This is a genomic window from Murinocardiopsis flavida, from assembly GCF_003014485.1.
In the GTDB taxonomy this organism is placed as follows: Bacteria; Actinomycetota; Actinomycetes; order Streptosporangiales; family Streptosporangiaceae; genus Murinocardiopsis; species Murinocardiopsis flavida.
In genome coordinates this window covers 1-55,865 of sequence record NZ_PYGA01000015.1, presented here as the reverse complement: position 1 = coordinate 55,865, position 55,865 = coordinate 1, and the positions used below count along the sequence as shown (strand labels likewise).

Sequence of the window (55,865 nt, the reverse complement as noted above, 5' to 3'; positions counted from 1 at the left end):
CGGACCGGATCCCGGAGTCGGAGACCAACGGCATCGCGACCTACGCCGCGCGGACCGACCTCCTCGGCACCACCGGGGCGGAGATCGCCGACGGCGCCTGGCTCAACGCCGCCACCGACGGATACCCCGCGGTGGTGCTCGGCGCCGACGCGGCCGCGAACCTCGGGATCGGCCATGCCGGGCCCGGCATCAAGATCCTCGTCGGCGGGCAGTGGTTCACCGTCGTCGGGATCCTCGAACGGGCTCCGCTCGCCCCAGAGCTGGACACCGCCGCGCTGGTCGGCTGGCCCGTCGCCGAGGCCGAGATCGGCTTCGACGGCAAGGCGACCACCGTCTACACCCGTTCGGCCGACGAGGCGGTGGAGACCGTCCGCTCGCTGCTCGGGTCGACGGTGAACCCCGAATTCGCCAACGAGGTCGACGTGTCGACACCCTCCGACGCGCTCGCGGCGAAGCAGGCCGCCGATGAGGCGTTCACCGGGCTGCTCCTCGGCCTCGGCGGGGTGGCGCTGCTCGTCGGCGGCGTCGGGATCGCCAATACCATGGTGATCTCGGTGCTGGAACGGCGCGCCGAGATCGGCCTGCGCCGATCGCTCGGCGCCACCCGCGGCCAGATCCGGACCCAGTTCCTCGCCGAGTCGCTGCTGCTCTCCGCGCTCGGCGGGGCGGGCGGCGCGCTGCTCGGCACGGGGGTCACGGCGGGTTACGCCGTTTCCGTCGGCTGGCCGGCGGTGGTCCCGCTGTGGGCGGTGTTCGGCGGCATCGCCGCCACCCTGGTGATCGGCGGGTTGGCGGGGCTCTACCCCGCGATCCGCGCGTCGCGCCTCTCGCCGACGGAGGCGCTGGCGAGCCCGTGAGGGGGTGGGCGGAGCCGCCGGGACCACGGCGGCGCCGCCACCCCCTTTCCGCCTACCGCGTGTAGGGCGCCAGGACGGTCAGGATGTGCCGCGCCGCGTCGGTCAGCGGGTCCGTGGACTGGTAGGCGCGGCACAGCACCAGGGACCCCTCCAGGCTGGTCAGGATGAACAGGGCGATGCTGCGCGCCTCGGTGCCGGGCACCCCGTAGTGCGCGAGCGCGCGGGTGAGCGAACCGGCCCAGGTCTCGTAGGCCGCCCGGCACGCGTCGGTCAGCGCCGCGGAGCCGGGCACGGAGTCGAGGGTGATGGTGGTGATGGGGCAGCCGTCGCGGTACCCGGTCCCGTCGAGGGACTCCGTGAAGTGCCGCGCCATCGCGCCGATCCACTCGGGAAGGCTGTCGGTCGCGTCGAAGGCGGTCCCGATCAGGTGGTCGAACTCGACGGCCGAGGCGGCGACGGCCTCGACGGCGATCTGCTCCTTCCCGCCGGGGAACAGGTAGTACACCGACCCCCGCGGCGCGCCGCTGGCGTCGATGATCTGGCTGAGCCCGGTCCCTTGGTAACCCTGGCGGCGCAGCAGCACCTGGGCGCTGGCGACGATCCGCTGTCGTGACTGCGAGCGGGGCCGTGGCATGGGGGCTCCTCGTTGGTCAGCCGCGCAGCTCGGCGAGCCCGTCGGCGTGGGTCCGCAGCGGCGCGTAGCCGAGCTGCGTGCGGGCCTTCGTCGTGTCGATGGTGCACTCCTGGCTGGACAGCCAGAGGCTCATGTAGTCGAGCGGCGGCGCGCCGGGCAGGCGGAGACCGCGCCAGATCGCCTCGCCGGCGCCGGTCGCGGCGCGCGCGGCCCAGGCCGGCAGCGACCGGCCGGGCGGGGTGATGCCCTGTGTCGCGAGCAGTTCGGTGGCGAAGTCGCGAAAGACCACGGGCGCACCATCGGTGACAAAGTACACCTCGCCGCCGGTGCCGTGCTGCGCGGCGAGCACCAGGCCCTCGACCACGTTGTCGACGTGGGTGGTGTCGGTCAGGTGCCGGCCGCCGCCGATCCAGGCGAACCGGCCCGACCGCACCGCATCGGCGAGTTCGGGGAGGACCGTGGTGTCGCCCGGTCCCCAGACGAAGCGGGGGCGCACGACCAAGGTCGCCATGTCGGCGCCGTTGGAGTCGAGTACGAGCTGCTCGGCGGCCGCCTTGCTGGCGGGGTACAGCGCGGGCGAGTCCGGGCGCAGTTCCGCCGTCTCGTCGACGCCCACCAGCGGTTGGCCGACCATCAGGGCGGCCTCGGTGCCCACGTGGACCACCCGCCGCACCTCGGAGGCGCGCGCGGCGTGCAGGACGTTCGCGGTGCCCTCGACGTTGTCGGCCCAGAACCGGGCCCGCCCGCCGCCCCGGGCCGCGCGGGCCGCCGCGTGGTAGACCAGCCCGCACCCCGCCATAGCCCTGGCCAGGGCGGCGGCGTCGCCGAGGTCGCCGCGGACCGCGGCGGCACCGAGTCCGGTCACCCGCCGGGCGCCGGAGTCGGAGCGCGCGAGGGCGCGCACGGTGTGCCCCTCGTCGACCAGCCGCTCGACCAGCCGGCCGCCGATGAATCCCGTGCCGCCGGTTACGAAGATCTCGCTCATCACATCCACTTTCTAAGTATGTCGATCGACATAGCAACGGAGGCGCGACGGCGCACGGGCCGGAGCGGGTTCCGCGGCGCGGGCCGCTGCGGCCGACAAATCCGTACTTACACTCAAAGCTGCCGCGTACACCGCGGCCACGGTGAGAGGAGCCCCCATGGCGGCGAGAGCCGGCGCCCCACGCCCCGCCGAACATCCGGCCGACCGCTTCAGGCTGGACCGCATCTCCGGCGTCCTGCTCGGCGCCGCCTGCGGCGACGCCCTCGGCGTGCCCTACGAGTTCGCCCGCCGCCTCACCGCGCACGAGACGCCCCACATGCTCGGGGGCGGACTGGGCCCCTACGCGCCGGGCGAATACTCCGACGACACGCAGATGGCGGTGTGCCTCGCCCAGGTCACGGCGGGCGTGCCGGACCTCCTCTCCACCGCGGCGCTGAACGGTGTCGCCGAGAACTTCCTGACGTGGCGGCGCGAGGGCGCCACCGACATCGGCGACCAGACCCGCGCGATCCTGGACGAGGCGCTGCCCTCCGGCGGCACCCCCGAGGTGGCGGCGCGGATGCTCGCCGCCGCGGCGGCCCGCTACGCGTCAGGGGCGCCCGGCGCCGGGAACGGCTCGCTGATGCGCACGGCCCCCATCGCGCTGGCCTACCCGCACGACCCCCGGGCCACCGCCGAACTCGCGGCGCTCTACGGCAGGCTCACCCACGCCGACCCGCTCGCCGAGGACGCCTGTGTGCTCTGGTGCGAGGGCATCAGGCAGGCGGTCGACAACGGGGGGTTCGAGGGGGTCCGCAACGGGCTCGCGCTGCTGCCCGAGGAACGGCGCGCGCAGTGGGCGGCGCGGCTGGACCAGGCCGAGACGCGGCCCCCGCACGCGTTCTCCCCGAACGGCTTCGTCGTGTCGGCGCTCCAGGCCGCGTACTCGGCCATCATGACGACGCCGGTGCCGGAGTCGCGCCCGGCCGAGGGGGTGTTCGCCGCCGACCACTTCCGCCTCGCACTGGAGAACGCGGTGCGCGCCGGCGACGACACCGACACCGTCGCCGCGATCGCCGGGGCGCTGCTCGGCGCGCGGTGGGGCGTGTCCGCCGTCCCGTGGCAGTGGCAGCGGGCCGTGCACGGCTGGCCCGGAATCCACTCGCGCGACCTCATCAGCCTGGCCGTGCGCACAGCGACCAACGACCGCCCCAACGCGTACGGCTGGCCGCACTGCCGGCGCCACCCGCACTACGCCGACGTCACGGCGCCGTTCTCGGTGGCGCACCCCCACGACCCCGGTGTGGTGCTGGGAAACCTGCGGCTCGCCCAGCCGTGGGCGGGCCGGGTCGACGCGGTGGTGTCCCTGTGCGCGACCGGGTCCGAGGACTTCGCGGAGGTGCCGCGCGCCGACCACATCCAGATCTGGCTGGTGGACCTGCCCGGCGAGAACGCCCACGACCACTTCGCGGTCGAGCAGGCGGCCCGCGCGGTCGCCGGGCTGCGCGACGAGGGCAGGACCGTCCTGCTGCACTGCGCCGCCGGGCGCAGCCGCACGCCCGCTGTCGCCGCGCGCTACGCCGCCATCCGCGGCGTCGACACCGCCCGCGCGCTCGCCGAGGTGATGGCGGCGCTGGCGCCGAACGCCCCCCGGCTCAACAGCGAGCTGCGCCGCTTCGTCTTCGAGCTCGCCGGCCGGACCGACCCGGACCCGGGAGCCGACCACCCGCGCACCATGCTCATGGGGCCGCGCTAGCGCGGCCCGAACCGGCCGCCGTGGCGCACGGCTCTGGCCGGTGCGGGGGATCTCGCCTAATGTTTCCGCCATCATCACTGCGACCCCGCGGGGGACCAATGGCCGACGCCGAACTGCGCCCGGACATCCGGGCGGCGAAGGACCGGATGAGCCGCCGCCGCGGCGCCCGCCGCGAGATCAGGAACCTCGCCGAACACCTGTGGGAGGGCGAGCGGGTCAGCCACCTGGTGGGCGGGATGTACGGGCCGGGGACCGGCCTCGTTGCGCTGACCGACCGGCGGCTGATGTTCCTCAGGGACGGATGGGCGTCGCAGACCACCGAGAACTTCCCCTTCGAGAAGATCTCCTCGGTCCAGTGGTCGAGCGGCATGCTGGTCGGGAAGATCATCGTCTTCACCCCCGGCAACAAGACCGCCATCACCCAGGTGCGCCGGCCCGACGGCAAGGCCGTGGTCGACGCGCTGAACAACATCATGACGCGCGGCCCGGCCCGGCCGCAGCCCCGCCACGTCCGCCCGCCGGTCCCCGATCCCCTCCCGCGCGCCGAGCCGCTGCCGCCCGTTGAGCACCCGGGCGAGGCCGCGGGGACGTCGCTGGCGATGTTGCGCACGCTGCGCGACCGCGGGGTCCTCAGGCCGCCGGAGTTCGCGGAGTTCGTCCAGCGCCTTTGAATGGATCCGTGCGCTGCGCCGATGCGGAGGGCCGGAAATATTCGGACGGCCGCCGAACGCCGGATCAATTCCGGAAGTATACTGATAATCCTGCTTTCCAGGCCCGCCGTATTCGTCTGGTGCAGGCCGCAGCCCTTCGGGAATCCTCAGCCGAATCAGGGATCACAGTGTTGCAATCCGTGTGCACCAACCCCCATTGCATTCCGGATCACCGCCCGGCCGCAGGCGCATGCCGGGCGAATTCGATCAGCACCCGCCGACCATTGCGGTCCCGCGATTCCGGCGGCACGGCGAGCGGCCGCCCCGCCATCGGCGCCGCATCGGGACGGGCGTAAGTGCCGCGCAGGTGGGCCGATCGGCGCCGATCGGCCGGCCCGTCGACGCCGGTCGACAATCCCAGCGAGGCGCAGCAGCAGTATCTCGGGTTCATCCAGGCGACGATCACCCGGCACAACTCGAATTCCTTCCTCATCAAAGGATGGACGCTCACCGTTGTCGGTGCGCTCGTCGCACTCGCGATCACCCAGGACAACTGGGCGGTCGGGGGGAGTGCCGCGGTGGCGACCCTTGGATTCTGGTGGCTCGACTCCTTCTACCTGCGCCAAGAACGGCTCTTCAGAGAGCTTTACAACGAAGCCAGGGCCGTTCCCGCGACGGTCGATCTGTACGACATGAACGCGGAGGTCTACAAGACCCGCACGAAGACGAAATGGCGCCTGAGCATTTTCACGCCGACACATGTGGTCTTCTACGGCACTTTCTGCTGCTTGAGCCTTGCGCTGACCGGCGTCCTCGTCCTGTACTCCAGTTCGCGCTGAATACTCCGCTGCACCCTGCGCTGCGCCAGGTCGTCGATCGCGCCGCCTTGGGGCCAGAAGTTCCGCATGCGGTCGCTCTCCCACCGGGGGACGAGGTGGTAGTGCAGGTGGAAGATGCTCTGGGTGGCGGCCGTCCCCGCTGACGTGATCAGGTTCATCCCCTCGGGCTCCAATGTGCCCAGGATGGCGTGGGCCACCAGGTGGCAGTCATAGGCGAGGTCCTGCACCAGGTGCGGCGGCGCCGACAGGAAGTCCGCGAAATGGTCGACGGGGACCACCAGGGTGTGTCCGGGGGTCGCGGGATTCAGCGGCAGGAAGGCGACGGCCGACTCGGATCGATAGACGATCCGCGCTTCGGCGGTGTTCTGGACGATCTTGCAGAAGACGCATTTCTGCACCTGGAGCCTCCCGTATCAGCTGGTTCCCCATTGCCGTCCCCCGCGCGTGACGCGCCACGCGGGGGACGCCGCGTAGGGCCGCGCCGCGTCAGGCGCCGCACTGTGCGAGCCGGCACCGCAGCGGGCGAGCCAGAGCGCGAACACCACCTCCGCCACTCCCAGCAGGATGAGCCCGACGACGTTCTCTGCGGAAACGAAGCCCTGGAAGACCATGATGCCGATCTCGGACGAGGTCACAACCGCAGACGGCCCCGGCCACCGGTCGGGCGGCCGCCGAGGCGGCGCCGGACGACCGTGTCCGGCACCCGGGTGCCGGGGCAGCGGACCTCTCCCGTCCGCTGCCCCTGGATCAGGCTCTTCTCCACAGAGGACGGCGGCCGGCCCGGCCGCCGCCGCTCCCGCCGGCGTATGCACTTGGGCATAGGTCGGCGCCGACGAAGCACCGATGTGCCGGGCACCCGCTGCTCCCTACCGTCGGCGGAGACCCCGGCTCCAGGAGGATGCGACCAGTGCTCACAGTGCGCGAACTGACCAAGCGGTACGGCGCGACCACCGCGGTCGACGCCCTCACCTTCGACGTCCGGCCCGGCCGGGTGACCGGCTTCCTCGGCCCCAACGGGGCCGGTAAATCCACCACCATGCGGGTGCTGCTGGGGCTGGACCGGCCCACATCCGGCGCGGCACTGGTGAACGGTCGGCGCTACGCCGACATCGCCGAGCCCGCCAGGGAGGTCGGCGCGCTGCTCGACGCCGCAGCCGTGCACCCGGGCCGCAGCGCGCACGCCCACCTGCTCGCCCTCGCGCGCGGCAGCGGCATCCCGCGCGGGCGCGCCGCCGAGGTGCTCGACACGGTCGGGCTCGCGGGCGCCGCCGGCCGCAGGGTAGGCGGGTTCTCGCTGGGCATGCGGCAGCGGCTCGGGATCGCCGCGGCACTGCTCGGCGACCCCGGCATCCTCGTCTTCGACGAGCCCATCAACGGGCTCGACCTCGACGGCGTGCTGTGGGTGCGCGGGCTGGTGCGCACGCTCGCCGACGAGGGGCGGACCGTCCTCGTCTCCAGCCACCTCATGAGCGAGATGCAGCTCGTCGCCGACCGGCTCGTTGTGGTGGGCGGCGGCCGACTCATCGCCGAGGCGGCCATGCCGGACCTGATCGCGGCGTGGTCGCGGACGCACGTGGCGGTGCGCACCCCCGACCCCGGGCGGCTCGCGGCGCACCTGCGCGAGCGGTCCGGACCGGGCGGCCGGGTCACCGTCGACCAGAGTGCCGACGGCGGGCTGGCGGTGTACGGGCTGGCGCCCGAGGACGTCGGCGACGCCGCGCACGCCGCAGGCGTCCGCGTCCACGCCCTGTACCGCGAAGAGGCGTCGTTGGAGCAGGCCTACCTGGAACTCACCGAGGCCGACGTGCAGTACACGGCGGGCGGCGGCGCGGCGGCGGTCCTCGCCGCGGCGGACGCCCCCACGACCGAACAGGAGGAGTCCCGGTGACCGTACAGACAGCCACGACCGCCGCCCCGTCGACCGCCCGCGTGCTCGCGCGCGCCGCCGCCATGGAGTGGACCAAACTGTCCTCGGTCCGCACCACCTGGTGGTGCATCGGGCTGGGCGCGTTCGCGATGGGCGCGTTCGCCCTCCTCATGGGGCTCTCGGCGGTCGACCGGATCGAGGAGGACCCCGACGCCGCCAGCGGGTTCTCCTACGTCCAGCTCACCTCGCAGGGCGTCTTCTACCTGGTGCAGTTCGTCGTGCTCACGCTCGCAGCGCTCGCGGCGACGAACGAGTACGCCAACCGCGCCATCACCGCCACACTGCTGGCCGTCCCGCGCCGCGGGGTGGTCCTCGCGGCGCGCACCATCGTCACGGCCGGGGTGGCGTTCGCCGCGGGGGCGGCGATCACCGCGCTGGGGATCGGGGTGCTGTGGCTGGTGATCGGTTCGTACACCCCGCTGGACCTCGCGTACGCCATGCGCACGGTCCTGGGCGCCGGGGTGTGCATGGCGGTGTTCGCCGTGCTGTTCGTCGGGCTCGGCACGGCCATGCGCGGTATCGCGGGGACGATCGGTGTCGGCTTCCTGCTGCTCCTCGGGATCCCGCTGGTGTTGCAGCTCAGCGGGTCCGAGCCGCTGAACGACCTCGCCGCGCTGCTGCCCGGGTTCGCCGGTGTCGAGTTCTACGCCTCGGGCGACGCCGGGTTCTACACCGCGCCGCACGACGGCGCCGTCAACCTGGTGTCGGTCCTCGGCTGGGCGGCGGCCGCGCAGCTCGCCGGGTACGCGGAGCTGCGCGCACGGGACGTCTGAGCGCCGCTGCGCACACGGCCGCGGCCCCCGGGTGGGACTCTCCCGGGGGCCGCGGCCGTCAGCGGTCTCCGCAGCGGGTCATTCGATGAACGCGGCATCGGGGTGCTCGGGGGACGGGCCGTCCAGCAGCGGCCGCGGCTCGCCGCGCACGTACGCGTCGAAGAACGCGGTGATGTAGGCGCGCTGCGCGGCGACGCTCCGTTCGGGGTCGACGGTGCCGATCGAGGCGTCGACCCCCCGTTCCCACGCCGGGCCGCCGGGCCGCAACCGGGCCTCGATCTGCGGCATCACCCACTGGGTGTCGATGAAGCCCATGTGCTCGCCCTCCTCGAAGTACACCTCCAGCGAGGCGCCGGTGGAGGCGGCGCGGAACATCCGCCAGTCCGGTGAGTGCTCGCTCGTGTGCGGCATGTGCCGCTTCCCGGAGGTGCGGCCGCCGCCCATGATCAAAAACGGCCGGTCGGCGCCGCGCTCGGTGGACGCGGCCCACTTCCCGTCGCCGACGTGGTAGCCGATGCTGCCGTCGAGGTTGGCGCCCGCGTCGATGCGTTCGTCCGCGAGCATCGCCTCGGCCGCTGTGAGCCCGCCGGCCGAGTGGCCGAACATGCCGACGGCCGACAGGTCCAGTGCCGCGCCGAGGCCGCGGGGCAGGCGGCGCCCGCCGACCTCGGCGCCGTCGGCGGCGGCTTCCAGGGTGTCCAGCACGAAACGGGTGTCGGCCACCCGCACGGCGACCCCCTCCTCGATGGCCTTCGCCGAGTCCCCGCCGGGGATCGTGTCGCGGACCACCCGCCCGTCGGGGAACGCCACGGCCGAGGTCTCGTAGGGGTGGTCCATCGCCACGACCGCGTAGCCCCGGCTCGCCAACTCCTCCAGCTGCGCGGTCGCCTGGTGGCGGGACTGGTTGAACCCGTGCGAGTACAGCAGGACGGGGAGCCGGCCCGCGCCGGAGGCGACGTCGGCGCCGACGGTGGCGTTGCCGCGGGTCCCGGCGAAGTCGACCGCGTCGCGGGACAGCCCCAGCTGCTCCAGCTCGCCGTCGAGGACGCCCTCCACGGCGTCAGAGGTGTAGCGCGCCGGTTCGCCGCCGCCTCCCGCGGCCGGGTACCACAGTGTCGCCATGAGATCCCGCTGATCGGCACTCTGCACCCAGGGGTGGCCGCGGCTCGTGTCCGTCAGGGCGAGTTCCACCTGTCCGACGCCGTAGGGCCCGGTGGGCTTGGGCGCGGACAGCCGCATGGGGTCGGGATCGCTGATCGCGGCGACCGCCGACGGGACCGTGCAGGAGACCGCCAGCACGGCGGCCGCGGTCCCGTAGGAGAGGGCGCGGTGGCGGCGGGGTGAGAACGCTCGGTTGCTTGCCATGCCACGGATCATCACCGGTCGGCCGGTACGCGCGCATGGACCGAACGTCGGCGGCGCACTACCCCGATGGGCATAGGCGTCGCGCGGGTGTCAGCCCTCGGCGGCGGGCGTGCCGGTGGCGACCAGGCCCGCCTCATAGGCCAAGATCGCGGCCTGGACCCTGTTGCGCACGTCGAGCCGGGTGAGGATCGATCCGACGTGCACCTTGACCGTGCCCGGTGTGATGCCGAGGCGGTCGGCGATCGCGTCGTTGGACAGGCCCTCCCCGATGAGGGCCAGCACCTCGCGTTCGCGGTGCGACACCTTCCCGATCCGGTCGCGGGCGGCGGCGCCGCGCGACATCCGCCCCTTCGTGCCGGTGGCGCCGAGTTCGGCGATGACCCGCTGCGCCACCTCCGGCGAAAGGTAGGCCCCGCCGTCGGCCACGGCGTGCAGGCCCGAGATCAGCTCGCGCGGGTCGCCCGTCTTGAGCACGAAGCCGCTGGCGCCGCCGCTCAGCGCCCGCGCGATGTAGGCGTCCTCGCGGAAGGTGGTCAGGATGACCACGGCGGTGCCGGGGAACTCGGCCGTGATCGCGGTGGTGGCGGTCAGGCCGTCGGTGCCGGGCATCTGGACGTCGAGCAGGGCGATGTCGGGGCGGTGCGCGCGGACCAGCGCGAGGGCTTCGGCGCCGTCGGCGGCCTCGCCCACGACCTCGATGCCGGGGTCGGCGGACAGGATCGCGCGCATGCCCGCGCGGAGCATCCGCTCGTCGTCGGCCAGCACGACGCGGATCACCGCCGTCGCACCGTTCGCCGCGCCGCTGGTCCAGCCACCGGCACAGCCTATCGGCCGGTCCCGGCCGGCTGCCGCGCGATCTCGTCCTTCGCGGCCAGTCGCCCGTCCGCGAAGCACAACCGGTACACCGGGTGCCGCCCTTGTGAGTCCGTGACCAGGTAGTACTCGCATTCGGAGCCGTGCGGGGCCGGGGGCTCCCCGGGGATGGGGCCGGGCCGGTAGTCGAACACCGGCAGCACCCGCCGCACCGCGTCCCGGTCGTCGCCGACGCTCAGCCGCGCGTAGTCCGCGCGCGGCAGCACCGTCAGCGCGGCGACGGACCAGAGCAGCAGGAAGATCAGCGCGGTGATGGCACCGGCGAGCCCGAGCGGCAGCACGACCGCCGCCGCGAGCCGGCGCCGCGAGCGGGTGCGCACCCGCCGCCAGCTGCGCGCCGTCTCGGTCGTGTCGGTCGTGTCGGCGGGCGGCCCGTGCGGTGCCGCGGGTTCGCCGTCCGCCGCGGTGCCGGCGCCGCCGGGGAGCACCGCCCGCACGGTGAACCCGCCGCCGTCGGGCCCGGCGCGGAACGTGCCGCCCATGCCTTCGACCAGCGTGCGCAGCCCGGCCAGGCCGGAGCCGTTCCCGGTGCCGTCGCGCCGGGCGGCGGCGACCGGCCCGGTGTCGCGGACGTCGACGGCCGTCGTGCCGTCCTCGGTGACGAGCCGGACGGCGACCCGGGTGCCGGGAGCGTGCCGGGCGGCGTTGGTCAGCGCCTCCTGGACGACGCGGTGCGCGGCGCGGCCCGCGGGGCTGCCGGGGGCGGGGTCGGGGCCTTCGCGCACCAGGCGCACCGGCATCCCCGCGCCCACGGCCCGGTCGACAACGGCGGCGACGTCCTCGGCGGGCGGCTCGGCGGCGTGTTCGCCGGAGTCCGCGCGCAGGACGCCGATGATCTCGCGCAGCCGCAGGTTCGCCTGGTGCGCCGACGTCCGGAGTTCGGCCGCCGCCGGGCGCGGATCCTGCCCGTCGGCCGCCATTTCCAGTGCCGCGGCGCGGACGGCGATCAGGGCGAGGTCGTGGCCGAGGGAATCGTGCATCTCGGTGGCGATGCGGGACCGCTCGCGCAGCCGGGCGTGCGCGGCGTCGGCGTCGCGGGCGCGCTCCATCCGGTCGGCGATCTCCCAACCGCCGGTGCGCATTTCGGCGTACAGCCGCCAGTAGCGGCCCAGCAGCCACGGCGCCACGACGACGGCGACCAGCGTGAGCACCCCGCCGGCCCAGTCGGTGAGCCCGGTCAGGGCCTCGCGCGGGTTGCCGAGGCCGACCCACTGGACGGCGCTCACCAACAGCAGGGTCAGCGCCGCCGTGGTGGTCAGGACGACGGCAGGCGCGGTGCGCTCGGAACGGCGGCCGGCGAGGAACGCCAGCACGGCGCAGGGCAGCACCGCGGACAGGGCGAGCGTGTCGGCCGCGCCGAGGATCGCCGCTGCTGTGTGCAGCACACCGGCGGCGAGGGCCAGTCCGAGCGCGGTGAACGGCCGCGCCCGCCCGATGCCGAACGCGACAGCGAGGAGCAGCCCCATGCCGACCGCCTCCGCGGCGGGTGCGGCGCGCAGCCCGGCGAGCTCGACGGCGATGACGCCGGTGAGCACCGCCCACGCCGCGAGGTCCGCTGCCCGGGGGCGGGACTCCGGGGCCGGTCGGCGCAGGCGGGCGCCCACCGGCTCAGGCATCCGTTCGGGGGGCACCGGCGGTGGCGCGGGGCGGGGGAGCGGTCTCGGCGACGAGGTCGCCGAGGAGGCGCTTCAGGTCGGCGAGCGCGGGGCGGCCGGACCGTTCGGCGAAGGCGTCCTCGATCGCCGCGATCGCGGCGGCGGCGGAGTCGAGCACGGCGCGCCCTTCGGGCGTGCAGACCACGAGCCGGGCGCGGCGGTCGCGCGGGTCGGTCCGCCGCTCGACGAGGCCCTGCCGCTGGAGGTGGGTGACGAGTTCCCCCATCGACTGCTGGGTCATCCCGGCGGCCTCGGCGAGGTCGGTGATCCGGGAGCCGTCGGCGGCGAGGTGCCGGAACACGGTGAGGTGGGCCGGCCGGACCGTCGCGGAGAGGCCGGGGGGCAGCTCGGCGAGCAGGCGGAGTTCGACCGCGTGCGCGGCTTGGACGAGGAGCTTGAGCAGGGATGCGGGGTGGTCGGCTGTTGACTCTGGCACGGTGCCAAGGCTACCTTCATTAATGAACAGGTTACCTTTGCATTGGAGGCGGGTCGTGGAGGTACCGGAGGCGCCCGAGACGGGCCGATCGCTGCGCTATCGCGACGGGCGCACCGTGACCTTCGTCGCCGAGGGGACCGACGAGCACGGGCCCTACCTCGTGATCGAGCACCGGGTCCCCCGCCCGGCGCTCCTCGCGGGGCCGCACTGGCACCCGGTGCTCACCGAGGCGTTCACCGTCCGCGCGGGCCGGGCGCGGTTCGTGTGCGACGGCGCCGAGCACGTCCTCACCGCGGGCGACCGCATCGAGATCCCGCCCCGGCAGGTCCACATGTTCCGCAGCGAGGGCGCCGACCTCGTGCTCGACCACGTCGTCCGCCCCCCGCTGCGGCACCGCGAGATGTTCGACCTGTGGCACCGGCTCGACGCCGCGGGCCGCACCACGGCCACCGGCGTCCCGCGCAACCCGCTGGCCCTCGCGCTCATGTGGGAGCGCCAGGACGGCTACGTCGCCGGAGTGCCGGCGTGGACGCAGCGGGCGCTGTTCGGCGCGCTCGCCGCGGTCGCGCGGGTCACCGGGTACGAGGCGCGGTGGGCCGGCCCGCGCCGGCCCGGCTGAGCAGGTCCGCCTGAGCAGGTCCGCCTGAGCAGGGGCGGCCGTACCGCGAACACGTCGAAAGTATGACGCGCGCGTACGTTGTTCGTAGCGCGTTTCCGCCCTGATTCCACGCCTTTCGGCGGTCGCCGCCCGCGTCCCCGATCCCTAGCATTTCCGATGTGCAGAGAATCCGGAAATCCTTCGGAATCATCGGAAACGACAAAAGCGGGGGAATTCGGCGATGAGTCTTGAGCAGGTACGCGACGACTGGACGCGCCTCGGCACCGAGGCCCCGCTCTGGGCCGTCCTCACCGGTTTCGGCGACCGCGGCGCGGAATGGCCGATCGACGAATTCATGGCGACCGGGGTCGCGCAGATCGGCGGCGACCTGAAATGGGCCGAGTCCCTCGCGGGCCCGGTCGGGCGGCGGCGGGCGCTCGACTTCGGCTGCGGGGTCGGCCGGCTCAGCAACGCCCTCGCCGAGGATTTCGCCGAGGTCGTCGGCGTCGACATCGCCGAGCCGATGCTCGCCGAGGCGCGCCGGCTGGACCGCAGCGGCGGCCGGATCCGCTACGTGCACAACGCAGAACCGGATCTGCGGATCCTCCCCACCGGCACATTCGACTTCGTCTACACCGACCTCGTCCTCCAGCACGTGCCCGCCCGCCTGCAACCCCGCTACCTGGACGAACTCCTCCGGGTCACCCGCCCCGGCGGCTGCCTGGTGATCGGCGTCCCCGAGCGGGGCCACCCGGTCCTGGGGCCGCTGCTGAAGGCCGTTCCCCGCTGGCTCGACCGCGCCGTCCAGCGCAGGCTGCTCGGCTTCCCGGCGCCGATGGCGATGAACCCGATCCCCGGGCGGCGCGTCAGCGAGGCCGCGGCGCGCGGCGGCGGCACGGTCCGCGACACCCGGCGACTGTGGGACGACCCCCTGTGGCGCCAGGTCCGCTACGTGATCGCGAAGTCGCCCGTCGGCGCGCGGGCCCCGCTGCCCGCGCACCCGTTGACCGCTGCCGCGCGGTGACGCGGGGCCCGGATCCGCGCGGGGCAGGGTCCGGGTGCCGGTCGCGGTGCGTGATAACGGGTCGCTGCATGCAACTATTCGGTGAAGATGCGTCCGATTATGGCGCGAATGGGGTGTTCTACCGCTGCGATCGGGTGAGAATCTGCACGCCACCACCGCGCGTGCCCGCCCACCGCAGAGGACGAGGAGTCACCCCCGCATGGAATCGCTCGCCGAGGGCATCGGCGCGTTCAACGACGAACGCTTCTGGCCCGTCGTCATCGTCGTGCTGGTCATCGCCAGCCTGTACTTCAGCATCCGGCTCGGACTGGTCCAGTTCCGCCTGCTCCCGGACATGTTCCGGGCCCTGCGCGGCTCGACCGCCGCCGACGACGGGGACACGCGGCAGTCCATCTCCTCCTTCCAGGCGTTCGCCGTGTCGGCCGCCGCCCGGGTCGGCACCGGCAACGTCGCGGGCGTGGCGACCGCGATCTCGGTGGGAGGGCCGGGCGCCGTCATGTGGATGTGGATCATGGCGCTGGTGGTGGGCGCCGCCAGCTTCGTGGAGTCCACGCTCGCCCAGCTCTACAAGGTGCCCTACCGCACCGGTTTCCGCGGCGGCCCGGCCTACTACATGCAGTACGGGCTGGGGCGGCGCTGGATGGGCGTCCTCTTCGCGATCACCATCACGGTGACCTTCGGCTTCGTCTTCAACGCCGTGCAGTCCAACACCATCTCCGCCACCCTCGTCGGTTCGGCCGACGCGCTCGGCGCCGACGGGCTCACCTGGCTGCCCGCCGCCATCGGCATCGGCCTCGTGCTGCTCACGGCCGCCGTCATCTTCGGCGGGATCAAGCGCATCGCGAACGTCTCCCAGGCGCTGGTGCCGCTGATGGCGCTGCTGTACCTGCTGCTCGGCATCGCTGTGGTGGCGCTGAACATCGACAGGGTCCCCGGCGTCATCGCGCTGATCTTCACGCACGCGTTCGGGATCAGGGAGGTGGCGTCGGCCGCGCTGGGCACCGCGATCATCCAGGGTGTGCGGCGCGGCATGTTCTCCAACGAGGGCGGCCTCGGGTCGGCGCCCAACGCCGGTGCGACCGCGTCGGTGAGCCACCCCGTGAAGCAGGGCCTCGTGCAGACCCTCGGCGTCTACTTCGACACCCTCATCGTCTGCTCCATCACGGCGTTCATCGTGCTGGTGTCGAACCCCACCTACGGCGAGGACCTCGGCGCCACCATGACCCAGGACGCGCTGGGCGCGAGCCTGGGCGGGTGGGCGGTGCACATGCTCACCGTCATCCTCTTCCTGCTGGCGTTCACCTCGGTGCTCGGCAACTACTACTACGGCGAGTCCAACATCGGGTTCCTCAACTCCAGCGACACGCTGCTGACCGCCTACAAGTACGTGTTCCTCGTGGCGACCTTCCTCGGCGCGGTCGGCTCCAACGACCTCGTGTGGAAGCTGGCCGACACCACCATGGGCTTCATGGCCCTGGTGAACCTGGCCGCGATCGTCCCGCTCGCCGGTATCGCCCACAAACTGCTCAAGGACTACACCGATCAGCGCAGGCAGGGCCTCGACCCGGTCTTCACCGTCGATCGCGTGCCGGACCTGCGCAACGTCCACTGCTGGGGACCGCAGCCGGCCCGGCACGACACAGCGGACGTCTGAGCGGCGGCCGCGCGGCGGCGCCTACCCGGCGCTGCCGCGCGGCTCCCTCTGGTAGCGGCGGCTGCGCACGGTGAGGACGGCCGCGGCCAGGACGCTCGCGATCAGCGACGCGAGCAGCACCCCCGCTTTGGCGTTGGCGAGGGTCTCGGGCGTGTCGGGGAAGGACAGCTCGGTGATCAGCAGCGACACCGTGAACCCGATCCCGGCGAGCTGCGACATCCCGGCGATGTCCCACCAGCTCAGCGACGGGTTCAGGGTGGCGGAGGTGACCTTGGTCGTGAGCCACGCCCCACCGAGGATGCCCAGCAGCTTGCCGCCGACCAGGCCGGCCACGATCCCCAGCCCGGCCCGGTCGGTGAGCACCGCGCCGAGGCCCTCGAACGCCACGCCCGCGGCGAAGAAGGCGAACACGGGCAGCGCCAGCCCGGCCGACCACGGCCGCAGCAGGTGTTCGACGCGGTGGCTCGGCGACTCCGCCTCGCCGGGTCGCGCCGCGGTGCGCATGAGCAGGCCGATGGCGACGCCCGCGATGGTGGCGTGGACGCCGCTCTCGTGCATGAGCGTCCAGACGACCGCGGCGAGCGGCACGTACACCGCCCACGCGGGGACGCGGGCGGCGCCGAGCAGCGCCGCGGGGCGGCGGCCCTGCTGGAGGTACCCGAACAGGGCGAGACCCGCCGCGGCGCCCAGCAGCGGCCCGAAGCTGATGTGCTCGGTGTAGAAGACGGCGATCACGGTGACCGCGCCGAGGTCGTCCACGATCGCGAGCGTGAGCAGGAAGGTCCGCAGCGCGGGCGGCAGCCCCTTCCCGACCACGGCGAGGACCGCGAGGGCGAAGGCGATGTCGGTCGCCATGGGGATGCCCCAGCCGCCGGCCGACGCAGGGTCGCCCAGGGTGATCGCCGCGTAGACGAGGGCGGGGACGGCCATGCCGCACACCGCGGCGACGATGGGCAGCATGGCCCGCCGGGGGTCGCGCAGCTCGCCGTGCACGAACTCCTGCTTCAGCTCGTTGCCGACGATGAAGAAGAAGACGGCGAGCAGGCCGTCGGCGGCCCAGGTCTGGAGGTCGAGGTCGAGGTGCAGGGCAGCGGGGCCGACGGTGAACCCGCGCAGTGCCTCGTACGAGGCGGCGAACGGCGAGTTCGCCCAGATGATGGCGGCGGCGGCGGCTGCGATCAGCAGGAGGCCGCCGACGGAGTCGCTGCGCAGGGAATCGGCGGTACGGCCGAGGATGGTGGCGGGTGGGGACACGGGACACTCCGGGACGGGTCGGCTGGGACATCGCCGACCAGACTTCCCGGCACACCAGGCGCACGCGCCCTACCACCATTCTCGCTGATCCGGGGCCCGACAGCAAAATCGGGCCGCAGCGAGGGACCCCGTTCCGCGGCCGGGTGACCGGCCGCGGAACAGGCCCGCTACCGCTCGCGCGGCTCGGACCGCGCGGCGAGTGCGACCCCGAGGGCGGCGACCAGGACGCCCCCCAGTGCGAGGGCGAACGCGAGCCGGAACCCCTGCGCGGCGTCGCCCGCCGCGACGGCGGCCCCCACCAGGACGCTGAGGCCCACGGCGCCGCCGAGCTGGTCCACCGACCGCTGCACGCCCGCCGCGGTACCTGCGTCGGTGTCGGTGACCCCTTCGAGCGCGGCGTTCTGCAACGCGATCAGGCCGACGGCCATGCCGACCGCGATCGCGATCATGGCGGGGATGACGTCGATCCACAGGTCCCCGTCAGCGGGCAGCCGGGCCAGCCAGGCGAGCCCCGCCGCGGTGCACAGCAGCCCGGCGATCGCGGTGTGCTTCATGCCCAGCAGCCGGATGAGCCGCGCGACCTGCGTCACGGCGAGGAGGAGCGCGGCGCAGAACGGCAGGAACGCCAGCCCGGCCCGCAGCGGCGTGAGGTCGATGACCTGTTGCAGGTAGAGGCTGACGAGGAAGAACGTCGTCGACAACGCCGCGCTGAGCAGGATCGTCGCGGCGTTCGCGACCAGCCGTGTGCGGTGCGCGAAGAACCCGAGCGGTACCAGGGGCGCCGCGGAGCGGGCCTCGACGGCGACGAACGCCGCGAACGCGGCCGCGGCGAACAGCAGCGGGCCGAAGACGGTCGGGTCGCCCCACGGCGCGTGCGCCGCACGGACGACACCGAAGACGAGAGCCAGCGGCGCAAGGGTCAGCAGCAGCGCGCCGGGCACGTCCAGCGGGACGCGCGCGGCGGCCGTGTCGCGCGGGAGCAGCAGCGGCGTCGCGACGAGGACGAGGAGTACCAGCGGCGGGTTGATCAGGAAGATCCAGCGCCAGTCGAGGAGCTCGGTGATCACACCGGAGAGCACGACCCCCACGGCGAGGCCGCTGCTGGAGATCGCCCCCCACACGCCGAGCGCCTTGGCGCGCTCATCGGGCCTGGGGAACATCAGCGCGATGAGCGACATCGCCGCGGGTGACGCCAGCGCCTCCCCGGCGCCTTGGGCGAAACGGGCGGCCACCAGGGTGGGGAGGTCCGTTGCGAGCCCGGCGAGCAGTGAGGCGCCGCCGAACACGGCCGCGCCGAGCAGGAACATGCGGCGGCGGCCCAGCAGGTCGCAGAGGCGGCCGCCGAGCAGCAGCAGGCCGCCCCCGACCACCGTGTACCCGGTGACCACCCAGGTCAGGGCGCCGGCGTCGGCGCCGAACGCGGTCCCGATCGAGGGGAGGGCGACGTTGACCACGGTCACATCGACGGCGATCAGCAGTTGCAGCAGCGACAGGAAAGCCAGGACGAGCCACCGGGTCGCGGGCCGGTCGGCAATGGCTGAGGTGCTGGCATGGCGGTGCCGGCGGAATTGCAGGTTCACGGAAGAAGGGACTCCAGGATTGCGCACCGAGCCGGGAAGGCGATCGAGGTGCGGGCGACGTGGGCGCTCTGCTCGCCGCAGGGGTCGCCGACGGCGGTCGGCGCGAAACCGACCGGGCCGACCCGTGCCGGGCGGCGAACCTGGAGTTACTTGATGAAAACGGCCACGTCAGGAACGTAGCAGCAGGCAGGTCGGCGGACAACCGGATTGATCGCCGGCACCGCGTCCGGCGGCCGCAGACGGCGCGGGGGCGGGACCCGCGCCGTGGGGATGGGCGCTCAGGACGTGCCGAGCTTCTCCTCCAGGTCGTCCAGGACGAGCATCGCCCCGGTGGGGCCGAGGCCGAGGAACCACACCTCGTCGTCGACGGCGACCGCCTTGTCGTCCTGGACGGCGTCGAGGGATTTCCACAGGCCGCCCTTTGTCACGGCGGCTTCGTCGGTGGAGTCGCGCGGGCCGTAGCTGGAGTAGAAGATCCAGTCGGCGTCGCCCTTGTCGATGTCCTCCTGCGAGACCTCGACGGCGAGTTCCTCGACGTCCTGCACCTTCGGCCGACGCAGCCCTGCGTCGTCCAGGATGACGCCGATGAACGACAGGTCGGCGTACAGGCGGATCTTGCCGGGCAGGAACCGCACGAGGGAGATCTCGGGGTCGCCGGACACCGACTCCCGCACCTCGTCGGCGCGCTCCTGGTAGGTGTTGAGCACGTCCAGGGCCTTCTTCTCCGCGCCGAGGGCGTCGCCGACCAGCAGGAAGTTCTCCTTCCACGGGAAGCCGGGCCGGATGCTGAAGACCGTCGGCGCGATCTCGCTGAGCGTGTCGTAGAGGCGGGCGGCCCGCAGTTCGCTGCCGACGATGAGGTCGGGCTTCAGTGCGGCGATGGCCTCGACGTTGAGGTCGTTGATGCCGCCCACGACCTCGACGTCGGACAGCCGGTCGGCGAGGTAGGGCGGCGCGCCCTCGGGGCTGTCGCTCTCGGCCATGCCCACCGGGGTGACCCCCAGCGAGAGGACGTCGTCGAGTTCGCCGGTGTCGAGGACGACCACGCGGGACGGCTTCTCGGTGATCTCGGTGCTGCCGCTCGCGTGCTCGACGGTACGGGGGAACGCCCCGGGCTCGGCGTCGCTGCCCAGCCGGGCGGTCTCCTTGTCGGAGGTGGAGAATCGGGCGCCGTCCTCGGCGACCGCCGGATCGCCCGCCTTGGACCCGCCGGCGTCGTCATCGGGCACCCCGCACCCGGTCAGCGCGGCGGCGACCAGCGCGGACAGTACTGCGGCGGCCCATGGGCGGTGCTGCGTCGCCTGCGGTGCGGCGATCGGTCCTTTGCGCATCCGGTTAGGTTAGCCTCGCCAACAATTCTCCGCGTGGCCGCCCCTCCACTTCGGCCGCCCCCACGTCGCCCGCGCAGTAGTCCGGCCCCCGCGCGGCGCGGGCGGGGGCCGGACTACGGCGCGGGCGGGCGCGGGGCCGGTGCTTCGGCCGGCGCCACGACCCGTTCGACGGCCGCCGTCACCAGCTCCGCGCGCTCGGCCGCCGAGAACACGTCGGGGAGGGTGAGCTGTTCGACAATGAGCCAGTTGAGCGCCAGGTAGAGCAGCCGGACCGCCGTGGCGTCGCCGGGGAGGGCCGCGGCCTCGCGGGACGCGGTGTTGGCGTCGATGTCGGCGCGCACGCGCCGGGTCAGCACCGCGCGCAGCTCCGGGCGCCGGGTCGCTTCGAGGCGCAGTTCGAGCAGCGCCAGGTAGCCGGAGCGGAAGGCGCTGATGCGGTCGACCATCTCGTGCATGAGCGCCGCGTAGCCCGCCCGGTCGGGCGCGCCGGCCCGCTGCCGCGCGATGACCGCGTCGTCGGGCCGGAGCCGTTCGTACACCCGGGCGCCCGCCTGGGTGAGCAGGTCGTCCCGGGTGGCGAAGTAGTTGGACGCGGTCCCGGCGGGCACGGCGGCGCGGGCGTCCACCGCGCGGAAGGTCAGCCCTCGGGCGCCTTCGTCGGCGAGCACCTCGATGGCGGCGTCGACAAGGGCCGTCCGGCGCTCGGTGTTCCTACGCCCCACTCACACCACTCCATGTGTAGTACTCTGAGTGAACCACTACAATCATAGTACTTCACTGGGAGTTCTGTTCGGATGCGAAAACTCGTCTACTACATCGGCGCCTCGACCGACGGATACATCGCCGGACCAGGCGGCGAGGTCGACTTCTTCCCCGTGGGCGGTGCGCAGGAGGCCGCCGCCTACGCGGCGTGGGTCAACGAGCGATACCCCGAGACCGTCCCCACCCCCATGCGCGAAGGCGCCGGGCTCGTCGGCACCCCCAACCGGCGCTTCGACACCGTCGTGATGGGCGGCGGCACCTACCGCGTGGTGTACGAGCACGGCCTGTCGAGCCCGTACGCCCACCTGCGCCAGTACGTGGTGTCGGGCGGCTTCGCGACGGCCCCCGACCCGGCGGTCACCGCGGTCGGCGGCGACCCGCTCGCGCTCGTCCGCGACCTCAAGAAGGAGGCGGGCGGCGACATCTGGCTGTGCGGGGGCGGCGGCCTCGCCGGATCGCTGCTGCCCGAGATCGACGAACTGATCCTCAAGACCTACCCCGTGGTCGCCGGGGCGGGGATCCCGGTGTTCGCCGGGGGATTCGACCCCACACCCTTCACGGTGACGGCCCGCGAGCCGTTCCCCAACGGCGTTCTGATCACCTGGCTCGCCCGCCGCTGACGCGGCGGCACCGCGCCCGGCGCGTCCGGAGGTGGCCGGATGCGGCACGTCCGCCGACAGCGCCGCCGATCAGTGGCAGGGTGGACGGCGCCGAGGGAGTGCCGGTGCCGCAACGGTGCGTGCACTCCGCGGGCCCGTCCTCATCCCCCACCTGTCAGGACGCGTTATGGCCGACGCCCATGCCTTCTTTCTGCCCCATGACCCCTCCGCGGCGCAGCCCTCGCCCAACGGCCGGGTGCTCCCGCCCTACCCGAACGGGTTCCCGCCGCCCATCGGGCCGCCCGCGGGGCTGGGGGCCCGCTTCCTCAGCTTCTTCCTGGACAACGGGGTCGTCTCGATCCTGGCCGTCGGGATCGTCCTGGCGGCCGAGGCGGCGGGCGCCGGCGACCAGGATTGGGTCTTCGGCCTCGTCGTCTGCGCCGTCTCGGTGTACTGGACGGTGCCGGTCGCGCTCTGGGGGCGCACGCTCGGCAGGCTGGCGGCGGGCACCCGAGTGGTCGACGCCCAGACCGGATACCCGCCCGAACTGGTGCAGGCCGTTGTGCGGGCCATGGTCTTCGCGCCGTGTGCGCTCTTCCCCCTCCTCGCCGTGTTCCTCGCGCTGTGGTCGCGGTGGGACCCGCGCTTCCGCACCCTCTGGGACCGGGCCGGCGGGACCTGCGTCGTGCGCGTCAGAACCTGACCTCCCGGTGCGGTGAACCGCGCCCGCCCCGCTGCGGCGGGGCGGGCGGGCCGGCGCCGGTTCAGCCGGGCGCGAGGTCCCGGCGGCGCAGGCCGAGGAAGCCCGCGGCGACCAGCGCTGCGGCGGCGACCGTCAGGACCGCCAAGGGAACGGGGGTGAACGCGCCGCCCGGGAGCTTGGGCAGGTGCTCGAACACCGACAGATTGCGGATCCACAGGTCCGGTGCGAGTTCGCCGCTGATCCAGCCGAAGAACAGGCTGACCAGCGCCACCGCGTAGGTGGCCGCCGCCCACCGCGGCAGCCACCCGAGCAGCCCGAAGGCGAGCCCCGTGAACAGCCAGGCCGCGGGCAGTTGCACCAGTGCTGCGGCCAGGACGCGGGGGACCTGGGAGGGGTCGCCGGTGGCGGCACCGAGCCCGAGGCCCATCGCCGTTCCCGCGCCCACGACCACCACCGCCCCGCTGAGCAGCGCGAAAGCCAGGTGCCCCGCTGCCCAGCGCAACCGGTCGACAGGGCCGGCGAGCAGGAGTTCCGCGCGGCCGTCGCGTTCCTCCACGCGCATGCGCAGCAGCGTGTGGACGGCGAACGCGCAGGACAGGACCCCGAGCAGCATCATCATGCCCGCGAGGTACTGGTCGATGACGGTGCCGGGCCCGCCGAGCCGCTCCAGCAGCTCGCGTCCTGCGGCGGCCCTCGTCATCAGGGCGCCGATGCTCACGGCGATCCCGCCGACCGCGCCGCCCACGATGACCGCACCGATCGCCTGGCCGATCAGGCCGCCGCGCTGGAGGCGCCACGCCAGGGCCACCGGAGAGCGCAGCCTGGGGCCCGCCTCCGCCGGCCCGGGACGCGGGTGCAGCACGCCACCGCCGAGGTCGCGCCGCGCCGACAGGGCGACCGCCGCCGCGATCAGCAGGGCGATCACGACGACGAAGACGGCAACGGGCCACCAGCGCTCACCGCTGAACGGCCGCGGCAGGGCGGCCCAGGAGATCGGCGACACCCACGACAGCCACCCCAGCGACCCACCGGTCTGGGCGCTGACGTCGCCGACGCCGCGCGCGAGGAAGGCGAGGCCGATGACCACCACACCGAGCACGCGGGCGCTCCCGGTCTCGGTGGTCACCTGCGCGACGAGAGCGCCGATGGCGGCGAATGTCCAGGTCACGGCCGTGATTCCGAGTCCATAGGCCCAGGACCCCGTTGTCGGGAGGCCGCTCGCCATCAGCCCGAGCGCGCACAGCGCGCCCAGAACGGCGCCCGCCGAGCAGACCACGACCAGTGCGGCCGCCATCGCCGCGTTGCGCCCGACGGCGGTGGCGGCGACCAGTTCCCTGCGTCCGGCCTCCTCCTCCACCCGGGTGTGGCGCAGCATCACCAGCAGGCTGATCAGCGCCAGCACCACGGGGAGGAACCCGGCCCGCCAGGTCACGAGTTCGCCGAGGCCGGGCCCTTGGAGCGCGCCGTAGGTGACGGTGAAGGCCGCGTTGTGCAGGCTGGTCTCGGCGTACTCGACACGCGATTCCGCGGTGGGGAAGGCGCCGTTGAACGCGCCGACGAAGACCAGCAGGACGAACGCCGGGAAGACCGTCCACAGCGGCAGGAACCAGCGGTCGCGGCGCAGGACCAGCCGGGCGAGGGTCGCGGTGCCCGCCATGGCGCTCACCGTGCCTCCTGCGCTGCCGCCGCGGCGGCAGCGGAATCCGCTGCCGCGCCCTGGTAATGGCGCAGGAAGAGCTGCTCCAGTGTCGGCGGGTGGCTGACGAGGCCGCGCACCCCGGCGTCGGCGAGCACCCCGAGGGCGGCGCCGAGCGCGTCGGGGTCGGCGTCGAACCGGACCCGGCCGTCCTCGACCACGAGTTGGTGCACCCCGCTCAGGCCGGTCAGCCCGTCGGCGCTGTCCGCCACCTCGGCCTGGACGGAGGTGCGGGTCAGGTGCCGCAGTTCGGTGAGCGTGCCGGACTCCACCGAGCGGCCGTCGCGGATGATCGTGACCCGGTCGCAGAGGGCCTCGACCTCGGAGAGGATGTGGCTGGACAGCAGCACCGTCCGGTCGCGGCGCCGCTGCTCCTCGGCGATGACGTCGCGGAACACCGCCTCCATGAGCGGGTCGAGGCCCGAGGTCGGTTCGTCCAGGATCAGCAGTTCCACGTCGGCGGAGAGCGCGGCGACCAGGGCCACCTTCTGCCGGTTGCCCTTGGAGTAGGTCCTGCTGCGCTTGCGGGGGTCGAGCTCGAAGCGCGCGATCAGCTCGTCGCGGCGCTTTCGGTCCTGCCCGCCATGCAGCCTGCCGAGGAGGTCGATGACCTCGCCCCCGGTGAGGTTCGGCCACAGCGCCACATCGCCGGGGACGTAGGCCAGCCGGCGGTGCAGCTCGGTCGCAGCCGCCCACGGGTCGCCGCCGAGCAGCCGTACCGTGCCGGAGTCCGCGCGCACCATGCCGAGCAGGATCCGGATCGTCGTGCTCTTCCCGGCGCCGTTGGGCCCGAGGAAGCCGTGGACCTCGCCGGTCCGCACCCTGAGGTCGAAGCCGTCGAGGGCCTTGGCGGCCCCGAACGCCTTGGTCAGTCCGGACACGTCGATGGCGTCATTCATCGTCGTCGCTCCTTGCGTCGGCAGGGGCCGGCCCCGTGCCTGGTCGCGGGGGGTGCGGAGGTGTCCCGTCGAGTGCGGCCCTGATCTCCGCGGCCTCGTCGGTGCCGAGGATCGGGTGGGAGTAGATGTCGACCAGGGCGCGCAGCAGCAGCCGCTCGCCCTCGGGCTCGGTGGTGTCGACGCCGAGTCCCCGGGAGATGTGCGAGCGCAGGACGGGGATCGCCAGGGCCATGGCGGTGCCGATCGTCGCCCGCACCCGGGGATCGGTCTCGGGTGGGACGGACTGTGCGGCGTCGGCCTCGACCTGCCAGCTCTCGCTCAGGGTCACCATGTCGTCGAACACCGCGCAGGCGGCCCCCTCGGTCAGCGCCCGGGCCAGGTACCGCTCGTAGGGCCGCATCGCGGTTGAGGGTGCTCTGGGGCCGACGGCGGGGAAGGAGCGCGCATCGGCGTTGAGCGCCCGGATGAGCTTGGTCAGGTGGGCGTCGCACGCCTCGCGCAGAGCCTGCTTCGATCCGAAGTGGTGCCGCACCAGCCCCGACGACACGCCGGCCGCCTCGGCGATGCCGCGGATCGTGGCGCGTGCGAATCCGTGTTCACCGAACTGCTGCATCGCCGCGTCCCTGATGCGGGCGCGGGCGGTGAGGTCCTCGGGGTCGGGCGCTGCCATCGGTCTCCTATCCGTGTGTGCAAATTACTATACTCATCGATTGTTTGCTGCACATGTGTGTAGCGATGTGGCCAGAGTACCCCCACCGTGCCGCCCGGCGCCATGGGGGTCGGGGACCGCCCGTTGGTCCCGCGTGGCAGGCTCTGCTCGACGGTCCTGAACGACACCTGAGGGAGACCTGGTGGGAGCTCGACCCCCTGCACCGCCCGAACCGGCGCACGTCCTCGCGGAACTGCGCGCGGCCGAGGAGGCCGCCGACGGCGCGATGGAGCTCCTGCCGGGAGTGGACGACCCCGCCATGGACGCGTGGGAGGTTCCCGTTCCCGAATCCGTCCGGCGGATCCTGCGCGAGACCGGCGGGCTGCGGACGCTGAAGGCGAGCGGCCGGACCGACGAGGAGTTCACCGTCGGGCACGGCGCCAACGACGACCCCGGCGGCCCGTTCTACACCCGGTGCGGCGACCCCGGGACCTTTCGCATCCTGCACACGAACGGCGTGGCCGAGACCTACTACGTCGACGTCGACCCCGCCGCGGGCGAGTGGAACGGGGTCTTGTCCCTTTGGGACGGCCTCGACGCCCGCTTCGAGGCGCCCAGCCTCGGGCACTGGCTGCTGCTGCTCGCTGGCGCCGTCCGCAGCGCGGCGCGCGCCGTGCGCGACGGCGGATTCGACCACTTCGGCTCCGCGTTCCGCGCGCTGCTCTGGGGCGACTTCACGGCGGTCGCGGGCACTGCCGGAGACCCGGAGCACGACTGGAGCGCCTGGCGGAACCCGCCGGAGGCCGCGGTCATCGACGCCACGACGGCGCGCGCCTCGACCGATCCCGTTCTGGCGCAGGCCGGTGCGCTGCTCCCGGACTCCGCGACGCTCGCCGACCTCCGCGGGGCGACCCGGCGCACCTACGTCCCCGTCATCCGCCACCCCGCCATGGACCTCGACGCCGCCTTCCACCGCTTCCACGGCGGAGGCGTCCTCGCCGCCGTCCCCTGGGACGAGTGACCGGCCCGGTGCGCGGGGCCTGCGCGCGGCCCCGCGCCGCCGCGGACCCGGCGCGCGTCGCGGAGAGCGGCGCCCCGGGCCGCCTCGTTGCGACCGCGAAAACGCGGATATTGTGACAAATAAGGCACACTCGGTAACTTTTCGATATGGCTTGCCGCCGTCGTGCACCGGCGTCCGGCCGCGGCCGCCGTGACCCTCCGTCGCAGCGGCCCGAGAAGTCCCAGTTGGGAGTGTGCGACCCCGCGGGCCGCCGGGCCGCGCCGCGGGGCGCATTGGCCCACCGCGGCCCATGAGCCCGTCATTGCGACGGGGTAACATCCGATGGCCGAGTTGGCCGTACTGGTGGAAAACCCCTGCTTCGTGATCGGCGCGCCCCTCCCGGACCTCCCGACACGGCAGCAGGCCGAGGGCCAAGCCCGCCGCCGCGCAGCAGACCCGTCCCCCCGGCTCATTCGGTCGGCGCCCCGGTTCGTACCGGCGCTTTTCGCATTCGGGGGAGGAGAGCAGTGCAGGCAGCGAAGCAACGGCGCGAGATCAGCATCAAGTCCCGGCTCCGCAGGCTCGTCCTGGTGCCGACCGCCGCCCTCGTGGCGATGTGGCTCGGCATCAGCGGTTCCCTCGGCTACAACGCCGTCATGGAGTACGCACTCGCCAGCATCACCGAGGACCTCCTCACGCCCTCGGCGGTGTCGCTGACCGACATCATGGACGAACGGTCGGCCACGATCGCCTACCTGGAAGAACCCGGCGAGCAGCGGGACAGCGTCGCCAGGGCGCGCGACTCCGCCGACACCAGCATGCAGACGTTCCTCGGCGAGTTCGAGTCGCTCGCACCCTACGCACCGGACAACGTCGCGAAACGCCTCGCGGACTTCCGGCAGCGGTTCGAGGGCATCGCCGAGATCCGCGCGGACGTCGACTCCGGCGACGCCGGGCGCGCCGACGTCCTCGCCTACTACAACGGCCTCATCGGATCGGGCACGAAGCTCTTCGACGAGCAGGGCCAGTCGGTCACCGACACCAGCGTGATGGAACCCGGCATGCGCGCCGTCACCATGTTCCGCGCCGTCGACCTGCTGGCGCGGGCCGACGCCCAGCTCGCCCGCGGCCTGGCGGCAGGGGAGCTGACGAGCGCCGACCACGACGAGTTCACCCGCCTCGTCGGCGCCTACCAGTCCGCGCTGTCGTCGGTGCGCGGCACCCTGGCACCCGCGCAGGACCGCCGCCTCGAAGCGCTGCTCACCGGCGACCGCTACGCCGGCCTCACCGACCTGGAGGAGCGGGTCATCGAGGACGGTGCCGGTACCGAGCGCGACCCCGCCACCGGCGAGACCACCGAAACCCGGTCGATGCCGGCCGAACCGCGCGAGTGGCGTGCGGCGTTCGCCCCCGTCAAGGACGAGCTGACCGAGATCGGCGCGGCCCAGGCGCTGCACTCCGGCGCGGAACAGCGGGTGGTCGCCAACCAGGCCATCATGATGGCCGCCGCCGGGAGCATCGGCGTCGCGCTGGTGTCGGCCCTGGCGTTCATGTTCGCGCTGCGCTCCTCCCGCTCCCTGGTCGAGCGCCTCCACACGCTGCGCGACGAGACCCAGGAGCTCGCCGACCACCGGCTGCCCGACATCGTCGAGCGGCTCGGCCGCAGCGAGCACGTCGACGTCGCCGCCGAGGTCCCCGAGGTCACCCAGGGCTCCGACGAGATCGGCGAGGTCGCGCGGTCGTTCAACGCCGCGCAGCGCACCGCGGTCGCCGCGGCGGTCCGCCAGGCGGAGCTGCGCGACGGCGTCAACAAGGTGTTCCTCAACATCGCCCACCGGAGCCACACCCTGGTCCACCGGCAGCTCAGCCTGCTCGACAAGCTGGAGAAGGAGCAGGAGAAGCCGGAGCAGCTCACCGAGCTGTTCAAGCTCGACCACCTCGCCACCAGGTCCCGGCGCAACGCCGAGAACCTGCTGATCCTCGGCGGCGAGACCCCGGGGCGCACCTGGCACCGGCCCATGCCGCTGGTCGACGTGCTCCGCGGCGCCATCTCCGAGTCGGGCGACTACACCCGGGTCAAGCGGCAGCAGATGGCGCAGGTCTCCCTCAGGGGGTCGGCGGTCGCCGACGTCATCCACCTCGTCGCCGAACTGGTCGACAACGCCACCATGTTCTCCCCGCCGCACACCCAGGTCCACCTGCGCAGCGAGCAGGTCCCCAACGGTGTGTCCGTCGAGATCGAGGACCGCGGCCTCGGCATGACCGAGGCGGACTTCGAGGCGGCGAACGCGCTCCTCGCGAACCCGCCCGAGTTCGACGTCATGCGGTTGCACCAGAAGATGCGGCTCGGCCTGTTCGTGGTCTCCCGGCTGGCGCAGCGCCTCGACATCAAGGTGCGGCTGCGCTCCTCGCCCTACGGCGGCGTGCAGGCCATCGCGCTGCTGCCGCTGACCCTCATCGACGCCGGGTCGCCGCCGCCCGCGCCGCAGGGCGACGCGGACACCGGCGGCGACGAGGCGGCGGCCGATGACCCCCGCCCCCGCTTCGGCGGCGAGGACGGCACCGGCCCCGCCGTCCCGTCGGCGGTCGGCCCGGCCGTCGGCGACATGCTCGCCGCCGACGCCGAACCGGCGGGTCAGGACCTGAACGGCGACGATCAGGGGGACGCGGCGCCGCGGCCGCCGGCGCCGCCCGAGCCCGCCCCCGCCGATCCGCCCGACGCCGCCGACGGGCCACCGCCGCGGCCCGAGGCCGACACTCTGCCCGACGGGCGGCCGAAACTCCCCAAGCGCACCCCGCAGAGCCACCTCGCGCCGCAGCTGTTCGAGGACGGGGCGGCGGCCGCGGTGGCGGCGCCGCTGGAGGGCACCGACCGGTCGCAGCGGCTGCGCCGGAACATGTCGGCGTTCCAGGAGGGCACGCAGATGGGACGCCGCGACGGCCGCAAGCGCCTCGGTCGGCCGGGCGCCGACCTCGGAGCGACGGAACCGACTGGGAGGGAAGGATGAGCGTGACGAACAACGCCGCGAGGGACCTGGACTGGCTGCTCGACGGACTCGTCGAACGGGCCGTCGGGACCAGGTTCGCGATCCTGCTGTCAGCCGACGGCCTGCTCATCGGCAGGTCCAAGGACCTCGCGAAGGAGGACGCCGACCACCTCTCCGCGCTCGCGTCGGCGTTCCAGAGCCTGGCGCGCGGTACCGGGCGCCAGTTCGGCGGCGGGCCCGTCCTCCAGACCGTCGTGGAGATGCAGCACGCGCACCTGTTCGTCACCGGGGCGGGCAACGGCGCCTGCCTCGCCGTGATCTCCGGCGAGGAGTCCGACATCGGCCTCATCGCCTACGAGATGAACGTCCTCATCGAGCAGGTCGGCCAGTTCCTCGACGCCACACCCCTCGCCGACCTGGCCCCGCCCGAGGGGTCGGGGCCCGAGAACACGGCGCGGTAGCCGCGTGGGCACCCCGGAAGGCCACCAGGGCGGCCCCGGCGACGCCGGCCCCCTGGTGCGGCCCTACGTCATGACCTGGGGGCGCGAGCGCTCCGACACGGTCCAACTGGACATGATCAGCGTGGTCATCGCGGTCCGCGAGGACGTCGACGAGATCGCGCTCGAACCCGAGCAGCTCCAGATCCTGCGGATCTGCCGGCGGGCGCAGTCGGTCGCCGAGGTCGCGGCGCACATGGACGTCCCCGTCGCCGTGATCAAGGTGCTGCTCGGCGACCTCATCGCGCGGGGCCACCTCCTCGCCCGCGCCCCCTTCAAGTCGAAGAGCCCGGTGAGCCGGGACATATTGCAGGCGGTACTCGATGGCATCCAACGACTCTGACCCCGACCTCGACCGGGCCGAGGAACGCATCCCCGCGGCCCTGAAGATCCTCGTCGCCGGCGGTTTCGGGGCGGGCAAGACGACCCTCGTGGGCGCCGTCAGCGAGATCCCGCCGCTGACCACAGAGGAGCTGATGACCGAGGCCAGCCTCGGCGTCGACGACACCTCGGGCGTGGAGCAGAAGACCACCACGACCGTCGCGCTGGACTTCGGCCGCATCACGATCAACGCCGACCTCGTGCTGTACCTGTTCGGCACGCCGGGCCAGCAGCGGTTCTGGTTCATGTGGGACGAGCTGGCCCTCGGCTCCCTCGGCGCGGTCGTCCTCGCCGACACGCGCCGCCTGGACACCTCCTTCCCCGCGGTGGACTTCTTCGAGCGCCGCGAGATCCCGTTCGTCGTCGCGGTGAACCGCTTCGACGGGGCGCACCACTACGACGCCGCGGAAGTGCGCGAGGCGATGAGCCTGCCGCCGGGCATCCCCGTGGTCATGTGCGACGCGCGGAGCCGCGCGTCGGGCAAGGAGGTCCTTTCGGCACTCGTGCGGCACATCACGGAGTCGACCGCCGTCCCCGTATAAGCTGGGGTCCGACCACGGTCCGCGATCAGCGGTTCCCTCTCCGCCTACCTCCCCCTGTTCACCGCGGCGACGATGAGAGCCCTCCGATGAAGCGATTCGACTGGTACGACACGATCCACGGGCTCGACGCCGAGGCCGACTGCCTGCGCATCGTCCAGATCCTCGGCGCGCACGAGTTCCCGTGGGACCTCGAGCAGGCGCTCGGGCTGGCCCTCTACCGCACCTACGCGGTGCCGAGCATCGGCGAGCTGCTGGGGCGGACCCGCGAGTTCACCGACCGCCCCCAGCACCGCTACGACGACACCGCGCTCATCCTCAGCGAGATGGTCGAGCACGGGTTCGAGACCGGCCGGGGCCGCGACGCGCTGCGCCGGATGAACCAGATGCACCGCTCCTACACCATCAGCAATGGCGACTACCTGTACGTCCTGAGCACCTTCGTGGTGATGCCGGTGCGCTGGCTCAACGACCTCGGGTTCGGCTGGCGCCGGCTCAGCGACCACGAGATCGCGGCGTCGACCAACTACTACCGCGGCCTCGGCAGGCACATGGGGATCAAGGACATCCCCGCCGACTACGCCGGGTTCCGCGCGTACTTCGAGTCCTACGAGGCCGAGCACTTCGCCTACAGCGAGGGCGGCCGCCGCACCTCCGACGCCACGCTCGACATCATGGTGGGCTTCTATCCGCGCTGGCAGCGGCCCCTCATCCGCCCGTTCACGATGGGCCTGCTCGACGACCGGCTCGTCGAGGCGTTCCGCTACGACCGGCCGTCGCGGTTCTGGCGCGCGGCCTCGCCGGGCGCCGTGCGGCTGCGCGCGCGGATCGTGCGGTTCATGCCGCCGCGCGAGAAGCCCCGGTGGGCCCGGATGAATCCGAACATCCGCAGCTACCCCGACGGCTTCCACCCGAGCCGGATCGGGACCTTCCCGCAGGGCTGCCCGGTGCCGCACGACCTCGCCACCGTCGACGCCCCCGCCGAGGGCGCCCGCGTGCCCGCACCGGGCCAGGCCGCCGACGCGGCGTCCGGCGGCCCGGCGTCCGGCGGCCCGGACCGGTGACCTCCGCGCCCGGGGGCGCGTCCGCCGCGCGGCCCGGGCCACCGGGCCGCCCCGGGATCACCCCCGGTGCGGGGGGCGCGGCGCGGGGCGGTCGGGCGATGTTGTGCTGATCGCTCCGGAGGGGCAGAGGAAGGACGCCCGCCGGGCCGCGCCCTGAAGGCCGTCCGGCGGTTCGGCGTCGAGCAGCAGCACCCTGCCGTCCTCGGCGTCCTGGTCGAACACCTCGGGTGCGGTCAGGACGCACATGCCCGCGCCGATGCATCGGTCGCGGTCGGTGCCGATCCGCATCGCCCTACACCCCGTCCCAGGTGACGGGGAGCCCGCGCACACCGTAGATGTTCGCCGCGGAGCGCAAGGGCACCTCCTCGGGCGGGACGGCGAGGCGCAGCGTCGGGAAGCGGGCGAAGAGCGCGGGGAAGGCGACGCGCATCTCGACCCGGGCCAGCTGCTGCCCCAGGCACTGGTGGACGCCGTGGCCGAAGCCCAGGTGCCCGGTGGCGTTGCGGCGCAGGTCGAGCGTGTCGGGGTCGGGGAAGCGCTCGGGGTCGCGGTTGGCGGCCAGGAGGGAGAGCACCACCGTCTCGCCCGCCTTGATCAGCTGCCCGTCCAGTTCGACGTCCTCCAGCGCCGCCCGGGCGCCCGTCTCCGCGATGGCCAGGTAGCGCATCAGCTCTTCGACGGCCCTGTCGATGCCGTCGCCGTCGCCGGTGCGCAGGGCGGCGAGCTGGTCCGGGTCGCGCAGCAGGGCGAAGGTGCCGAGCGCCAGCATGCTGGCGGTGGTGTCCAGCCCGGCGCCGAGCAGGAAGCCGCCGACGCCGGCGAGCTCCGCGTCGGTGAGGTCGGTGTCGGTGAGGTCGCTGAGCAGGTCGTCGGTGGGGTTCGCACGCTTGGCCAGGACGAGTTCGCCCAGGTACTCGTGGATGGCGGCGAGGGCGGCCTCCTGTTCGGCCCCTGGTGCGCTCTGCGAGATGAGCGTTTCGGTGTGGCGCCGGAAGAACGCGTGGTCGGCGTAGGGCGCGCCCAGCAGCTCGCAGATCATCATCGTGGGGATGGGCTGCGCGTACATCGTCAGCAGGTCGACCGGCGGACCGTGCTCCGCCATGGCGTCCAGGCACTCGGCGGTGATCTGTTCGACCCGCTCGGTCAGCAGGCGCATCCGGCGGACGGTGAACTTCCCGGCGAGCGGTTTGCGCAGGCGGGTGTGCTCGGGCGGGTCGATCCCGGTGAGGTCGCCGATCGGCGCGGGGGGCAGGCCCTCGGCGGGCATGCCGGGGAAGGGGAGGCGCAGCAGCTCGTAGCGTCCGCTGAAGCGGGGGTCGGCCAGTACCGCGCGGACGACGGCGTGGCCGGTGGCCAGCCACCCCGGGGGGCCGTCGGGGTAGGCCAGCCGGACCAGTGGCCGCTCGGCGCGGATGTGCGCCAGCTCGGTGGGCGGGTCGAAGGGGCAGCCCTTGGGGCGGTCCCTGGGGAAGGGGACCGGTTCGGAGCGGCCCGGCCCGGGTTCGGTGGGCCGCTCGGCCGCGTGTTCCGGTGTTCGGTGCTGCAAGGTGTCCTCCTTGGACGTCGTGCCGGCGGGCCGCGGGGTGCGGCTCGGGAGAGGGAGGGGCGGAGCGTGGTCGGAGATCCGCTTCGGATCCGCCGACCGGAAGGCCGTGCATCCTCGAGCGGGTCCGCCCCCGGTACGCGTTCTCGCCCCGAGGCCGGTTCGTTCCGGAGGTGGCCGGCGTGCGATCGATGACGCCACTATGACACAATTCTGACGTCATTTCGAGTGAAATTGACGTCAATCTGACGCAGTGATGCCGCCACGCCGACGGGCCGGGGATTGCGGCGCGGGCCGCTCCCTCGCGCGTCGCCGGGCGCAGGCCGCCGCCGGCGTCCCGCGGAGAATCCCGCCCGATCGGTGGAAATACAGGTGCGCGGCCGCCATCGGGGATGCGACGATCCTCGCTCCGCCACCCGAGGGAGCGTCGAAATGGCAGGTCCGGAGTCGAGCGGGTGCCTGATCCTCTCGGGGGTGCCGGGAGCGGGGAAGTCCACGGTGGCGCCGCTGGTCGCCGCCCGGTACCCGCGCGCGGCCCACATCAGCGGGGACGTGCTCTCCTACACGGTCGTCCAGGGGCGGGTCGGCTTCAACGGGGAACCCGCCGAGGAGTCGCTGCGCCAGCTGCGGCTGTGCGCCCGCAACATGTGCACACTGGCGAACAACTTCGCCGACAGCGGCATCGTCCCGGTCGTCGAGTACACCATCGTCGACCGATGGCTGCTCGACCTGATGCTGGGCATGCTGCGGCCCGCACCGGTCATGTTCGTCGCGCTGGCCCCGCCCTTGTCGGTGTGCCGCCGCCGCAACGCCGCACGTCCCGCCGAACAGGGCGTCGACTTCGACTTCGCGCCGTCCTACCGGCTGATGCGCGAACAACTGGGCGGCGTCGGCTGGTGGCTCGACACCGAGGCCCTCACACCCGAGGAGACCGCCGACACGATCGCCGCCCACGCCCGCGACAGGGCCGTCGTCTGAGATCCGCGGGCGGCCGCGGCATGCGGTCGCCGGGCGCGGCGCGGATCTCCGGGGCGGCTCCGGCCCGCGCTCCTGCTCAGCTCACGGGCGCCACGGTCAGGTCGTCGCCCAGGGCCGCCGCGATCGCCGCGGCGCGGGAGTGGTCGTCCAGGCGGCGGGTCAGGTAGGCGCAGGCGTGGCCGTTGGCGATCGACCACCATGCGGCCGAGCCGCCGACCCCGCCCTTGGCGATCTTGGCGTCGTCGCGCAGGAACCCCAGTGTCCAGGTGAGCCGGGTACCGAAGACCTCGTCGTGGCCCGTGACCTGCGGGGCGAGGTACTCCTCGTGCAGCCGGGGTCCCAGCAGCGCGCGGACGGGCCCGTCCTCGCTGGTGAGTTCGGCGAGGAACGCCGCCACGGTGCTCGCGCTCGCGTGCAGGTTCACCCCGCCGAAGACGCCTTGGCGCCACGCGCTGGAGTTCGACAGCCCTGCGTCCAGGACCCCGGAGGGGGTCGCCAGCCACGGTGCGGAGGGGAGCCGCCGCGCCCAGCCGGGATCGGCATGCTCCAGGTCGGCGACGCGGTGCAGCGCGTGGTCGGGCACCCCGAACCAGGCGTCCAACCCCAATGCGGGCCGCACCACGTCGTTGAACACCTCTCCCAGCGAGGTGCCTGCACTCGCGCGCAGGATGCCGTCGATCAGGTGGCCGTAGGTCAGGGCGTGTTCCCCCAGCGACGTACCCGGGGCGTACTCCGGCGCCGCGGCGGCGAGGCTGTCGCGCAGCCCGGCGCCGTCCAGCGGATCCAGTGCCGCTGCCGCCGCCGGGAACCGGGGCTGGCCCGCCTGATGGGTGAGGACGTGGCGCAGCGTGGTGCGCTCCTTGCCGCGGCGCCCGTACCCGCGCCAGTGGTCGGAGACCGGATCGTCCAGGTCCAGTGCGCCGTCGCGGACCGCGACCAGGGCTGCGAGCGAGGCGAACGGCTTCGACACGGAGTAGGGCTGGACCAGTGTGTCGCGGGTCCACGGGCGGCGCCGCTCGGAATCGGCCCATCCGCCGCTCAGTCGGACGACCTCGCTGCCGCCGCGCCAGACCGACAGCCCGGCCCCGGTCTCCGCGCCGTTGTCGACGAGTTCCCGGAAGACCTCGCGCACCGCGTCGAATCCGTCCGCGACATGTCCTTCGACGGCCATCGGGCCCGCCTCTCTCCGTCGGTGATCGGGTACAGCAAGCAGGCACGCAATATACCCCAATAGGGTATATTGCGACAAGCGGCGATGCGGTGGGCGCAACGGGGCGGCCCCGCGGTGGCGGCATCCGGTCGGGACCGATGAGTTCTCGCGGGCCGCGCGGTCACCACTGGGCCGGGGCGGCAGGCGCCTCGGCGCCGAGGAAAGGGTGGGCACCGTGAAGCTGATACTCCAGGAGTTCCTGTCGCTCGACGGCGTGGCGCAGGGCCCCGGGTCCCCGCAGGAGGACACCAGCGACGGGTTCACCCGGGGCGGCTGGCTCGTCCCGCACCTGGACGACGCGTTCCTGCGGATCGTCACGGGCTGGCTCGACGAGGCCGACGCGTTCCTGTTCGGGCGCCGCACCTATGTGAACTTCGCGCGCGACTGGCCCACCTCGGACGACCCGGACGACCCCATCGCGGCCAAGCTCAACGGCCTGCCGAAATACGTGGCCTCGAACAGCCTCGCCGAGGGCGGCTGGGAGCCGACCACGGTCCTCGCCGGCGATGTGCCGGCCCAGGTCGCCGAGTTGAAGCGGCGGCCGGGGCGCGAACTGCACATCCACGGCAGCGCCCGCCTCGGTGCGTCGCTCCTGGCGGCCGGGCTGGTCGACGAGCTGCGGCTGATGGTCGCGCCGGTGGTCGTGGGGAGCGGTCGGCGGCTGTTCCCTGCGGACGGCGTCCCCACCGGACTGCGGATGCTGAGCAGCGAGACGACACCGAGCGGAGTCGCCGCCCAGGTGTACGCGCCGACCGGAGCGCCGGAGTACGGGGTCCGCGAGGTCCGCCAGGAGCCGTGACCGCCGGGGAGTGATCGACGCCTGCACGAGGACGCCCGGGCCGTGCGCACGCGGCCGTGGCCGCGGGCTGTCAACGCTCACCGGTCGACTGCGTGGCGCGGACCGGTGGGGTGCCTGTGCGGGTGCCGAGGATGACGACGCTTGCCGCAACGGCGAAGGACGCGTAGGCGAGCGCCCCGATGACCAGTGCCGTCTCGGCTCCGGGACCGTAGACGGCCGACGCCGAGGCGCCGGGGGCGCCGCGGGCGCCGGAGTGGATGGCGAGGACCCCGAGAGCGGCGACACCGGTGCCGGCGCCCAGCGCGAAGGCGCTTTCCTGGACGGCGCCGGCGTCCGCCGCGCGGTTCTCGGGTGCCGTGCTCATGACGGCGTTGGCACCGATGGCCATGATGATCCCGGCCCCGAGCCCGAGAAGGGTCATCCCCGCGAGCTCGCCGCCGCCCCTGGCAGTGGCCACCAGTACGAACCCGGCCGCGGTCAGTGCCAGACCCCCGGCGATGATGTGCTGCTGGGTCGACCGGCGTTGCAGGGCGGGGCCGAGGAGCCCGCCGACCGCGCTGGCCGCGGCCAGCGGCAGCAGCGCGATCCCGGCCTGGACCGCCGACAGCCCATCGACGACCTGGTAGCGCTGCATCAGCAGGTACAGGGTCCCGTTGAACGCGCCGTTGGTCACCGCGATCACCGCCGCCGCGCTCGCCAGCAAGCCGTTGGTGAAGAGGCCGACGTCGAGGAACGGCCGTGGCAGGCGCAGTTGTCTGACCACGAACAGCACCGCGGCGACGGCGGCGATCGCGATCGCCGCCAGGCTGAGCCACGGGGCGATGTCGGCCCGGGACGGTCCCTTCAGCCCGGCGACGAGCGCACCCACGGCTATGGCCGAAAGGACCGCGCTGAGCGCATCGAGACTCGGCGGGTCGGGGTTCCTCGATTCCCGCAGCACCACCAGGGCACCGATGAAGCAGATCAGCAGTACCGGCACGTTGATCCAGAACACCCACCGCCAATGGGCCAGCTCGACGATGCCTCCCCCGAGCAGTGGACCCAAGGCCGATCCGGCGCTGAAGCCGGCCGTCCACACCCCGTAGGCCACGGCGCGCAACCGCAGCCCGGGAAACGTCACGCGGATGATCGCGACCGTCCCGGCGATCAGGAGCGCCGCACCGACCCCTTGGCCGACGCGCGCGGCGATCAGCACCTCCGCGGTGGGCGCGAGAGCCGCCGCAGCCGCGCTGATGGCGGCGATGAGCACGCCGAGCAGGTAGCCGCGCTTGCGGCCGAACCTGTCCGCCGCCACCGCGCTGGGAACCAGCACCACGCCTGCGGCCAGCGGGTAGATGTCGGCGACCCACAAGGACTGCACCGAGTCCACGTTCAGGTCGCCACTGAGGGCGGGCAGCGCGACGGCCACCTTGGTCATGTCGGTTCCGCCGATGAGCATCACCGTGCCGAAGAGCGCCAGGATTCCATACAGGTGCGGGTTCAGCCGGTGCGGACTCCGCTCGGTCATCGGTGCCGCCGTCCAGTGGTCGGGTCGTGGTTGGCACCTCCGTTCTATGGCGGCCGATCACTGCGGTCCAGGTTCGGTTTTTCATCGAAACCGTGCACCATGAGTGCATGATCGATGCCCGGTTGCAGCTGCTGATCGCCGTGTGCGAGTACGGCACCGTGACGGCAGCGGCCGAAGCGCTGTACCGCAGCCCCTCCGGGGTTTCCAAACAGCTCAAGGAGCTCGCCGCGGAGTTGGACGTCGACCTCCTCGAACGGCACGGCCGCCGGGTCAGGCTCACACCGGCCGGCCGGCGCCTGGTCGCCCACGCGCGCAAGCTCAACGCGCAGTGGGAAACGGCATTGGGCGACGTCACCGCCGCCGCCGGCCGACTCTGCGGGTCGGTCGCCCTCGGGGGCTTCCCCACGGCGATCTCGTCGATCATCGCGCCCGCCGTCCTGCGGATGAGAGCGCGGCACGCCCTGTTGACCCCGGTCGTCAAGGAGATCCACTCCACCGAGATCCTCGCCAAGCTGGAATCCGGCGCCATCGACCTGGGGCTCTTCGTCGCCGACGAGTCCACCAGTCACGTGGCCGACAGCCACGTGGCGGTCATGGACCTCTTGGACGACCCCATCGACCTGCTCGTGCCCGAAGGCCATAGGTTCGCCACCCACGACCGGATCCGCCTGGAGGACGCCGCCCAGGAGGAGTGGATCACCGGCCACCCCCACCAGGACGCCTATATCGAGCTCTTGGCCGCCACCCGCGCGGTCGGATACGCCCCCCGCGTGGCCCACTACGCGCAGGAACTCACCGCCACCACCGCTCTGGTCGCCGCCGGCCTGGGCATCGCGGCCGTCCCGCGGATCGCGATGACCGTCCCCCACCCGGACGTGGTGCAGGTGTCCCTGGCAGGCGCCCAGGTGCCGCGGCGCAGGATCCTGCTCGCCCTGCGGCGCGGCTCCCACGACAACCCCCGAATCGCGGCGGCGATCACCGCCCTGAAGGACCACCCAAGAGACCCCGGCCCAAGAGACCCCGACCCAGGATGAACCCGGCCCTCTGCGCGGTCGCGACGGCTTTCCGGCGCCCGGTGCGGGAGGCCGCGTCCCCATGTCCCCCACCAGAGCTACCCGGGCTGTTCTCCGCAGGGTGACGCTCCCGGGCGCCGTCTCCTTCTAGCGTTTCCCGCATCGAGAACGAGGACCGAGGCGACAGCAGAGGAAGACCATGCCCCTGAAGAGCACGCAGAGACTGAAAGGGCTGTTCTCCCAGGGGCCGGTCGAGCAGCGGCGCCGCGTGCGGTCGGCCTGGGTGCGCCTGCCGGCCATGGCCGCGCTGATCCTCGGGGTCATCATCGTCGCGGCCGGCGTGCGGACCGTGGCGGGGGACAACCCTTTCCTGTCGCTGTCCGCGGGTGCCGTGGTCGCGGTCGGCGCCCTCATCGCCTACGCGGCGGTCGTCCGGGCCATGGAACAGCGCGCCGTCGTGGAACTGGACCCCGCCGCCGCGTACTCCGGGACGGCCAATGGATTCCTGCTCGGGCTCGCCCTCTTCACCGCGACGATCGCACTGATCTCGATGTTCGGCGGCTACGGCACGAAGGGCGGTGGTTCCGTCGGCGGGATGCTGGCCGTGCTCGGGCTGATGACGGGCGTCGCGGTCACCGAGGAACTGCTGTTCCGGGGCGTGGTCTTCCGCCTGCTCGAAGAACTCGGCGGTACCCGCATCGCGCTCACCGCCTCGGCGGTGCTCTTCGGCGCCATCCACCTGGTCAACCCCGGTGCCACAGTGTGGGGCGCCGTGGCCATCGGGGTGGAGGCGGGACTGATGCTCGGTGCCGCCTACGTCGCCACGCGCAACCTGTGGGTGCCGATCGGTATCCACCTGGCCTGGAACTTCGCCGGGCGGGGGATCTACGGCGCCACCATCTCCGGCGACGAGGTGACGCCGTCGGGCCTGGTCCACGGGGTCTTCTCCGGGCCCACCGCGGTCACCGGCGGCGGCTTCGGCCCCGAGGCCAGCATCTTCGCCATCCTCGTCTGCTCCGTGCCCACCATCCTGTTCCTGCGGGCCGCGAAGCGCCGGGGGCGCCTGTACAGCCGCCGCCGGCCTGCGGACACCGCAAGCTCCGCCGCCGCCCTGTGACCGATGGGCGTCCCCGGGCGGATCCCGTGCCGGACCCGGGCGGACGCCGGGCCGTCCCCTCCCCACTCAGTCGGGGACGACGACCAGCCCGACACGATGGGCGTACACCACCGCCTGGACGCGGTCGCGCAGGTCCAGCTTGATGAGGATCCGCGACACATAGGTCTTGACGGTCTCGCGGCCGATCACCATCCGGTCGGCGATCTCCGCGTTCGTCAGCCCCTCGGCGATGAGTGTCAGGACCTCTGTCTCACGAGGCGCCAACTGGGACAGCCCCGTGGCAACGGCGTCCTTCCGGGGTCGGCGGATCCGCTCGGCGAACCTGCCGACGAGCTGCCGGGTGACGGCGGGCGACAGCAGGGATTCGCCTGCGGCGACCGTACGTACGCCGTTGATCAGCTCGTGCGGAGGCGAGTCCTTGAGGAGGAAGCCGCTCGCACCGGCCCGCAGAGCGTAGTACACGTACTCGTCCAGGTTGAAGGTGGTGACCACCAGGACCTTGACCGGCTCGGCGACGTCGGGGCCGGCCAGCAGGCGGGTCGCCTCGATGCCGTCCAGCAGCGGCATGCGGATGTCCATCACCACCACGTCCGGGCGCAACCGCCGCGCGGCCGCCACCGCCGCGTGTCCGTCCCCGGCCTCTCCCACCACTTCGAGATCCGGTTGCGTGCCGAAGACCGTGACGTAACCGGCGCGCACCAGCTCCTGGTCCTCGCACACCAGGACGCGGATCGGCACCCCGGAGTCGGCGCCGGTCATACCGGCTCGCCGTACGGTATGCGGGCACGGACGCTGAAACCGCCGGCCGGCCGGGGGCCGGCCGACAACTCTCCACCGGACACGTTGACCCGCTCGCGCAGCCCCACGAGTCCGAACCCGCCGCCCCGCCCCTGCGGCGCAGTGCTCGCGGCGGCCGGTTGGCCGGGCGCCTGCTCGGTGGTCACCTCGATGTCCAGCTCATCGGAGCGGTAGTGCACATGGACGAGCGTCCGATCCCCTGGGGCGTACTTGAGCGCGTTGGTCAACGATTCCTGCGCCACGCGGTAGACCGTCAACTTTACGGCCGATGCCAGCCGGCGCGGCCTCTTGCCCCGCTCCGTCAGCTCCACCGGCTGTCCTGCGGTCCGGCTCTGCTCGACCAGGTCCGACAGCCGGTCCAGGTGCGGCGCGGGGTTCGGCTCGCCGAGCCTCCGTGCCGCTCCGCCTGTGGGGGTATCGGACGGGTCCGCGGGGGCCTTGAGCACGCCCAGAAGGTGGTGCAGGTCGGTCAGAGCGTGGCGGCCGGATCCGCTGATCGTCGCGAGCCCCGTCGCCGCCCGATCCGGTGCGTCGGCGAGCAGCAACCCGGCCGCGTCCGCTTGGACGACCATGGCGGTGACGTGGTGGGTCACGACATCATGCAGTTCCCGGGCGATATGCGCCCGCTCCTCGGCTATCGCCGCCGCCACGTGGAGGCGGCGCCGCTCGGCGTCGGCGTCGCGCCACGCCCGTATTGCCCTGCCCACCGCCCAGCACCCCACCAGAACCAGGTAGATCAGGACGTAGTCGGACACCTCCTGCGGGGATCCCCTGTCGTTCAGCCCTACCGCGAACAGCACATACAGCAGGGACAGGGCGGCCGCTACGAGGCGCGTGCCAGCGATGCGCCCGATGCGCCCGCCATGGGCGCCGACGCTGTACAGCGCGATGTACAGGCCGAAACTCGCGCAGGTCTGCGGGTAGCCGATCAGCTCGTAGCCCGCGAACGCCACCGCCACCAGGGAGAGGCACATGCCCGGCCACCGCTGCCGCACCACCAGCGGCAGCCACAGCGCCGCCGACAGCAGCACGCCCCACACGTCGAGTGGACGATGGGCGAGGTCCCCGAACTGGGCGCCGAGGGGAGCCGTCGCCGGTGCGAACACCACCGGCGCCAGCAACACGGTCAGCACAGCGTCCTGGCGCACACCTCCCAGCGTCCTCCAACGGGACGTAAGGAAACGCATGACCTGCCGGATCCGTGCACCCCGTATCGACGACACGTGGGCATCCTAAGCCGTGCCCCATGAGAGCGGTCCGCCTCCGGCTCGTACCGGTCGGTGCAGGGGGTGGGCGGATGCTAGTCGCCGCCGCGCTTCGAGAGACGGGAGCGCCCCGCGCGCAGCAGCAGGTAGGCCGGTACGAGCAGGAGCACACTCATCACCGTGACCTCGCCCCTGGTCCAGGCCCACACGATCATCAGGACGGCCGATCCCGCGATCAGCGCCCCGGCGATGCCGTACAGCCATCCGGTCGCCCGTCTGCCCATCCGGGCAGTGTAGCCACGCGCGGGAAGACATCCGGACCGTCCCGCTGCGGCGTACCGACCCGGGCCGCACGGCCCGGCATGAGCCGTGCCCGCGCGGAGGCGGGTCCCTCGTGCGGCGAGCGTCGTTCGAGACGGACCAATCGGCCCCTGGTGCCAGAATTACGGCGAATTTCGGTGTTCTGCGCGATGGAGGAGGCTGTGGTGACGGAAGGTACGGCAGTGGCGAGGTGGACACGGTGAGCCGCCGGGTTCGCCTCGTGGCTGCGATCTGTGCCCTGGCGGCGATGGCGGCCACCGGTCCGGCTCAGGCGCTCGCCCCGTCCGGCGGTGCCCCTTCACGCTCGGCCTCTGACCAGGACATCACCTCGCGCGCGGTCACCTTCACGTCCGACGACGGCGAACGGCTCGGCGCTCGCCTGTTCCGGCCCGCCGGCTCAGCGGACGGCGAGAAACGGCCCGGGCTGGTGCTCGTCCACGGATCCGGCGCCGGGCTGGGCTGGGAGGTACTGAAAGCCGAGGCCGAGGCGTTCGCCCGCCAGGGCATCGTGGTCCTGGCACACCGACGTCCTGGTCTCGGGCTACGCCGAGACCGTGGGCCAGTGGGTGGACGCGGTGGCGACGGGCGAGGCACCCGCGGACTCGGCCGACGCCCCGCCCGCGCAGCCGCACCGATCCCTGGCCTCGGCGCCCGCGCCCTGGTGGCAGAGCTGTTGGCTGCACCTGGCGGCAATGGCGGCGATCCTGGGCGCCTGCACCGGATACGGCATCTCCGCCCTGGCCCGGCGCCGCCGCGCGGCCAAGGGACACCCTCCGATCACCCGGGCGGCCGGGCGTCCACTCAGCCGGGCGGTGGGGCGTCCGCTCAGCCGGGCGGCCGGGACCCTGGTGATCTCGGCGACGCTGAGCGTGGTGCTGTCGTCGGCCACGTTCATCTGGCTGATCCTCTCCTCCAACGCGATGGGCGTCAGCGCCGGGCCGCTGCTCCTGGGCCGCCCGATCGCCTGGCTGGCCGCTCAGCTCGGCGGGGTCGCGGCGGTGGGATCCACGATCGCGCTGCTGGCCGGCTGGTTCGCAGATCGATTTCCTATTCCATCCAATCCTGTATTCAGATGCCGAGGATGTGCGCTGACCTGCGCCTGTACAGATGCTCTCTCCTGAACTCCAGAAGGCTTCAGTGCGGAGACAGCGTGGAACGTGTATGGCGGTAGATGACCGAGGTCTTGAATCCGGTGACCTCCTTGCGCTTGCTGAGCCGGTCGATGAGGAAGGCATGCAGTCGGTCGAGGTCCTGCACCGCCACGTGCAGCAGGAAGTCGTCGCTTCCGGCCACCACGAAGACCGACAGCACCTCGGGCAGGGCGGCGACGAAATCCTGGAAGGAATCGATCACCTGCCGATGAAGTGGCCGCACCTGTACCGAGATCAATGCCTGCACGCTGCGGTCCAGCGCGGACAGCGAGACGTCCGCGTGGTACCCGCGGATCACCCCGCGCCGTTCGAGGGACCGGACGCGCTCCAGAGCCGTCGACGGGGCGACGCCCAACCGCCGGGCGAGTTCGCGGTTGGTCTGCCGTGCATCTTTCTGGAGCTCGCCCAGGATCGCCGAATCAAGTTCATCCATGGCCGGAAGATATCATCGAGTTCCGGCCATATGTTCGGAATCATGGTCATTCATGGGTCATATGACTAATATCAGGGTCCGTCATCCGGCCATACGGATGAGCAGTACCGGGAACAGAGGATCGCCTGTTCGGCATCGGTCCGGTTCCTCGTCCGCCGACCTTGGAAGGACCCCATGGACACGATCAGCGAACACCGCGTCCCAGAGCTCGAACACGAGGACGTGGTGGTGCGCCGCGGCCGGCGCAGCGGGGTCCCGATCATCGTGGCCGTCCACTCGACCGAACGCGGACAAGCCATCGGCGGGTGCCGATTCTGGCGCTACCGCCACTGGACCGATGGTCTTGCCGACGCCCTGCGCCTCTCGGCCGGAATGACCGACAAGTGCGCCGCCGCCGGAATGGACCACGGGGGCGGCAAGACGGTGGTCCCCCTCCCACCCGGCCACGTCCTCGACGCGGCAGGACGACGGGACCTCCTCCACGACGTCGGCGACGTCATCGACGGCCTCCACGGCCGCTATGCGACCGGGCCCGACGTCGGAACCACACCCGACGACATGGCCACCATCGGCGAGCGCACAACGAACGTGTTCTGTAGGCCCCGCGAACTGGGCGGCAGCGGGGACTCGTCCCCGCACACGGCCACGGGAGTCATGGTCGCGCTCCGCGCCCTGTGCGCCCACATCGACGGATCACCTGCGCTCGACGGCCGCCGCATCGGTCTCGTCGGCCTCGGCCACGTCGGCACCCTCCTGGCCCGCGAACTCGCCGCGGCCGGCGCGACACTGACCGTCTCCGACACCGACCCCGCACGGCGAGAGGTCGCCGAGCAGCTCGGCGCCGAGTGGACCAGCCCTGAGCAGGCACTCACAGCCGAACTCGACGTGCTCGTCCCCGCCGCCCTCGGCGGCCAGCTCACGGAAGACCTCGTGCCCCGGCTCCGGTGCGCGGCCATTGCCGGACCGGCCAACAACCAGCTCGCCCATGAAGGAATCGCCGAGCTCTTGCACGCGCGCGGAATCATCTGGGCACCGGACTACCTGGTCAGTGCGGGAGGGATCCTGTACGCGACCGCGACCGAGCGCGATCGGCTGGGCCACGATCAGGCCATCGAACGCGTCCACGGCATCGGCGCCAGCCTTACCACGATCCTCGACTCGGCCCAGGAAGAGCGCTGTAGCCAGCACCGCGCCACCCGCGCGCGAATCCGCGCCCGGCTGCACGACCGGGAGGAGACGACCAAGTGACCAGCACCGTCGACCGGCACTACCAGCAATTGCTCGCCGCGAACTACACCTGGATGCTCGGCGGTGACATCGAACAGACCGCTCGTGACCAACGCGTCCTGCTGGAATCCCTGCTCGATGGGCCCGCACACGCCAACGGTGGCTCCGCGGTCGATCTGGGGTGCGGCTCCGGCGGGCAGACCCTGGCCCTGGCGGACATGGGATACGGCCCCGTCTTCGCCGTGGACACCGACGAGTCGCTGCTCGCCGAACTACGCACCCACACCACCGAACGCACCACCGTGGAAACCGTTCACGACGACGCGGTCAACGCCCTCACCACGTTCGCCCCGCGGACACTCGACCTGGCCGTGTGCATGGGCGACACACTGCTGCACCTGCCCGGCCGGACCGCCGTCACAGCCCTGTTCGACCACACGGCGCGAGCGCTGCGGCCAGGAGGCCGACTCGTGCTGACCTACCGCGACCTGACCCGCCCCTTGCAGGGAACCGACCGCGTCATCCCGGTTCGCAGCACCGAAAGCAAGATCATGCTCTGCTTCCTCGACTTCTCCGCCGAAGACACGGTCGAGGTCCACGACATCATCTACACACGCGGTGACAACGGCTGGACCATCACCACGAGCAGCTATCCGAAACTCCGCATCGCACCGCAATGGGTCACCGACCAGCTCGCCGCGGCCGGCTTCATCGTCGACCACCACCAACAGGACGACTCCGGCCTATGGCACACCGTCGCTCAACGCGACACCTAGCCTGGAGGGCAGTCAAGGTCCCTCAACCCTCGGTCTGATGAGACCGAGAAATTGGAGTGTGCGACTGTGCGACCAGCTACTTGCAATTCTCGATAGAACTTCTCACTGGGCACGCTCCCAACTTGCCGCAAATATGCAGTTCAGAGGCTTGGTTGGTGATGGCGTTCCCACTCCCACGTCGCGAGGCCACTCGTGTGTCCGCGGTCACATGACTGAGGCCCTGACCTGTTTCCAGGTCAGGGCCTCGTTCTTGCTGTTCTGCACTGTGCACTCGGAGGGACTCGAACCCCCAACCTTCTGATCCGTAGTCAGATGCTCTATCCGTTGAGCTACGAGTGCTGGGTGCGGCGCGCGTGTTCGCCGACGTCACCGACTTTAACACAGGGGGACCTGCGGGCTGGACGGGTTTTCGGGCGGGGACGGCGTGGTGTGAGGGGGATTACGTCTGTTCGGGACGGTTGCGGCGCCATTGGCGGACGCGGAGCGGGGTGCTGAACTCCGCGTGGAGGAGGGCGAGGAACGACGGGAAGGTCGAGCGGCGGCCGTACGCCGTGGAACCGGTGCGCCGGACGTACTGGACCTCGTCCGTGTCGTCCGCGGTGTGGGACTCGGACGGTGGCCGGGAGTCGCCGCCTCCTGCCGGGAAGCGGCCGTCCGCAGCGCCGGTGGACAAGTGGGGACCGCTGTCGCCCGTGGACGAGCGGGGCGCGCTGCCGTCAGTCAGGGGGGTGCTGTCGCCTGCTGACGAGCCCGTGCCGCCGGTGGGCGGGGTGCTGCCGGGGGTGTGGGGGTCGGGCCACATGTGGGCGATCGTCAACGGGGCGAAGGGGGCTCGCGCCCAGCCGTAGCTGAGTAGTGCCGCACCGAGGGCGGCCGCCGCTGCGGCCGGCAATGGGGAGCCGGTGGCGAGCCAACCGGGTGACCCCAGGAGGAGGGCGATTCCGACACCCTTGCAGCCGGAGTACGGGGCCGGGGCCGCTTGCGGATACATTCCCCCAGGTTTAGCAGAGAGTGATGGCCCGGTGGGAAGAACTTTACCTTTCGGGGCTTTTTTTACCCTTCAGGTCATGCGGATGGCACCGGAGCGTGATCCCCGATGTGGTCCGCAGGAGGGCCTGCCGACGGGTGGGGTGGGGCCCGTTGGCGGATCTGCCGCCCCCCGAGGCAGGGGCACATAGCCGCCCCAGGGTGCGGGCACTGGGCGCCCCACTCGGGGGCGGGGGCTGTGGGCGCCCCCGCCCCCGGGCGGGTTATTGGGTGGTCGGTGTCAGCTCACGGTCTCAGTGTCAGCTCACGGCCTCGGTGACGGCGGCCGACCAGAGGTCGACGGCGGCGTCGATCTGCTCGGCGTTGACGATGAGCGGCGGGATCATCCGCACGACGTTGCCCTGCGGCCCGCAGGTCAGCAGCAGCAGGCCCTTCTCGGCCGCGATGCGGTGCGCCTTCGTCGCGGTCGCGGCGTCGGGGCTGCCGTCGGGGGCGGTGAACTCGTTGCCGAGCATCAGGCCCAGGCCGCGGACGTCACCGATGACCGGGTGGGCGTCGGCGACGCCGCGGAGCCCCTTGTGGAGGCGCTCGCCCATCTGTGCGGAGTTGTCGACCAGGCCCTCGTTCTGGATGACGTCCAGGGTGGCGAGGGCCGCGGCGCACGACACCGCGTTGCCGCCGTAGGTCCCGCCTTGGGAGCCGGGCCATGCGCGGTCCATGATCTCGCTCGGCGCGGCGATGGCGGAGAGCGGGAATCCGCTGGCGAGTCCCTTGGCGGTGATGACGATGTCGGGGCGGGTGCCGGAGTGGTCGTGCCCCCAGAACTTGCCGGTGCGGCCGAAGCCGGTCTGCACCTCGTCCATGACGAGCAGGATGCCGTGCCGGTCGGCGCGCTCGCGCAGCCCGCGCAGGAAGGAGTCGGGAACGGGCACGTAGCCGCCCTCGCCGAGCACCGGTTCGATGAAGATCGCGGCGGTGTCGCTGGGCGAGCTGACCGTCGTGAGGAGGTAGTCGAGCTCGCGCAGCGCGTATTCGCTCGCCTGCTCCTCGGTCATCCCGAGCCGGTAGGCGTAGGGGAACGGGGAGACGGCGACGCCGGGCATCAGCGGGCCGATGCCGGCCCGGATCTTCACCCCTGACGTGGTCAGGGACGCCGCCGCCATGGTGCGCCCGTGGAAGGAGCCCTGGAACACGATGGCGTTCTGGCGGCCGGTCGCCTGCCGTGCCAGGCGCAGTGCCGCTTCGACGGCCTCGCTGCCGGAGTTGACGTAGAACAGCCGGTCGATGCCGTCGGGGAGGACGGAGCCGAGCCGTTCGGTGAGCTCCAGCAGGGGGCGGTGCATGACGGTGGTGTACTGGCCGTGGATGAGGGTACCCACCTGGCGTTGCGCCGCCTCGACGACCTTGGGGTGGCAGTGCCCGGTGCTGGTGACACCGATGCCCGCGGTGAAGTCGAGGTAGCGGCGGTCGTCCTCGTCGAAGATGTAGACGCCCTCGCCTCTGGCGGCGAGTACGGGGGTCGCCTGCTTCAGGATCGGGGAGAGCGCGGCGGACTCGGACGCCTTCTCAGCCATTCTCTGGTCCTCGTTCCGTAGGATTGTTGACAATCGACACGGCTATGGAATCATCCCGCTTGGACGGTGTCCAGGTTCTGCACCACGGCGAATCCCGCCCGGCCGCTCCAACAGCGGATCAGGCAGGATGGGGAGCCGTATGGCGTGGAGCGGCGCGCGAGACGCGCCGGACCGGCATCACCCAGGGGACCCAGGCACGAGCCCGGAAGGGGACGCGAGAGACATGACCTCGGCAGAACGCGAGACGCAGGTCGTCGAGCAGGTGTCCAAGCAGTTGCTCATCGGCGGCCATTGGCGCGACGCCAAGAACGGAGCGACCTTCAAGGTCGAGGATCCGGCCACAGGGGCGGTGCTGTGCGAGGTCGCCGACGCCGGCACCGACGACGCGTTCGCCGCGCTGGACGCCGCAGCGGCGGCCCAGCCGTCCTGGGCGAAGTACGCGCCGCGTGAGCGGAGCGAGATCCTGCGCCGCGCCTACGACCTGCTCATGGCCCGCCAGGACGACCTTGCGCTGCTCATGACCTTGGAGATGGGCAAGCCGGTGGCCGAGGCGAAGGGGGAGATCGCCTACGCCGCGGAGTTCTTCCGGTGGTTCTCCGAGGAGGCCGTCCGCATCGACGGCGGGTTCTCGGTGGCGCCCAACGGCCAGTCCCGCTTCCTGGTGATGCGCCAGGCGGTCGGGCCCGCCATGTTCATCACGCCGTGGAACTTCCCGATGGCCATGGGCACCCGCAAGATCGGCCCCGCTGTGGCGGCGGGTTGCACGATGGTCGTGAAGCCGGCCCAGCAGACCCCGCTGAGCATGCTCGCCCTCGCCGACATCCTGCGCGAGGCCGGCCTGCCCGAAGGCGTTCTCAGCGTGCTGCCGACGACCGACGCCGGGGGCGTCACTGAGCCGCTGCTGCGCGACGGCCGGATCCGCAAGGTGTCCTTCACCGGGTCCACCGGCGTGGGCCGCAAGCTGCTGGAGCAGAGCGCCGAGCAGGTCCTGCGCACGTCCATGGAGCTGGGCGGCAACGCGCCGTTCCTGGTCTTCGACGACGCCGACCTCGACGCCGCTGTCGAGGGCGCCATGGCCGCGAAGATGCGCAACATGGGCGAGGCGTGCACGTCCGCCAACCGGATCTACGTGCAGTCCGGCGTTGCCGAGGAGTTCGCCCGCCGGATGAGCGAGCGCATGGGCGCGCTGAGCGTCGGCCGCGGCACCGAGGAGGTCAACGTCGGCCCGCTGATCGACGCCAAGGCGCGGGAGAAGGTGCAGAGCCTGGTCGACGATGCCACCCGCCGCGGCGCGAAGGTCCTCGTCGGCGGGGAGCCCGCGTCGGGCCAGGGGTACTTCTACCCGCCCACGGTGCTGGCCGAGGTGCCGAAGGACGCCGAGCTGTCCTCGACAGAGATCTTCGGTCCGGTGGCACCCATCATCACCTTCGAGACGGAGGACGAGGCGCTCGCCGCCGCGAACGACACCGAGTACGGCCTGGTCAGCTACGTCTTCACGCAGGACCTCGGGCGCGCGTTCCGGGTCTCCGAGGCGCTGGAGACCGGCATGGTCGGCCTCAACCAGGGGGTCGTGTCCAACCCGGCCGCTCCGTTCGGCGGGATGAAGCAGTCGGGCCTGGGCCGCGAAGGCGGCCGCGAGGGCATCGACGAGTTCCTGGAGACCAAGTACGTGGGGATCGGCGGCCTGTAGCGCGCCGATGGCGGGGCCGTGCGCCCCGCTCGCGTTGGTACGGCCGGTGCGCACCCTGGAGCGGCGCGCACCGGCCGTTCGTGTGCCGGACCCCGGCTCTTGGACGTGTGCCTGGGCGCCGCCCGACTCCTGGACGCGGCTCCGGACCCCGCCCGGCCCGGAACCGCCCCGCCCGGCCCGGATCCAGTCCTGCCCGGTGCCGGGACGGCGGTTCAGGCTCGGCCGGGACCGGGGTCGTTGCCGGTGTCGAGGTCGGCGAGTTCGGCGCCCAGTTCCGCGAGGAGCCGCCGGGCCCGCTGGAGCGCGCCCCCGGGGTCCCCGCCCCCGGGGTCCGCGCCGCCGCTCGGGGCGCGGCGTTCGGCGGGCCGGTGCGCGGGGGAGAGGACGACCTGCTCGGCGTCCTCCTCGGCGTCGATGTCGAACACGATCCGGTCGGACCGGTGCCAGCTCTCGAACCATTCGACGGGCGCGCCTCCGGGCTCGGCGCTGCTGCCCTCCAGCAGCAGCAGCGGGGCCGCCGGCGCGACGTCGAGGCAGGACGCGATGTGCTCGTCGGCGGGCACGGCGCGGACCTGGCGGCGGCCGCTGACCAGGCGCACGCCGAACCGGTCGCGCAGCAGCCGGTGCAGTGAGGCGTCGGTGAGGACGTCGGCGGTGAGGTCCTCGAACCGGTCGGCGGGCAGCCAGGTGCGCACGTAGGCGAGCGGTCCGTCGGCGGTGGAGCGCACGCGCTCGATCCGCAGGACCTCCGTTGCGCCGAGCCGTTCGGCGATGTGCCGGGGCGCCGTGGTGCGCCGCAGCGACAGGACCCGGGTGCCGAGGCTCAGCCCGGTGCTGTCGAACTGGTCGAAGAGCCCGGTGACGCGCTGGACGAGCCGCCGGTGCTCGCCGGTGCCGAGCGCCACCGCCGCGCGGCCGCGGACGCGCCGGACCGCGCCGTCGTCGGCGAGGGTCGCCAGCGCCTGCCGGATGACGCTGCGCGAGACGCCGAACCGCTCGCACAGTGCCGCCTCGCTCGGCAGGGCGTCGCCGGGCGGGATCGTGCGGTCCCTGATCTCCGCGTGCAGTGTGTCGGAGATCTGCGCGTGCAGAGGTGTGGGGCCGGAGCGGTCGACGGGCATAGCGGGAATTCTAGGTGTTCTCCTGCGGATCGTTCCTGGCACTGGACGGCACCGCACTGGACGGCACTGCATGGCGCCGGACGCGGCACCGGACGCGGGGCGTGGGCGCCCGGACGTGCGGCGCCGTCCGCGCACCCCCGTCCGCGCGCCCCCGCCCCGGTGCCGGGTTCAGGCGGAGCGGCGGGCCTGCCCGGTCTGCCAGACGTGGTCCCACCCGGGTGCGAGCTCTGCGGCGCGGCGCATCGCCAGCACCAGGCTGGCCTCCCTGGCGATGCCCTTCCCCGCGATGTCGAACGCCGTTCCGTGGTCGACCGACACCCGGACGACGGGCAGCCCCACGGTGATGTTGACCCCGTCGTCGCCGTAGACGGCCTTGAACGGGCCGTGCCCCTGGTCGTGGTAGCAGACCGTGATGAGCTTGTAGTCGCCGCGGACGGCGGCGGGGATGAGCGCGTCGGCGGGGAGCGGGCCGACGGCGTTGACACCCTCCTCGTTGAGCTTGCGCACGACGGGCGCGATGACGTCGGCGTCCTCGTCGCCGAAGAGCCGGTTCTCGCCCGCGTGCGGGTTCAGCCCGGCGACGCCGATCCGCTCATCGGGGGTGCCGAGCGCCGCGGCGAAGGAGCCGACCAGGCGCAGCACCGTCTCGACGCGCTCGGGCGTGAGCAGCCGGATGGCGTCCGAGAGGGACACGTGCGTGGTGATGTGGAAGAAGTACAGGTCGCCCGCTGACAGCACCAGGCTGAAGTCGGTGACCCCGAACTCGTGCGCGAGCAGTTCGGTGTGGCCGGGCCACTGGTGCCCGCCGAGGTGCATGGCGGCCTTGTTCAGCGGCGGGGTGACGATGCCGTCGACCTGCCCCTCGCGGGCGAGCGCGCAGGCCCGCTTCACGAAGCGGGCGGCGCCGTCGCCCGCGCGCGCGTCGAGCTGCCCGAAGGGCACGTCGGCGAGCGACGGGCCGGTCTGCACGACCTCGACGGTGCCGGGTTCGTTGGCGGCGTCGGCGGGGGAGTCGATCACGCGGACGGCCGCCGGGTCGGCGCCGATGGCCGCGACGGCGGAGCGCACGGAGTCGGCGTCGCCGATGACGACCGGGCGGCAGACGTCGCGCAGGTCGGGGTGGCCGATGAGGGACTTGGCGGTGATCTCCGGTCCGATACCGGCGACGTCCCCGAGTGTCACGGCGAGGGTCGGGATGGTCATGCGCGCTGCCTCCTGAGGCGGACCGCTGCCGCGGCGTCGATGAGTATGTCCGTGCCGCCGAACCCGCCGGCCTTGGTGACCAGGAAGCGTCCGTGCAGCGGGCCCCCGATGAGGGTGCCGATGGGCACCCCGGTGGCGACCTCGCCGGTCAGCGAGATCCCGGTCGCCGCCATGGCGTCGACAACGGCGCGGGCGCCGTCGCCGCCCGTCACGACGAACCCGGACACGGGGTGCTCGGCCGCGAGTCCCGCGGCGAGCGCGCCGAACCGCCGCGCGAGCAGCGCCGGGTCGAGGCCGGCGTGCCGGTCCTCGGGGGCGACGAGGACGAGCAGCTCGTCGGCCGCTGCGAGCCGGGCCGCAGCCGCTGCGCTCCAGTCGCGCCAGGCGGCGTCGTCGAGCAGGGTGGCGGGGTCCGGGCGCAGGACGGCGTCGGGGTGGCGCTGTTCGAGCGCCGCGACCTGCCCGCGGGTGGCCTGGTGCAGGGAGGTGACGACGACGAGCGCGGGGGAGGCGTCGTCGGCCGCCCAGGCGCCCGCCATCGCCGCGGCGAGCCCCGCGGAGCCCACCGGGATCGCGCGCCCGCCGAGGGCGGCGACCGCACGGGCGACGCGTTCGAGGTCGGCGTCCGTCTCGGCGTCGACGGTCACCACCGGCCCGGCGGCGGCGATCAGGGCGGCGTCGGCCGCCGCCCCCTCGCCGTCCAGCCGCACGTGCGCGGCGCCGAGGAGGGCCGGGACGCTGCTCTCGCTGACGGGGGTCACCGGGTCGCGGCCGATCGCGGTCTCGGCGACGGGGACGCCGTCGACGCGCAGGACGCCGTCGCGCACCGTCCGCCCGGCGGGCGGGAACGCGGGGCAGACCACCGCGACGGAGTCGGGCGCCCAGGCGCGGAGCGCGGCGTCGATCTCGGCGCGGATGGGGCCGCGCAGGGTGGAGTCGACCTTCTTGTACAGGCGGGCGGCCCCTGCGGCGCGCAGCAGCCCGGTCTGCTCGGCGACCGCCGATGCCGCCGTGTCGGCGGGCAGCGCGCGCGAGTCGGTGCTGAGCGCCACCACCTCGGCGGTCGTGCGGGTGCCGCCGGTGAGCCGCAGCTCGGTGGACCACCCGGCGCGCAGGAACTGGACGGCGGTGTCGCCGGCGCCGGTCAGGTCGTCGGCGATGAGGGCGATTTCAGGGCTCATGCGCGTGCCTCCGCGTCCTCGCTCTGGGCGATGGCCGCTGCGGCGCCGTTGCGCTTGAGCAGCCATGAGGCCATCAGTGGGGCGAGTAGGGCTGTGACCAGGACGCATGCCGCCACCTGCGAGGTGGCGGTCGCCGCGTACGCCTGGAAGGACGGGTCGGCGGCGGCGACGACCGCGGGGGTCGCGACCGCGTTGCCGGAGGTGGTGCCGGCGGCGAACCCGATGGGGCTCTCGTTGCCGCGGCGCAGCAGGAACCGGTAGCCGAGGTAGACCAGCCCGCCGGTGAGGGGGGTGATGAGCACGCCGAGGACGATGCCCGTGAGCCCGCCGGAGACGACCTCGCTCAGGTCGATCCCGGTGCCGAGGGCGAACGCGAAGAACGGGATGACGATGTTGGGGACCGGCTTGAGGGTCTCGCGCCACTGGGCGTCGATGTTGCCGACGACGACGCCGAGGATGAAGGGGATCAGCGCGGCGAGCATCGCGAGGAAGGGGATCTGCCCGAGGCCGGAGGCGCCGAGGAACAGGAGGGTGAAGAACGGTCCGTCGTTCACCGCCCCGGCGATGTAGGCGCCGCGGTCGCGGGCGCGGCCGTACTGCCCGGTCACAGCGAGCCACAGGCCCCCGTTGGAGTTGGTCACCGCGGAGAAGAGGGCGAGGATCGAGACGCCGAGGATGCCTTCCGGGCCGACGAACGCGCCGAGGGCGACGATCAGCAGGCCGGGAATGACGCTCTTGCCGAGCAGCACCACGCCCGTTGTCGCCAGGACCGGGCCGCCGGTGCGCATGGTCACCTGGGTGCCGGTGGCGAAGATCAGCAGGGCGATCAGCGGCAGCGCGCTGTCCTTGAACAGCGCGGTGGTGAAGCTCCCGATGTCCAGCGCCCCGGGGGCGAAGGTGCCGATGAGCGAGCCGAGGACGAGCGGGACGAGCATCAGCCCGCCGGGGATCCGGCTCATCGTCGTGAACAACGGGACTGTGGAGCGACCGGGGTCGGCCATGTCCACTCCTCTCCGGATGACGGGCGGTGTGCGTCCCGTCGTGTGCCGCCTTGGGAAGTCTAGTTGTACGTACTGTCTGTACGTACAAAAATGAACAAACGGTAGCCTACGTCACAACGGCACCACTCGTGACCTGGCCGCCCGCCCGGCGCCCCGGTCCGCCGCAGCAGCAGGCGATCCCGATGCCGCAGGCCGCCGGGTCCCGGCCGGTCCGGGTCGGGGTGCGGACCGCGTGCGGCCGAAACGGGCAACGATCCGGTCGGCGGCCTGGTTCGGGCAACGCAGCGGGATCTCGCGCCACGCCTTTCCCCGCTGCACGGCGCTCGGTGGAACCGGACCGGCGACGTTCAGGGGAGGCGACCGGCAAGGGCAGGTGCTGCCCTGTCGCTGTGTCCCCGTAGGGTTCCGGTCATGACGACAGATACGGCCGACGACCCGCGTCCGACCTTCGCCCGGGCACTTGACCAAGCCGGGCGGCAGGTCGCAGCGGTCGGTCCCGATGAACTGGGCAACCGAACGCCCTGTGCCGATTACGACGTTCGCGCGCTGCTCGGGCATGTCGTCGCGGTGCTGCACAAGCTCGCCCGCGTCGGCGTTGGAGAAGATGCGCGCGGCATCCCCGATGTGATCGGCGGCATCGCCGATGACGGCTGGGCGAGCGCGTTCACCCGGGCCCGCAGCGAGGTCGACCGGGTGTGGGCCGACGACGAGAGGCTCGACCGGATGGTCCAGCTACCGTGGGCCACGCTGCCCGGCCGTACGGCTCTCGACGTCTACACCCACGAGTTCACGGTTCATTCCTGGGATCTCGCACACGCCACCCGGCGACTCGCCGGACTCGACCCCGACCTTGCCGAGCAGGCCCTCGACGCATTCTCGAAGCTCGCACCGCCAGAGGACCGCAGCGAGCGGGGTCCGTTCAGCGCGGTCGTCACGGCGTCCGACGACGCCGACGTCTACACCCGGCTGGCCGCCTACCTCGGGCGCCGGCCCTAGATCGTTGATGGGTAATTGTTGGCTGGTCAGTGGTCGTAAGCGATCAGAGAACGCTTGACCGGTGCGCCGATGTGCCAGTTGTGCCAGA

The 55,865-nt window shown here is 72.7% G+C and carries 55 protein-coding genes and 1 tRNA gene (1 of these 56 running past the window's edge); 26 read left to right on the top strand and 30 right to left on the bottom strand.

All coding sequences use genetic code 11. The features are described from left to right. Positions 1-857, top strand: the 3' portion of a protein-coding gene (locus tag CLV63_RS20235) for an ABC transporter permease (RefSeq protein WP_106584740.1). Its footprint begins 349 nt before the window's first position; 857 of the gene's 1,206 nt are visible here — the last part of the coding sequence; its start codon lies beyond the left edge, outside the window; its stop codon occupies positions 855-857. A gap of 52 nt (positions 858-909) precedes the next feature. Here the strand turns inward: CLV63_RS20235 and CLV63_RS20230 are convergent, their stop codons facing one another. Then, positions 910-1,491: a TetR/AcrR family transcriptional regulator gene (locus tag CLV63_RS20230; protein WP_106584739.1), complete on the bottom strand. Its 582-nt coding sequence runs from the start codon at positions 1,489-1,491 to the stop codon at positions 910-912. A gap of 16 nt (positions 1,492-1,507) precedes the next feature. Beyond that, entirely contained in the window at positions 1,508-2,476 is a 969-nt protein-coding gene (locus CLV63_RS20225) for an NAD-dependent epimerase/dehydratase family protein (protein WP_106584738.1), read from the bottom strand. 157 nt (positions 2,477-2,633) lie between these two features. Here CLV63_RS20225 and CLV63_RS35145 point away from each other — a divergent pair, with 157 nt between their 5' ends. From CLV63_RS35145 to CLV63_RS33255, 3 genes are all read left to right on the top strand, one after another. Further along, positions 2,634-4,211, top strand: a complete 1,578-nt coding sequence (locus CLV63_RS35145) for an ADP-ribosylglycohydrolase family protein (protein WP_106584737.1) — start codon at positions 2,634-2,636, stop codon at positions 4,209-4,211. Positions 4,212-4,309: 98 nt separating this feature from the next. Then, positions 4,310-4,882, top strand: a complete 573-nt coding sequence (locus CLV63_RS20215; protein ID WP_170134282.1) for a PH domain-containing protein — start codon at positions 4,310-4,312, stop codon at positions 4,880-4,882. 335 nt (positions 4,883-5,217) lie between these two features. Beyond that, positions 5,218-5,700, top strand: coding sequence for a hypothetical protein (locus CLV63_RS33255; RefSeq protein WP_146165619.1), 483 nt, complete (start codon positions 5,218-5,220; stop codon positions 5,698-5,700). On the opposite strand, the gene CLV63_RS20210 is transcribed toward CLV63_RS33255, so the two are convergent. Together CLV63_RS20210 and CLV63_RS20205 are read right to left on the bottom strand one after the other, a co-directional pair. After that, a complete protein-coding gene (locus tag CLV63_RS20210; RefSeq protein ID WP_106584735.1) occupies positions 5,631-6,098 on the bottom strand; it encodes an HIT family protein in 468 nt (155 codons plus the stop codon). The genes CLV63_RS33255 and CLV63_RS20210 overlap by 70 nt on opposite strands. 15 nt (positions 6,099-6,113) lie before the next feature. Beyond that, positions 6,114-6,335, bottom strand: coding sequence for a hypothetical protein (locus tag CLV63_RS20205; RefSeq protein WP_106584734.1), 222 nt, complete (start codon positions 6,333-6,335; stop codon positions 6,114-6,116). A gap of 272 nt (positions 6,336-6,607) precedes the next feature. On the opposite strand from CLV63_RS20205, the gene CLV63_RS20200 reads away from it, so the two are divergent. Together CLV63_RS20200 and CLV63_RS20195 are read left to right on the top strand one after the other, a co-directional pair. After that, positions 6,608-7,588 (top strand): ABC transporter ATP-binding protein, encoded by a 981-nt coding sequence (locus tag CLV63_RS20200; RefSeq protein ID WP_106584733.1) that lies wholly within the window; start codon positions 6,608-6,610, stop codon positions 7,586-7,588. Continuing rightward, on the top strand, positions 7,585-8,400 hold the full coding sequence (locus tag CLV63_RS20195) for an ABC transporter permease (protein ID WP_245928935.1): 816 nt from the start codon (positions 7,585-7,587) through the stop codon (positions 8,398-8,400). The genes CLV63_RS20200 and CLV63_RS20195 overlap by 4 nt, the downstream gene beginning before the upstream one ends. 78 nt (positions 8,401-8,478) lie before the next feature. Here the strand turns inward: CLV63_RS20195 and CLV63_RS20190 are convergent, their stop codons facing one another. The 4 genes from CLV63_RS20190 to CLV63_RS20175 all read right to left on the bottom strand — a co-directional run bounded on the left by CLV63_RS20190 (position 8,479) and on the right by CLV63_RS20175 (position 12,729). Beyond that, on the bottom strand, positions 8,479-9,765 hold the full coding sequence (locus CLV63_RS20190; RefSeq protein WP_106584732.1) for an alpha/beta hydrolase family protein: 1,287 nt from the start codon (positions 9,763-9,765) through the stop codon (positions 8,479-8,481). Positions 9,766-9,855: 90 nt separating this feature from the next. After that, entirely contained in the window at positions 9,856-10,542 is a 687-nt protein-coding gene (locus CLV63_RS20185) for a response regulator (RefSeq protein WP_106584731.1), read from the bottom strand. Between the two features lie 47 nt (positions 10,543-10,589). Continuing rightward, positions 10,590-12,254, bottom strand: a complete 1,665-nt coding sequence (locus CLV63_RS20180; RefSeq protein WP_106584730.1) for a sensor histidine kinase — start codon at positions 12,252-12,254, stop codon at positions 10,590-10,592. Beyond that, positions 12,247-12,729: a MarR family winged helix-turn-helix transcriptional regulator gene (locus CLV63_RS20175; RefSeq protein ID WP_106584729.1), complete on the bottom strand. Its 483-nt coding sequence runs from the start codon at positions 12,727-12,729 to the stop codon at positions 12,247-12,249. The genes CLV63_RS20180 and CLV63_RS20175 overlap by 8 nt, the downstream gene beginning before the upstream one ends. A 55-nt stretch (positions 12,730-12,784) precedes the next feature. Here CLV63_RS20175 and CLV63_RS20170 point away from each other — a divergent pair, with 55 nt between their 5' ends. The 3 genes from CLV63_RS20170 to CLV63_RS20160 all read left to right on the top strand — a co-directional run bounded on the left by CLV63_RS20170 (position 12,785) and on the right by CLV63_RS20160 (position 16,005). Then, a complete protein-coding gene (locus CLV63_RS20170; protein ID WP_211301394.1) occupies positions 12,785-13,348 on the top strand; it encodes a cupin domain-containing protein in 564 nt (187 codons plus the stop codon). 220 nt (positions 13,349-13,568) lie between these two features. Then, positions 13,569-14,351: a class I SAM-dependent methyltransferase gene (locus CLV63_RS20165; RefSeq protein ID WP_106584727.1), complete on the top strand. Its 783-nt coding sequence runs from the start codon at positions 13,569-13,571 to the stop codon at positions 14,349-14,351. Positions 14,352-14,550: 199 nt separating this feature from the next. Beyond that, positions 14,551-16,005, top strand: coding sequence for an alanine/glycine:cation symporter family protein (locus CLV63_RS20160; RefSeq protein WP_106584726.1), 1,455 nt, complete (start codon positions 14,551-14,553; stop codon positions 16,003-16,005). Between the two features lie 21 nt (positions 16,006-16,026). Here the strand turns inward: CLV63_RS20160 and nhaA are convergent, their stop codons facing one another. From nhaA to CLV63_RS20140, 4 genes are all read right to left on the bottom strand, one after another. Further along, the gene (gene nhaA / locus CLV63_RS20155; protein WP_106584725.1) at positions 16,027-17,259 is read right to left on the bottom strand and encodes a Na+/H+ antiporter NhaA; all 1,233 of its coding nucleotides are present in this window, start codon (positions 17,257-17,259) and stop codon (positions 16,027-16,029) included. A 167-nt stretch (positions 17,260-17,426) separates the two neighbouring features. Then, on the bottom strand, positions 17,427-18,839 hold the full coding sequence (locus CLV63_RS20150; protein WP_245928934.1) for an MFS transporter: 1,413 nt from the start codon (positions 18,837-18,839) through the stop codon (positions 17,427-17,429). A 278-nt stretch (positions 18,840-19,117) separates the two neighbouring features. Then, a complete protein-coding gene (locus tag CLV63_RS20145) occupies positions 19,118-20,170 on the bottom strand; it encodes an ABC transporter substrate-binding protein (protein ID WP_106584724.1) in 1,053 nt (350 codons plus the stop codon). A 113-nt stretch (positions 20,171-20,283) separates the two neighbouring features. After that, on the bottom strand, positions 20,284-20,892 hold the full coding sequence (locus CLV63_RS20140) for a TetR/AcrR family transcriptional regulator (RefSeq protein WP_106584723.1): 609 nt from the start codon (positions 20,890-20,892) through the stop codon (positions 20,284-20,286). Positions 20,893-20,964: 72 nt separating this feature from the next. On the opposite strand from CLV63_RS20140, the gene CLV63_RS20135 reads away from it, so the two are divergent. Next, the gene (locus CLV63_RS20135) at positions 20,965-21,552 is read left to right on the top strand and encodes a dihydrofolate reductase family protein (RefSeq protein WP_106584722.1); all 588 of its coding nucleotides are present in this window, start codon (positions 20,965-20,967) and stop codon (positions 21,550-21,552) included. A gap of 166 nt (positions 21,553-21,718) precedes the next feature. Next, complete coding sequence (locus tag CLV63_RS20130) at positions 21,719-22,234, top strand: RDD family protein (protein ID WP_106584721.1); 516 nt, start codon at positions 21,719-21,721, stop codon at positions 22,232-22,234. A 61-nt stretch (positions 22,235-22,295) separates the two neighbouring features. Here CLV63_RS20130 and CLV63_RS20125 read toward each other — a convergent pair whose 3' ends face one another. From CLV63_RS20125 to CLV63_RS20115, 3 genes are read right to left on the bottom strand one after another with little or no spacing between them, the layout of a single operon-like run. After that, entirely contained in the window at positions 22,296-23,900 is a 1,605-nt protein-coding gene (locus CLV63_RS20125; RefSeq protein WP_106584720.1) for an ABC transporter permease, read from the bottom strand. Beyond that, complete coding sequence (locus CLV63_RS20120) at positions 23,897-24,829, bottom strand: ABC transporter ATP-binding protein (RefSeq protein ID WP_106584719.1); 933 nt, start codon at positions 24,827-24,829, stop codon at positions 23,897-23,899. Before CLV63_RS20120 ends, CLV63_RS20125 begins: the two co-directional genes overlap by 4 nt. After that, the gene (locus CLV63_RS20115; RefSeq protein ID WP_106584718.1) at positions 24,822-25,499 is read right to left on the bottom strand and encodes a TetR/AcrR family transcriptional regulator; all 678 of its coding nucleotides are present in this window, start codon (positions 25,497-25,499) and stop codon (positions 24,822-24,824) included. The genes CLV63_RS20120 and CLV63_RS20115 overlap by 8 nt, the downstream gene beginning before the upstream one ends. 181 nt (positions 25,500-25,680) lie before the next feature. Here CLV63_RS20115 and CLV63_RS20110 point away from each other — a divergent pair, with 181 nt between their 5' ends. From CLV63_RS20110 to CLV63_RS20085, 6 genes are all read left to right on the top strand, one after another. After that, complete coding sequence (locus tag CLV63_RS20110) at positions 25,681-26,499, top strand: hypothetical protein (RefSeq protein WP_106584717.1); 819 nt, start codon at positions 25,681-25,683, stop codon at positions 26,497-26,499. Positions 26,500-27,005: 506 nt separating this feature from the next. Further along, on the top strand, positions 27,006-29,486 hold the full coding sequence (locus CLV63_RS20105; RefSeq protein WP_170134281.1) for a sensor histidine kinase: 2,481 nt from the start codon (positions 27,006-27,008) through the stop codon (positions 29,484-29,486). Then, a complete protein-coding gene (locus CLV63_RS20100) occupies positions 29,483-29,926 on the top strand; it encodes a roadblock/LC7 domain-containing protein (protein WP_106584716.1) in 444 nt (147 codons plus the stop codon). Before CLV63_RS20105 ends, CLV63_RS20100 begins: the two co-directional genes overlap by 4 nt. 4 nt (positions 29,927-29,930) lie before the next feature. Continuing rightward, positions 29,931-30,305, top strand: coding sequence for a DUF742 domain-containing protein (locus CLV63_RS20095; RefSeq protein ID WP_245928933.1), 375 nt, complete (start codon positions 29,931-29,933; stop codon positions 30,303-30,305). After that, positions 30,286-30,885, top strand: a complete 600-nt coding sequence (locus CLV63_RS20090) for a GTP-binding protein (protein WP_106584715.1) — start codon at positions 30,286-30,288, stop codon at positions 30,883-30,885. Before CLV63_RS20095 ends, CLV63_RS20090 begins: the two co-directional genes overlap by 20 nt. 86 nt (positions 30,886-30,971) lie before the next feature. Then, positions 30,972-31,946: an oxygenase MpaB family protein gene (locus CLV63_RS20085; RefSeq protein WP_106584714.1), complete on the top strand. Its 975-nt coding sequence runs from the start codon at positions 30,972-30,974 to the stop codon at positions 31,944-31,946. Positions 31,947-32,003: 57 nt separating this feature from the next. Here CLV63_RS20085 and CLV63_RS20080 read toward each other — a convergent pair whose 3' ends face one another. Both CLV63_RS20080 and CLV63_RS20075 read right to left on the bottom strand, forming a co-directional pair. Next, positions 32,004-32,234 (bottom strand): ferredoxin, encoded by a 231-nt coding sequence (locus CLV63_RS20080; RefSeq protein ID WP_106584713.1) that lies wholly within the window; start codon positions 32,232-32,234, stop codon positions 32,004-32,006. Between the two features lie 4 nt (positions 32,235-32,238). After that, positions 32,239-33,492 carry a cytochrome P450 gene (locus CLV63_RS20075; protein WP_106584712.1) on the bottom strand — a complete coding sequence of 418 codons (1,254 nt, stop codon included), beginning with the start codon at positions 33,490-33,492 and terminating at the stop codon, positions 32,239-32,241. 429 nt (positions 33,493-33,921) lie between these two features. On the opposite strand from CLV63_RS20075, the gene CLV63_RS20070 reads away from it, so the two are divergent. After that, entirely contained in the window at positions 33,922-34,467 is a 546-nt protein-coding gene (locus tag CLV63_RS20070) for an AAA family ATPase (protein ID WP_106584711.1), read from the top strand. Positions 34,468-34,543: 76 nt separating this feature from the next. Here the strand turns inward: CLV63_RS20070 and CLV63_RS20065 are convergent, their stop codons facing one another. Beyond that, positions 34,544-35,638 carry a serine hydrolase domain-containing protein gene (locus tag CLV63_RS20065; protein ID WP_106584710.1) on the bottom strand — a complete coding sequence of 365 codons (1,095 nt, stop codon included), beginning with the start codon at positions 35,636-35,638 and terminating at the stop codon, positions 34,544-34,546. A gap of 214 nt (positions 35,639-35,852) precedes the next feature. On the opposite strand from CLV63_RS20065, the gene CLV63_RS20060 reads away from it, so the two are divergent. Then, positions 35,853-36,476 (top strand): dihydrofolate reductase family protein, encoded by a 624-nt coding sequence (locus CLV63_RS20060; RefSeq protein WP_106584849.1) that lies wholly within the window; start codon positions 35,853-35,855, stop codon positions 36,474-36,476. 70 nt (positions 36,477-36,546) lie between these two features. Here CLV63_RS20060 and CLV63_RS20055 read toward each other — a convergent pair whose 3' ends face one another. Further along, on the bottom strand, positions 36,547-37,983 hold the full coding sequence (locus tag CLV63_RS20055) for an MFS transporter (RefSeq protein WP_106584709.1): 1,437 nt from the start codon (positions 37,981-37,983) through the stop codon (positions 36,547-36,549). Positions 37,984-38,090: 107 nt separating this feature from the next. Between CLV63_RS20055 and CLV63_RS20050 the strand changes: the two genes are divergently transcribed. Together CLV63_RS20050 and CLV63_RS20045 are read left to right on the top strand one after the other, a co-directional pair. Continuing rightward, on the top strand, positions 38,091-39,017 hold the full coding sequence (locus tag CLV63_RS20050) for a LysR family transcriptional regulator (protein WP_106584708.1): 927 nt from the start codon (positions 38,091-38,093) through the stop codon (positions 39,015-39,017). A 178-nt stretch (positions 39,018-39,195) separates the two neighbouring features. Beyond that, a complete protein-coding gene (locus tag CLV63_RS20045) occupies positions 39,196-40,113 on the top strand; it encodes a CPBP family intramembrane glutamic endopeptidase (RefSeq protein WP_106584707.1) in 918 nt (305 codons plus the stop codon). 66 nt (positions 40,114-40,179) lie between these two features. On the opposite strand, the gene CLV63_RS20040 is transcribed toward CLV63_RS20045, so the two are convergent. From CLV63_RS20040 to CLV63_RS20030, 3 genes are all read right to left on the bottom strand, one after another. Then, on the bottom strand, positions 40,180-40,872 hold the full coding sequence (locus CLV63_RS20040) for a response regulator (protein WP_106584706.1): 693 nt from the start codon (positions 40,870-40,872) through the stop codon (positions 40,180-40,182). Next, a complete protein-coding gene (locus tag CLV63_RS20035; RefSeq protein ID WP_211301393.1) occupies positions 40,869-42,059 on the bottom strand; it encodes a sensor histidine kinase in 1,191 nt (396 codons plus the stop codon). The genes CLV63_RS20040 and CLV63_RS20035 overlap by 4 nt, the downstream gene beginning before the upstream one ends. A gap of 152 nt (positions 42,060-42,211) precedes the next feature. Further along, positions 42,212-42,400 carry a hypothetical protein gene (locus tag CLV63_RS20030; RefSeq protein WP_106584704.1) on the bottom strand — a complete coding sequence of 63 codons (189 nt, stop codon included), beginning with the start codon at positions 42,398-42,400 and terminating at the stop codon, positions 42,212-42,214. Between the two features lie 591 nt (positions 42,401-42,991). Here CLV63_RS20030 and CLV63_RS33250 point away from each other — a divergent pair. Further along, positions 42,992-43,558 carry a hypothetical protein gene (locus tag CLV63_RS33250; protein ID WP_146165618.1) on the top strand — a complete coding sequence of 189 codons (567 nt, stop codon included), beginning with the start codon at positions 42,992-42,994 and terminating at the stop codon, positions 43,556-43,558. 13 nt (positions 43,559-43,571) lie between these two features. Here the strand turns inward: CLV63_RS33250 and CLV63_RS20020 are convergent, their stop codons facing one another. Beyond that, positions 43,572-44,021: an Lrp/AsnC family transcriptional regulator gene (locus CLV63_RS20020; protein ID WP_106584702.1), complete on the bottom strand. Its 450-nt coding sequence runs from the start codon at positions 44,019-44,021 to the stop codon at positions 43,572-43,574. A gap of 174 nt (positions 44,022-44,195) precedes the next feature. Between CLV63_RS20020 and CLV63_RS20015 the strand changes: the two genes are divergently transcribed. Both CLV63_RS20015 and CLV63_RS20010 read left to right on the top strand, forming a co-directional pair. Continuing rightward, positions 44,196-45,269: a Glu/Leu/Phe/Val dehydrogenase dimerization domain-containing protein gene (locus CLV63_RS20015; protein ID WP_106584701.1), complete on the top strand. Its 1,074-nt coding sequence runs from the start codon at positions 44,196-44,198 to the stop codon at positions 45,267-45,269. Continuing rightward, entirely contained in the window at positions 45,266-46,024 is a 759-nt protein-coding gene (locus CLV63_RS20010) for a class I SAM-dependent methyltransferase (protein ID WP_211301392.1), read from the top strand. Before CLV63_RS20015 ends, CLV63_RS20010 begins: the two co-directional genes overlap by 4 nt. A 266-nt stretch (positions 46,025-46,290) precedes the next feature. On the opposite strand, the gene CLV63_RS20005 is transcribed toward CLV63_RS20010, so the two are convergent. The 3 genes from CLV63_RS20005 to CLV63_RS19995 form a co-directional block, all read right to left on the bottom strand. Further along, a tRNA-Arg gene (locus tag CLV63_RS20005) sits at positions 46,291-46,363 on the bottom strand. Positions 46,364-46,463: 100 nt separating this feature from the next. Beyond that, positions 46,464-47,015 (bottom strand): hypothetical protein, encoded by a 552-nt coding sequence (locus CLV63_RS20000; protein ID WP_146165617.1) that lies wholly within the window; start codon positions 47,013-47,015, stop codon positions 46,464-46,466. 295 nt (positions 47,016-47,310) lie between these two features. Next, the gene (locus CLV63_RS19995; protein WP_106584699.1) at positions 47,311-48,585 is read right to left on the bottom strand and encodes an aspartate aminotransferase family protein; all 1,275 of its coding nucleotides are present in this window, start codon (positions 48,583-48,585) and stop codon (positions 47,311-47,313) included. A 223-nt stretch (positions 48,586-48,808) separates the two neighbouring features. Here CLV63_RS19995 and CLV63_RS19990 point away from each other — a divergent pair, with 223 nt between their 5' ends. Continuing rightward, on the top strand, positions 48,809-50,275 hold the full coding sequence (locus CLV63_RS19990; protein WP_106584698.1) for an NAD-dependent succinate-semialdehyde dehydrogenase: 1,467 nt from the start codon (positions 48,809-48,811) through the stop codon (positions 50,273-50,275). 212 nt (positions 50,276-50,487) lie between these two features. Here the strand turns inward: CLV63_RS19990 and CLV63_RS19985 are convergent, their stop codons facing one another. The 4 genes from CLV63_RS19985 to CLV63_RS19970 all read right to left on the bottom strand — a co-directional run bounded on the left by CLV63_RS19985 (position 50,488) and on the right by CLV63_RS19970 (position 54,781). Then, positions 50,488-51,396: a GntR family transcriptional regulator gene (locus CLV63_RS19985; RefSeq protein ID WP_211301391.1), complete on the bottom strand. Its 909-nt coding sequence runs from the start codon at positions 51,394-51,396 to the stop codon at positions 50,488-50,490. A gap of 168 nt (positions 51,397-51,564) precedes the next feature. Further along, a complete protein-coding gene (gene pdxA, locus CLV63_RS19980) occupies positions 51,565-52,599 on the bottom strand; it encodes a 4-hydroxythreonine-4-phosphate dehydrogenase PdxA (RefSeq protein ID WP_106584697.1) in 1,035 nt (344 codons plus the stop codon). Then, positions 52,596-53,780, bottom strand: coding sequence for a four-carbon acid sugar kinase family protein (locus tag CLV63_RS19975; protein WP_106584696.1), 1,185 nt, complete (start codon positions 53,778-53,780; stop codon positions 52,596-52,598). Before CLV63_RS19975 ends, pdxA begins: the two co-directional genes overlap by 4 nt. Then, positions 53,777-54,781: a 2-keto-3-deoxygluconate permease gene (locus CLV63_RS19970; protein WP_106584695.1), complete on the bottom strand. Its 1,005-nt coding sequence runs from the start codon at positions 54,779-54,781 to the stop codon at positions 53,777-53,779. The genes CLV63_RS19975 and CLV63_RS19970 overlap by 4 nt, the downstream gene beginning before the upstream one ends. Before the next feature lie 411 nt (positions 54,782-55,192). On the opposite strand from CLV63_RS19970, the gene CLV63_RS19965 reads away from it, so the two are divergent. Beyond that, on the top strand, positions 55,193-55,777 hold the full coding sequence (locus CLV63_RS19965; protein WP_106584694.1) for a TIGR03086 family metal-binding protein: 585 nt from the start codon (positions 55,193-55,195) through the stop codon (positions 55,775-55,777). Positions 55,778-55,865 lie beyond the last annotated feature (88 nt).

Excerpts from the sequence above, each read along its gene's own strand:
- CLV63_RS20230 (WP_106584739.1), bottom strand. The coding sequence starts at position 1,491 with ATGCCACGGCCCCGCTCGCAGTCACGACAGCGGATCGTCGCCAGCGCC.
- CLV63_RS20225 (WP_106584738.1), bottom strand. The coding sequence starts at position 2,476 with ATGAGCGAGATCTTCGTAACCGGCGGCACGGGATTCATCGGCGGCCGG.
- CLV63_RS35145 (WP_106584737.1), top strand. The coding sequence starts at position 2,634 with ATGGCGGCGAGAGCCGGCGCCCCACGCCCCGCCGAACATCCGGCCGAC.
- CLV63_RS20215 (WP_170134282.1), top strand. The coding sequence starts at position 4,310 with ATGGCCGACGCCGAACTGCGCCCGGACATCCGGGCGGCGAAGGACCGG.
- CLV63_RS20190 (WP_106584732.1), bottom strand. The coding sequence starts at position 9,765 with ATGGCAAGCAACCGAGCGTTCTCACCCCGCCGCCACCGCGCCCTCTCC.
- CLV63_RS20180 (WP_106584730.1), bottom strand. The coding sequence starts at position 12,254 with ATGCCTGAGCCGGTGGGCGCCCGCCTGCGCCGACCGGCCCCGGAGTCC.
- CLV63_RS20165 (WP_106584727.1), top strand. The coding sequence starts at position 13,569 with ATGAGTCTTGAGCAGGTACGCGACGACTGGACGCGCCTCGGCACCGAG.
- CLV63_RS20160 (WP_106584726.1), top strand. The coding sequence starts at position 14,551 with ATGGAATCGCTCGCCGAGGGCATCGGCGCGTTCAACGACGAACGCTTC.
- CLV63_RS20145 (WP_106584724.1), bottom strand. The coding sequence starts at position 20,170 with ATGCGCAAAGGACCGATCGCCGCACCGCAGGCGACGCAGCACCGCCCA.
- CLV63_RS20135 (WP_106584722.1), top strand. The coding sequence starts at position 20,965 with ATGCGAAAACTCGTCTACTACATCGGCGCCTCGACCGACGGATACATC.
- CLV63_RS20130 (WP_106584721.1), top strand. The coding sequence starts at position 21,719 with ATGGCCGACGCCCATGCCTTCTTTCTGCCCCATGACCCCTCCGCGGCG.
- CLV63_RS20120 (WP_106584719.1), bottom strand. The coding sequence starts at position 24,829 with ATGAATGACGCCATCGACGTGTCCGGACTGACCAAGGCGTTCGGGGCC.
- CLV63_RS20115 (WP_106584718.1), bottom strand. The coding sequence starts at position 25,499 with ATGGCAGCGCCCGACCCCGAGGACCTCACCGCCCGCGCCCGCATCAGG.
- CLV63_RS20100 (WP_106584716.1), top strand. The coding sequence starts at position 29,483 with ATGAGCGTGACGAACAACGCCGCGAGGGACCTGGACTGGCTGCTCGAC.
- CLV63_RS20090 (WP_106584715.1), top strand. The coding sequence starts at position 30,286 with ATGGCATCCAACGACTCTGACCCCGACCTCGACCGGGCCGAGGAACGC.
- CLV63_RS20085 (WP_106584714.1), top strand. The coding sequence starts at position 30,972 with ATGAAGCGATTCGACTGGTACGACACGATCCACGGGCTCGACGCCGAG.
- CLV63_RS20080 (WP_106584713.1), bottom strand. The coding sequence starts at position 32,234 with ATGCGGATCGGCACCGACCGCGACCGATGCATCGGCGCGGGCATGTGC.
- CLV63_RS20070 (WP_106584711.1), top strand. The coding sequence starts at position 33,922 with ATGGCAGGTCCGGAGTCGAGCGGGTGCCTGATCCTCTCGGGGGTGCCG.
- CLV63_RS20065 (WP_106584710.1), bottom strand. The coding sequence starts at position 35,638 with ATGGCCGTCGAAGGACATGTCGCGGACGGATTCGACGCGGTGCGCGAG.
- CLV63_RS20055 (WP_106584709.1), bottom strand. The coding sequence starts at position 37,983 with ATGACCGAGCGGAGTCCGCACCGGCTGAACCCGCACCTGTATGGAATC.
- CLV63_RS20050 (WP_106584708.1), top strand. The coding sequence starts at position 38,091 with ATGATCGATGCCCGGTTGCAGCTGCTGATCGCCGTGTGCGAGTACGGC.
- CLV63_RS20045 (WP_106584707.1), top strand. The coding sequence starts at position 39,196 with ATGCCCCTGAAGAGCACGCAGAGACTGAAAGGGCTGTTCTCCCAGGGG.
- CLV63_RS20040 (WP_106584706.1), bottom strand. The coding sequence starts at position 40,872 with ATGACCGGCGCCGACTCCGGGGTGCCGATCCGCGTCCTGGTGTGCGAG.
- CLV63_RS20030 (WP_106584704.1), bottom strand. The coding sequence starts at position 42,400 with ATGGGCAGACGGGCGACCGGATGGCTGTACGGCATCGCCGGGGCGCTG.
- CLV63_RS20020 (WP_106584702.1), bottom strand. The coding sequence starts at position 44,021 with ATGGATGAACTTGATTCGGCGATCCTGGGCGAGCTCCAGAAAGATGCA.
- CLV63_RS20015 (WP_106584701.1), top strand. The coding sequence starts at position 44,196 with ATGGACACGATCAGCGAACACCGCGTCCCAGAGCTCGAACACGAGGAC.
- CLV63_RS20000 (WP_146165617.1), bottom strand. The coding sequence starts at position 47,015 with ATGTATCCGCAAGCGGCCCCGGCCCCGTACTCCGGCTGCAAGGGTGTC.
- CLV63_RS19995 (WP_106584699.1), bottom strand. The coding sequence starts at position 48,585 with ATGGCTGAGAAGGCGTCCGAGTCCGCCGCGCTCTCCCCGATCCTGAAG.
- CLV63_RS19990 (WP_106584698.1), top strand. The coding sequence starts at position 48,809 with ATGACCTCGGCAGAACGCGAGACGCAGGTCGTCGAGCAGGTGTCCAAG.
- CLV63_RS19985 (WP_211301391.1), bottom strand. The coding sequence starts at position 51,396 with ATGCCCGTCGACCGCTCCGGCCCCACACCTCTGCACGCGCAGATCTCC.
- pdxA (WP_106584697.1), bottom strand. The coding sequence starts at position 52,599 with ATGACCATCCCGACCCTCGCCGTGACACTCGGGGACGTCGCCGGTATC.
- CLV63_RS19975 (WP_106584696.1), bottom strand. The coding sequence starts at position 53,780 with ATGAGCCCTGAAATCGCCCTCATCGCCGACGACCTGACCGGCGCCGGC.
- CLV63_RS19970 (WP_106584695.1), bottom strand. The coding sequence starts at position 54,781 with ATGGCCGACCCCGGTCGCTCCACAGTCCCGTTGTTCACGACGATGAGC.
- CLV63_RS19965 (WP_106584694.1), top strand. The coding sequence starts at position 55,193 with ATGACGACAGATACGGCCGACGACCCGCGTCCGACCTTCGCCCGGGCA.